Below are 54,260 nucleotides of genomic sequence, written 5' to 3'. Positions count from 1 at the left end.
CCTGCGCGACCACGGCTTCGACAAGATCACCGGCATCTTCTCGGCCTACCCGTCGGCGACCCGGTTCACCGCGCCGCACGTGCCGGAGACGCACGACCGGATCTTCGCCGACTGCGAGGCGACCGTGCGGGCGGTCGACAAGCTGGCGGTGGAGAACTTCATCGTGATGCCGTCGACCACGTTCTTCCAGGTCGAGCCCGTCACCGACGAGAAGATCAAGATCATGGCGGACCTGTGGAACCGGGTCGGCCGGATGACGCTCGCGCACGGCATGAAGACCACGTGCCACTTCGAGTTCTGGGGCGCGATCCGGACGCGTACGCAATTGGACCTGTTCTTCCAATACACCGATCCCGCGTACGTGTTCTTCTTCTGCGACACCGCCCAGCACACGATCGCGGGCGTGGATCCGGTGCAGATGTTCCGTGACTACCGGGATCGGTGCACCGGGTTCCACTTCAAGGACACCCACGATGTCGACACCCGCGACGCCTACCGCACCCCGCCCGACCCCGAGCTGATGGCCCCGGACGTGTCCCGCTGGTTCTACGAGATGGGCACGCCCGGCGGGCTCGTCGACTTCCCGGCGCTGATGCGCGAGATCGTCGCGTCGGGCTACGACGGCTGGCTGACGGTCGAGCACGACAAGGCCGAGCTGGGCGGCGGCAGCTACGCGGAAGCCACCTGCGTCGCCAAGTGGTACATCGACAACATCCTCGCCGAGGTGACCGCATGAACGACACGCTGCGCTGGTCCTACGCCCTCAACCAGTGGAACTTCCGGCTCGACGTCTTCGTCCGGCACGAGGACCACCGGCGGGCCCTGCGAACCGTGTCCGCGCTCGGCTTCGACCACGTCGAGCTGGCGGCCGGCACCGGACGATGGGACAACCTCGGCCGTCCCGAGACCATCGCGCTGAACCACGGTTCGCCGGCGGCATTTCTCGATTTCGTACGCTCGTGCGCGGTCACCGGCGTCTCCAGCTTCTTCTGGGACCCGGGCCAGCCGGTCGAGGAGGAGGGCTGGGCGTTCCGCTCGACCCGCAACCCCGCCGACCACGCCGCGATCGTCGAGTCGGCGCGCCCGTTCGTCGACTTCCTGGCCGCGATCGGCGCGTCCCAGCTGGTGTGCCGCCCGGTCGGCTCGGCCTGGATGGGCCCGCCGCCGGACGCCGCCGCCTTCCACGCGATCGGCGCGGTGTGGAACCGGGTGGGCGAGGTCGCGGCCGCCGCCGGGGTGGGCCTGAGCCTGCACTACGACTGCCTCGGCGCCGTGCACACGCTGGCCGACCTCGAGCACCTGCTGGCCTTCACCGATCCCGGCCTGGTCGGGCTGGCGCTGGACACCGCCGAGTTCGCGGTGGCCGGCCTCGACCCGGTGGCGTTCTACCGCGCGCACGCCGACCGGGTGAGCCACGTGCACCTCAAGGACGCGCGCTACGCCGACACCGGCGCCGAGTACCGGATGCCGGCCGCCGAGACCACCATGCTGCGCGGCGGCGCCGGCCGGCGGATCGAGCGCTGGTTCTACGAGCTCGGCGCCGAGGGCGGCCTGGTCGACGTGAAGGGTTTCGTGGCGGCGCTGCGCGAGCACCGCTATCCCGGCTGGGTCGTAGTGGAGAGCGACCACGGCGGCAACCCGGCCGAGCTGGCCATGCTCAACAGCTGGTACCTCCAGCACGAGCTGGCGGTGCCGCGCCGCTGACCGCTATCCGGGCCATCCGGCGGTGGTGCGCACGAGACCACCGGCGCTGACGATCAGCGCCTCGTAGCCCTCGATCATGCCCGCCGATCCGCGGGCGGCGGCCGCGGTGGCGTAGACGTCGGCCCACAGCAGGCTGGGGCCGATGACGGTCACCGCCTTGGTCGTGGCCGCGGGGCGGCGGGTGTGCGGGTCGATGATGTGCCGGCCGCGATGGGTGCGGCCCGAGGTGGCGATGGCGCCGCCGCGGCGCTCGACGACCCGCATCACCCGGGCCGGGTCGTCGGGATGCTCGATGCCGACGCGCCAGGGCGGCTGGTCGTCCGGGGCGTGCAGGACGATGTCGCCGCCGGCGTTGAGGCACCAGCCGGCGCCGGTCAGGCCGGCGAAGGAGGCCGCGGCGCGCTCGACCGCCCAGCCCTTGACCAGCCCCGACGGGTCGTAGCGCGGGCGGCCGTCGCGGGGGTCGGGCAGGCCGCGCGGGTCGAACCAGCCGCCGGTGCGCTCGCGTGCCCGCTCGCACAGCTCGATGACCTCGGTCAGCATCGGGTCGGCGTCGGCCAGGCGGAGCCGCTTGCGCTCCCAGCGGGAGAGGTCGCTGTCGTCGCGGTACGGGCTGAGCACCTCGTCGACCCGGCGCAGGCCGGCGAAGGCGGCCGCCACCCGGTCCGCGACCGGCCCCGCACCGCGCACGTGGATGCTGACCGGCAGCCCCATGATCTGCTCGACCCAGGCCCGCTGGGCGAGCGCCGCGGCGGTCATGCCAGGTGGGCGGCGTCGAGCGCGGCCTGCAGCGACTGCAGGTAGCCGTCGCTGGTGACGGTGGCGCCCGAGACGGTGTTGATGTCGGCGCTCTGCGCCTGCAGGGTCTCCTGCGTGAGGATCGGCAGCGCGTACGCGTTGATCTCCTGGTCCCGGCCGTTCTCGGTGGGATAGACCGGCACCTGGACATCGGTGATCTTGCCGTCGGTGACCGTGATGGTGACCTGGACGTCGCCCCAGCGCGTCGAGGCGGTGGATCCGGTGTAGGTCTTGCTGCCCGAGGAGGACGCGGAGCTTGAGGGCGACGCGCTGCTGGACGTGCTCGGGGTGGGCGACGCGCTGCTTTCCGTGGGGGCGGGGACGGCGGCGGCGACCGCGGCGCCGCTGCCGCTGCCGTTGGTGCTCGTGCGGTAGCTGAAGAGCAGCACGAGGGCGACGATCGTGGAGAACAGCCACAGGGTGATCCGGCGCATCAGAGGTCCTTCGTCTTTACCAGGCGAACAGTTCGGTGTGCAGGTTCTCGGGGCGGACGCCGGCGTCGCGGGCCGCGGTGCGGGCGGCGTCGGTCCAGGCTTCCGGCCCGCACAGGTAGACGTGGGCGGCGGCGATGCCGGGAACCATCTGCCGCAGCGCGTCGGGGTGGCCGGCGTACTGCGCGGGCAGCCAGCCCGGATCGGCGGCGCGCGGCCCGAGCAGGAAGATCACGCGGACGCCGCGGTGGGCCGCGAACCACTCGAGCTCGTCCCGGAACGCGATCTCGGCCTCGGTGCGGGCCCGGTAGATCAGCGTGGCGTCGCCCGGCGCGTACGGGAGCTCGCCCAGCAGGGCCAGCAGCGGGGTGACGCCGATCCCGCAGGCCAGCATGGTCACCGGCCCGCCCTGGTAGGTCTCGCCGGTGAGCTTGCCGTAGGGGCCCTCGATCAGCGCCGTCGTGCCCGGGCGCAGCGTGGCCGCCCGGGAGCTGCCGTCGCCGAGGTCCTTCACGGTGATCCGCAGCTCGCGGCCGTGCGGGGTGGCCGACAGCGAGTAGGGGTGGCCGCGGGTCCAGCCCGGCCCGTCGAGGAAGCGCCACTGGAAGAACTGCCCGGCGCGCACCGGCAGCCGGTCGAGGCGCCGGCCGGTCAGGTAGACCGAGGTGAGACCCGGTCCTTCCGGGACCACCCGGGAGACCACCAGGCGGTGGCGAAGGTTGCGCCAGGCGGGCAGGCCGATCCGGTACGCGATGACGGCGCCGGCGGACACGGCGTACAGCGTCCACCAATAGGCCGTCGAGGCGGCCGAGCCGATGAAGTCGGCGCCGGTCCAGAGCTGGTGCGGAAGAGCAAGACCGACGCCGGCGTACGCGTACAGGTGCATCAGGTGCCATGACTCGTACCGCAGCTTGCGCCGCGCCGCCCGGATCGAGGTGACCACGACCATGACCAGCGCGAGGGTGCCGGCGGTGGCCAGCAGCATCCCGGGGTAGGTCCAGACCATGTCCCACAGCTCGGCGAACGCGTTCGCGTGCGCGGCGCCGGCATAGCCGAGCGTGATCAGCACGACGTGCGCGATCATCAGCCAGAACGAGGTGAACCCCGTCCAGCGGTGCCAGCGGGCCAGCCGGTCCTGCCCGAAGGCCCGCTCGACCAGCGGGACCCGGGCCATCAGCAGCACCTGGAGCAACAGCAGGTCGGACGCCCAGAGGCCGGTCAGCCGCCCGATCGCCGAGACCGCGCCCGAGCCGCCGGCGGTGACCTGCTGCACGCCGCCGTTGCGCACCCACAGCGCGGTCACGATCAGCATCGTCACGCCGGCCGTCACGCCGCCCAGGTCGGCCCACCAGCGCGGCGTCACCCGTGGCGACACGACGCCAACCGGGGCGGGGGTACGAGCAGGGGCCGTTGTCGTCATGCACCCACCATCGGGTGCCCGCCTGTGGAAAGAAGGTCCGTTACCTATGGATCGGCTGTGCGGTTTCTGTCATGCCTCGGTCAGCCGACCGGCGTGTGGGCGATGTTCCCGATCACCACGCCGTGACACCCCCGCTTACCCTGGGTCCATGGGTGATGTACGCAGCGTGCGGGTGTCGGCCAGTCCGGCAAATGTCGAGTTTGCGCGACGTATGTATGACCGGGTCATCGATTGGTACAAGGTTGCCGAGACGAAGGCGCAGCTCCTTTTGACCGTGAACGGGGCCTTCGTCACGATCGCCTTCGGACTCGTCTCGGGCAATGTTGCGGAGTTGCGGCGCGCTCTCGACGTCGCCGGAGCGCTGACCTGGCTGTTCCTGACGTTCGCGATAGTCGCGTTGTCCGGATCCATCTCGGCGGCTTCGGCCACGTTGCTCTCGCAGCATGGCCGGCACATTCGGGAGGACTTCGCTCAGCTCGGCATCGACCCTGCCGACGACAGCACCTACCGGCCGGAGGGCATGTGGTACTTCGGCCATATCGCTCAGCTGCAATGGCAAGGGGTCCAACGCATGCTCACCGACGCGGACGACGACCTCGAGGTGAAGGTCCTCACCTACAACGTCCACGGTCTGGCGAAGACGGTGCTTCGCAAGCATCGGCTGATCAACCTCGGATGGCTGCTGACCTCGACAACTCTCTTGTCGTTGATTGCGGCCGGAGTTTCGCTGCTGGCGCGGGGATGAGATCGGCGGACGTCGTCCAGTCGGAGCCACTGCCCCGGCGAGGATCGTCACGATCCCGCCTTCATTGTTTCTCCGGTGTCAGCAACTGGCGTCGTATGCCGTCGGTGTCCATCAACGACCACACGCTTTCGATCCGGTACTCGCGAAACTGATAGAACACGTGCTCGGCGAACGAAACCCGGCGGCCGCCCGCATCGATGCCGAGAAACACCCGCTGGGGCGTGCAATCGAACCACAGCCGGCAGGCGACCTGGTCCGGGCGAACGACGAGCAGCCGAATTTCGTAGTGCAGATCAGGGATCTTCTCGACATCGTCGGCGAGCAGGGCCTTGTACTCGTCGCGTGTCCACTCCTCGCCGTTGTAGGTGAGTCGATCATGTACATACCGGTCGAGGTCGTCGAAACGCCGGCCATTCAACGCGGCGATGTAGTCGCGATAGACAACCTCGAGCTGTTCGCTCATCGTGTGCTCCAACGATCAATCCGCACCGGCGATTCGCACCCTACCGGCCGCGGTCAGGCGGCCGGGATCGGCCGGCCGAGCATCGTGCAGATCGCCGCGTCGACCACCCGCTGGTCGGCCGCCTGCACGTCGGGGAACTTCGCCCGAACTGGGTCGTGGTGACGACGGTGACCGTCTTGCGACCGGTGGCACCGACCACCTCGAGTCACTGCTGCTCGACCTGCGCCGCCATCCCCACGTCATCGGATTCCTCATCGCTGTCGGCGACGCACGGAGGGTTACCTTCTCGTTACGGCAGGGCTAGTGTTCCCACGGCCGGCATTTCCTCTGTCGCGTGACCGAAGTAGAGCGCGCAGGCCCTACAGGAGGACGGATGGGACATCTCTTTCGGCGGAGCTCGAGCAGCCTCCGGCGATCGGCGCTGGTGTTCGCGAGCGTGCTCGCGGCGGCGCTGGTCCCCGCGGTCGGCGTCGCACTCGAGGGACCAGGCTCGGCCGGCGGCAGCGGTGGAGCCGGGGCGACGCGCACGAGCGGCGACGTGATCGCGAACCTCTTCGAGTGGAACTGGAAGTCGGTGGCCAACGAGTGCGTCACCGTCCTGGGCCCGAAGGGCTACGGCGGCGTCCAGGTCTCTCCGCCCCAGGACTCGGTGAAGCGCACCGAACTGGGGAACGGCAGCGACACGATCCTGCACCCCTGGTGGGAGGTCTACCAGCCGGTGGACTACCACCTCACCAGCCGGATGGGCGACGAGACCCGGTTCAAGGACATGGTGGACACCTGCCGCGGGGCGGGCGTCAAGGTGTACGTCGACACCGTGATCAACCACATGACCGGACAGGGGCACACCTCGTACGGCGGCGTGGATTTCACCAAGTACGAGTACCCGGGCCTCTACCAGCCCGGCAACTTCCACCACCCGGGCGCGGGCTGCCCGACCACCGGTGGCATCGACGACTTCAACGACTACACCCAGGTCTTCAAGTGCGAGCTCGTCGGGCTCTCGGACCTGCGTACCGAGACTCCCGACGTGCAGAGGACGCTGGCCGACTACCTCAACAAGCTCATCGGGTACGGCGTGTCGGGGTTCCGGGTCGACGCGGCCAAGCACATCGGCCAGGCCGACCTGGCGGCGATCGAGGCCCGGCTGCACAACACGGTCGACGGCACCCGGCCGTACGTCGCCCTCGAGGTGTTCCCGGGTGGCCCGGGGCGGCTCTCGCAGTTCGCGTTCCTGGGTCAGGGCAGCGTGCTGGGCCTCGACGTGGACGTACAGATCAAGAACGCCTTCAAGAGCTACAACAGCCCGCCGAACGACGGCAACATCGGTGATCTGAAGGTGTTCGGCACGAACGCCGGGCTGCCGCCGGGCGACAAGGTGCTGGCGTTCGTGCAGAATCACGACACCGAGCGCAACGGTGACGCCCTGAACTACAAGGACGGCGCGACCAACACCATCGCGAACGAGTTCCTTCTCGCGTACGGATACGGACGCCCCCAGGTGTACGCCGGTTTCGCCTGGAACACCCCGGACGACTCCCCGCCGTCGGACGCGAACGGCATGATCACCGACACCGACTGCGGTAGCGGCTGGGTGTGTGTCGACCGATACCCGGGTGTGGCCAACATGGTCGGCTTCCACAACTTCGTCAGCGTCGGTGACGCGCCGGTCGCCAACTGGTTCGACGACGGCACGAACCTGATCGCGTTCAGCCGTGGCAGCAAGGGCTGGATCGCGATCAACAACGAGACGACCGCGCAGACCCATACGTTCCGAACCGGATTGAGTCAGGGCACGTACTGCGACATCATCCACGGCGACTTCCGGAACCGGCACTGCACCGGCCCCACCGTGGTGGTCGGCAGGCACGGTGTCGCCACCGTGACCGTCCCGGCCAAGGACGCCGTCGCGTTCTACGGCGGAACCCAGGTCGCTCATTGATCCACCGTCCCCGGCGGGCGCGGCTCGCCGGGGACGCCTTTCTCGCAACTTCGGCCGCATCTCAGGCAACCGATCGACCACCCCGCCCGGTATTACCCTGCGACGGACCGGAACGGGGAGGCGGCCACGGTGCCGAGAGAAAGAACGGGGTCGGCCGGCGGGTTCGACGAGTTCGTGGTGAGCCGGTCGACCCAGCTACTACGCAGCGCGTACCTGCTGACCGGCGACTGGGCGACCGCCGAGGACCTGCTGCAGACCTCGCTCGTCAAGGCCTGGTCGGCGTGGTCGCGGATCGAGGGCGACCCGGAGCCGTACGTGCGGCGCATTCTGGTCAACTCGCATGCGAGCTGGTGGCGGCGCCGCTGGCGGGCCGAGGTGCCCACCGACGCACTGCCCGAGGCCGGTCGGCTCGCGACCGACCGGATCGACGACCGGGACGGGCTCTGGCGCGCGCTGCGCCGGCTGCCGGCCCGGCAGCGGACGGTGCTCGTGCTGCGCTACTTCGAGCAGCTCTCCGACGCCGAGGTCGCCGACGCGATGGGTTGCTCGATCGGGACGGTCAAGAGCCAGGCCAGCCGGGCGCTGGCGAAGCTGCGGTTGGACGAGTCGCTGACCAGCGAGGAGGCGTTGTCATGAACCTGACCGATCTGCGCGACGTGCTCGACGAGCGCTCGTCGGCCGACTGGGCCGAGGTCCGCTCGCACCTGGTCCTGTCCGGGGTGCGCCGGCGGCTGGAGGTGCGGCGCCGGCGCCGGCGGATCGCCGCGGCGGCCGCGGCCGTGCTCGCCGTCCTGGCCATCCCCGCCGGCCTGCTGACGATCTCGCGCTCAGCGGAGCGGACGGACGGCACGGTGGCCGGTCCGAAGACGATCAACGGCTTTCCCGTGTACGCCCAGGGCACCCGCCTGTTCGCGTCGGCGACGCTGCCGCCGGGCGCCACGTCGCTCGTGCTGCCGTTCGTGCCCGCCTCGACGGATCTGGTGTTCTTCGTCCGATGCACCGAAACGACGTCGAAGAGGGAGTTCGCGCTCAGGCTCAACGGGCACGACGTCATGAGCGGTTCCGGGTGCGGTGCCTCGTTCATTCCGGCGGCCCCGGACGAGATCGGGGACCTCGGCGTCCACGTCGGCGATCGCAGCGTCGTCGAGGTGACGTTCCCGGCGGCCCCACCGGCCGGCTTCGCCGTGGGGATCGGCGAGCGGGTGCCGGTCGACCAGTACGTCCTCCCGGTCCGCCCGGCCGCCCTGACCCCGCTCGAGACCGGCGACAACCTGGCCGTCACCGACGAGGGCGGGATCTCGTACCGCACGACCTTCCTGCTGCGGCCCGACCCCGCCGACCCGAACCAGCCGGTGAGCCGGACGTTCACCTGGGGCAGCGGCGGCCACCTCGCCCTGCGGTCACAGACGCCGGGAGCGCTCACCGTCACGATGAACGGCGTCGTGGTCGCGACCGGCCAGTGGTGGGACTTCGACCAGGGCCTGGTCGACGGCGCGAGCAGCCCGTACTGGCCCTCCGCGACGCAGCGCACCCGAGGCGCCACGGTCACCATCACCGTCACGCCCCAGCGCATGACCGGCGACTGGGCGGTGGCCTTCCAGGAGCCTTCGCCGTGACATCGATGACTCGCCGCGGTGCGCGTCGTCAGGAGGCGACGGTGACGGTGATCGACCACGGGACCTGGGGAGACGGGCACGGCGTGGGCGCGTGGTTGCACGCGGTGTCGGTCACCGTGGACACGCCGACCGTCCCGGGCGCGGCGGCGACGTAACGGGCCACCAGGGGCTGGCCGGTCGGATAGCCGCCGGTGGTGTCGCGCTGCACGAGGACGCCCGCGACGGATAGCTTCGGCGGCAGGTAGTTCTCGGCCAGGCTCACCACCAGGGTGTCGCCGGCGCGCAGGCGTACCGAGCTCTGGTTGTCGGCCGTGGAGACGGTGACGGTACGGCCGGTGGCGGCGACGACCGTGACGTGCACGATCCAGAGCCTGATCGGCACCGTGCACGGCGGCGTGGCGTGCAGGCAGGCGTAGTCCGACCGGGTGGTCAGGTCGGTGGTTCCAGGGGCCGCCGCGCGGTAGAGGGCGGACAGGGGTTGCCCGGTCGGATAACCGCCGCTCCCGGAGAGTTTCGTGAGGGAGCCCCCGGCCGTCGGCGGCAGGTACTCGGCGCCGAGAGACACGCCCAGCGTCTGCCCGACGACCAGGGTGACGGCGCTCTGGCTGCTGGACTCGTCGACGGTCACGTCCGGACCGCCCGGCGGCGACGTCGAGGTCGGCGGTGACGAGGCGCCGTTGTCGCAGCTCATCGCGGGCGCCGGCCAGGTGCCGGAGAGCTGCATCCCAAACGTGGCCGACGCGCCCGGCGCGAGCACGCCGTTGTACGAGGCGTTGGCCGCCGTTGCCGTGCCGCCCGAGGTGGTCACGGTCGCGTTCCACCCGGAGACCACCTGCTGCCCGGAGGCGAGTGCCCAGGTCACTGTCCACTTCGTGGTGGTGGCCGGGGAGGTGTTGGTGACCGTGACCGCGGCGATCTGACCACCGGCCGGCCCGCTGCCCCACTGCGTCTCGATGCGCGTGGTCGCGTCACATCCGCCGGGCGAGGCAATGGCGGGCGCGCCGGCCGAGGAGGTCGCCAGGGCGGTGAGGACGACCGTCCCGCCGAGACCGGCCAGCAGCGCCAGGATCGACTGTCTCCGATTCGCCATGACATCGCACCCTTTCCGGGGCCAGGACGGGCCGCCGCCCGACCAAGGCGAACGTAGAACAGACATGGACGTACGTCAATTGGTTGCGGATTTCCCGGCGAGCTGCCAGATCGTGGCGCTGGCTTCTCGCGGCGCGCGCACCTGGAGGGAGGCGGCCGGCGTCGCGGCGGGCGGGTACAGCCGTTCGGTGAAGACCGGGCCGCCGGACACGAACACCTCGACCACCGACCCATCGAGCAGCACACGTACGTCGCCGGGATCGACGGTCAGCGCCAGGGAGTCGCCGCCGAGGTCGATCACCAGGGTCACCGGGGCGTCGCGCGGCTGCCCCAGTCGGATCTCGATGTCCAGCGGGCCGCCGGGCAGCTCGATGACTTGTCCGGGCTGGGCTTCGACCGTGCTCGCGGTGCCACGCAGGAGCCGCAGCTCCGGTGCGGGGGTGCTGGTGAGCCGGCCGGCATCGTCCAGGTCGAGGACGCGGGGCAGCGTGAGGGCGCCGGCCCAGCCGGACGCCGCGATCGCCCGGTCGTCGCGGTTCTCCCAGGTCCAGCCCCACAGCAGAGTGCGTTCCGGCCCGGCGAGAACGGCCGGTGCGTAGAAGGCTCGTCCGGCGTCGACCCGGCCGCCGTGGGTGGGGGTGAATCGGGGCCGGCCGCCGGTGGTGCCGAGGTCGCCGACGAGATAGGCGACCGGTCCGAGCACCTCGCCGGTCCACCGCGAGACGATCAGGACCCAGCGGCCGGCCAGCGGGAAGAACTGGGGACACTCCCAGATGTCGGCCGGGCAGTGTGCGGCGGCCACGTCGTCGCTCGTGCTCAGGAACGGGCCCAGGTAGGTCCATCGGGTCAGATCGTCGCAGCCGTACAGCAGGACGGTGGCGGCCCCACCGCCGGCGAGGCCGGCGCCGACCAGGGCATAGCGGTGCCCGTCGACGGTGAACACGAAGGGATCGCGGTAGCCGGCCAGCTCCAGGCCCTCGGGTGGCCGGGCGGCCGCGGCCGGACATTTGGTCCAGGTGAGCAGCTCGTCATCCCCGGCCCTGGCCAGGCAGATGCTCGCGTCGAGGACCCCGGCGCCGATCCCGGTGTAGACGGCGGTGGGCACGCCGTCGTCGTCCACCACGCATCCCGACCAGCAGCCGCCGGCGTCGAGGTGCCCGGGCGTGGGGCTGAGCGCGAGGGGCTCGGTGCGCCAGCCGGCCAGGTCGGCGCTGCTGGCGTGCCCCCAGTGGATGTCGCCGTGCACCGGAGCGGCCGGATTGTGCTGGTAGAACAGGTGATACCGGCCGTTGTGGTGGAAGGGCCCGTTCGGGTCGTTGACCCACCCTTGGGCGGGGCGCACGTGCAGCGCGGGAAAGGCCGGATCGTGGCGGGTCATCGTTGCGGCCCCGTCAGGCACCGAAGTAGATGGATTCGATGACGGGGGACGCCACCGGCACATAGTCTCGCAGGCTGATGCCGCCGGGGACATCGATCACGTTGACCATGATGGTGCCGCCGCCCGGTGCGTCGAGCAGGTAGAGGCGGGTGGATACGCCGTTCGCCAGCGTGGTCCGGGTGGGGTGAAACTGCGCGGGATCACCGGTCTGCAGGAGCTGGACGACGGCTTCCTCGGCGTACGGGCAGGTCTTGGTCCATCCTTTCGCGAGCTGAAGATCGAGGACGACGCCGGGCCATCCACCGACCGTCGCGGGCCGCGGGGTGCTCGCCGTCACGCCGGGCAGGCCGTGGATCCACCGCGCCAGATCGCCGGCCGTGCGGCCCACTCCCGGCTCGCCGTCCTCGTCGCAGTTCTGCGATGCGGCCACCACGTTCGACATGACGTTGACGCTGTTCCCACCGTAGAAGTCCAGCACCGGGTCGTCGGAACGGGCCAGCAGGAAGTTGCGGGGCAGATCGATACCGTTCGTCCAGCCGGCCGGCACGGTGTAGGTGAACGTCGGGTGGAACGTCGCCGTGCGGTAGGTGCCGGCCAGCAGATCGCCGCGGCAGGTGCCCAGCTCCGGTGGGCATGCCGCGCTTGCCGCCGGCCGCGCGGACGGCATGGCTCGGGGCTTGTCGTCCGTGCCGGACCGGCAGCCGGCGAGGAGGACGACGACGGCGACGGCCGCCACCGTGGTTCGCTGCGATGTGCTCATACTCATCCACAGCCACCGCGGCCCGATCGGGTTACGGTGAGTCGTAACCCGATCGGCACCCCGCGTCTGTGTGTAGGTGGGGGTGATTGCGCTGACTTCGATGTCGGAGTACTTCCCGGACGGCGCGCTGGTGGCACCGCGGGGCCGGGCCGACGCCGCGCCGGCGACGGCCGACTACGCGGCGTTCTACCTGGCACAGTTCCGGGCGGTCGCCCGCACCGTCTACCTCGTCCTGTACGACCGTGAGCACGCCGAGGACGTCACCCAGGACGCCTTCGTGCAGCTGTACCTCCACTGGGCCAAGGTCGCGCGATACGAGGCCCCGCACGCCTGGGTGCGGCGGGTCGCGATCCGTCTCGCGGTACGAGCGGCACGCCGCGACCGGCAACGAATCCAGCTGACCATGCTCGCCGGGGACTCACCCGCATCCGCGTCGGCGCCCATGGATATCGACCTGCTCCGAGCCACCGCGGCATTGCCGGCCAAGCAGCGCGCCGCCGTCGCGCTGCACTACTACGAGGATCGCCCCGTCACGGAGGTGGCCGATCTGCTGGCCTGCTCGACCGCGGCAACGAAGCTGCTGTTGCACCGGGCCCGGCAGACGCTCGGCGCCGCGCTCGCCGACAAGGAGCTCGACGATGCCCACCGACGCTGAGCTGAACGGCCGGCTGCGGCTGGCGCTGACGAACGCCGCCGATGCGCTCGACCCGCCGGTGGGCTCCCTGCTCGAGCAGGCCACCGCCCGCGGACGACGCCACCGGACATATCGCCGCGCCGCCGTCCTTGCGGTGATGGTGGTGGTTGCTGCCATCCCCGTTGGCATCGTCGGTCTCGGCGGGCGTTCAGCGCCCGCCCCGGTCAGCGCGATCCCGCCGTCCCGGACCGACCTGATCGGCACCTGGCAGACGCCGTCGCTGTCCGGCGGCGACTGGGCGGTCACGTACCAGCGAGCCGGAGGCAGCGACGCGGAAGCCAAGGCATTCCTCGGCGCCCCCATGGACGGCCCCGCCGAGCAGTACCGGATCGTGCTTCACGTGACCGCGACCGAATGGGCGGTGTTCGTCAGCGCCGACGGTCGCAACCTCGAAGCCGGCTGGCGGGGCGGCTATCAACTCGACGGACCGCTCATCCAGGTCCGGGCCACCGGCGACGCCTGCCAGGCCGCCTACCGGCTGACGCTCTCCGACCAGATCCTGCACATCAGCGTCCTGACCGACGACTGCGGCCCGACCGATCTGCTGGCCCAACGGACGATCTACGAGACCACGTCGTTCCAGCGCTCCGGCTGATCTGGTTGCCAACCTCCCGAAGATCTCGCCGGGGCACCGAAGACGACTGCACAAACACCTGCGTCACCTTTCAGGAGGGATCGGCAGGTCCATGAACTCACGGATCATCCGCATGCGGGCAGCAGTGCGTTCGCCATCGTGGTGGCGAGCCACGCCTCGTACCGTTGCAGGCTCCATCCCCGCCGGTGCACCAGCCGCACCTGCAGCTCGGGCGCGGTCAGCGTCCACAGCACGTCGGCGGCGTCCGATGCGCTGAGCCCGGGGCGCAGGGCGAAGCGCTCGCCGAGTATCGCTGCGATCATCGTCGTACCCTTGAGGCGTTCGCGCTCGATGCTGTCGGCGAAGTCGCGGGCGGCGGGCTCGAGCAGGATCGGCAGCAGCGCGCCGGCGCGCGCGTACATCTCCCGGCCGAGTCGCGCGTACAGCGCCAAGAACTGCCGTGCGTCCACGGCCTCGCGCATCGCGGCCACCGTCGGGCGCTCCATGATCGGCACCGGCTCGTCGTCGCCGGCAAGGGCGGTGTCGTAGACGGCCTTGAGCACCGCCGCCTTCCCGCCGACGGTGTTGTACACGGTCTGCACGCTGACGCCGGCGCGGTGGGCGATCGCGTCGACGGTCGTGCCCGTGTAGCCGCGGCGCAGCAAAAGCACCCGGGCCGCCTCGAGCACCCTCTGCCGGGTGGCGCGGCGCTGCTCGGCCCGAACCTGGCTGGAGTAGCGCCGCGCCGTGGTCACAGTGCCACGGGCTCCGGCGTCGGCAGCGCGCCGACCTGCCACAGCGCGGCGAGTTCGTCGCGCACGCCCCAGTGCTCGGCGAGGACGCCGTCGCGCTCGCGGTACATGTGCATGGCCGGCATCGCGTAGGGCTTGCCGGTCGCGGGAAAGCCGAGGTGGCCGCTGTTGTGCCGCCCGTGGGCGGTCGTGCGAAGAGCCACCGTGTCCCCGGCGGCTACGACCTCGTGCACCTCGTACCGAAGCTGCAGCACCCCGTGCAGGAACCCGAGGATCGTCAGGTACCCGGCCCGGCCCTGCGGAGCCCACGGCGGCGCCCCGTGGTCGGTGAAGTCCTCCGCCACGAGCGGCGCGACGCGCTCCAGATCGCCGGCGTTCAGGGCGTCGAGAACGTCACGGGCGAGCCGTTCAGCGGTGGTCATGTGGTCCTCCCCAAGTAATCCGAAATTGGTAGAACCACGTTCCAACGAACTGTACCGCCGTGACAACCTCGTTGGAGGAACTGGCGCCGGCGTTCCACGCAATACTCTTCGACCGCGAGGACAGCTACGCATGCTCGCTCGTCGACGAGCCGTTCGCGCGCGTACCCGAAGGCGGCCCCGACCTTCGCGCGACCGAAGCCCGCGCCCACGAGGATCTGCCGTTCATCTGGTGGGTGGTGGACCGCGTCAGCGGTGGATGAAGCCCTGGCTTCTGGGTGCCACTCATCGGTGCAAGCGACGCCGACCCCGCCACGGCCGAGCTCAGCCACCTTCACCACGCGGTGGAACGCGACCTCACCCTGCTCGACGTTCTGGCCCTCGAGCCCGGCCAAAGTGCCTACCGGACCGGGCCGGCTGCCCCCCGGACCGGCAGCGAGCCATCCTGAGACGAGAAACGCGACAACCGTGAGGCGGGATCACCTCGAACACGGCAAACGCGGCCTCACTCACCGCAGCCATCGAGCGCGTGTCGCGGCAAATGAGTGCGCCAATCACGCGTCGTCCTCAAGTGCTGGAGGAGTAACCGGCGCCAGATCTAGCATGCTCTCCATGAGCGACGTCAACCCCGGTGAGCTACCCGAGCCGACGTTCGTACTCCCGACCATCCCGGCCTCGGCCGGGGCTCTTATACGTGGCCGCAAGGGCCGATTGCTCATCCTGAAGCCGACGTACAAGGGCGGCTGGACGATCCCGGGTGGGATTGTCGAGATCGGCGAGTCACCCTGGGATGCGTGTCGCCGCGAAACCAGGGAGGAGTGCGGCCTCGACGTCACCACGGGGCGGCTCAAGTGCGTTGACTTCCTCCGCCCACGGCCTGACCGTCCGGGTGGTATGCGCTTCCTTTTCGACTGCGGCGTCTTCGACGACGCCGTCTTGGACACGGTGGTCATCCAGCCGGTCGAGATCGCCGAAAGCCGGATCCTGCCGATAGACGCGGCGCTGCCTTTGCTCAGCGGACCCGTCCGACGTCGTGTACGCGCCGCTTGGAAGGCAAAACGGGTGCGCTATCTGGAGGACGGCCACCCGGTACAGGGGGTCAGCCCTTAGCGGCAGGGAATCGGCGTCCGCGCACAACGGCAAGGTGACTCGATGCCGCTCACTGGCTGGTCCGCGACTCGAGGCTAGACAAGGACGGGCCGTGGTCTGCCAGCGCCGCCGCCACCCCGACCGTACAGCGGCATGACTATCGATCTAGATGGCCTTCGTTCTCGTTGCTCTCGTCGCACTTGTCATTGGAGGTGGCGCTGGCTTCCTCCTCGGCGGACGGCAGGAACGGCGCGGGCCCTTCAGAGCGCCTTTCAGCAGTACGCTAGTCAGACGGCCAACGATCAGGTCCAGGCCATCGTCGGATTTCTCCGGCTTGTCAACCGGTTCCGACCCGCCGAGGCATATGCCATGTACGGACTAGCGCTGGTGCACTATCCGGACGAAGTGGCCAACCCAATTCGTGCAGGCCTGCGCAACAGCTAGCGATGGCGCGACGCCGGCATCGACATGTCATGGGCCTGGAACGCCGTGCACTGACCTGGCCGCCAGGTTCGGCACCGAGCAAATCCTGACCACCCCGCACCCAGTCAGTCCGCAGAGCTCCCAGCGCAAGCCGCTGCACGAGGCCGCACGGCGGAGTACCGCCGATTACACCTGCCGGTCAGAGTCCGTTTGACCGCGGCCGGGCCGACGCTTATCGGCACCAATTAGGTCCCGTCGACAATCACGCCCGGTGACCACTGTCTCCAGGCGCGCGCACGAACAGCGGCGGATCCGTGCACTGATGGGAAGGTTTTGTCGGACCCCAGGCGTAGCGTCCGGGCCATGGCATTGTCGAGAGAAGAACGCGAAGAATTTCTCGCTGAACCGCACGTGGGAGCCCTGTCGGTGGTCGAGCGGCCTGATCGCGCGCCGCTGACTGTTCCTATCTGGTACCAGTATGAGCCAGGTGGTGAGCTATGGATTGCCACGGGACCGGACGCACGAAAGACAAGGGCGATCCGCGCGGCGGGTCATTTCGGCCTGATGGTGGAACGCAGTGCGCCGACGGTCAGGTACGTGTCGGTGCAAGGACCAGTGGTGCGTTTCGAGCCGGGCTCACCGGCAAGGTCGTTGGAACTGGCACGGCGCTACATTCCGGCCGCGAGGGTGGAGGAATACTTGGAGTTCGAGCGTACGCAGATCGGGGCACAAGTCATCGTGCACATGCGTCCCGAGAGCTGGCTATCCTCGGACCTTGGACCTGAGTGGTAAGTGACGTGCCGGCTTTGGCTACGGGTTCGGTGACGGTCCTATCCTGCGCTCACAAGGGCTGAACGAACGCACTGATCTCGGCAGAACCGGGCGCCGGCCAGCCAAGCAGGCCTCCGTTGAACGTGTTCGACAGGCAGCTGCGGCTGCAACTGACTTTTCCGAGTTGCGGAAGCGGTCTTCGCCTTCCTGCGTGCCTGGTAACGACTTGATCGGTTAGGTTGACTTTCGAATCGTCGGCTATTGGAGATCAAGACCGATGGTGCTCCCACTGCTGGTGGAGATCATCATCTGGACCAGCGGCGAGGCGGAACTCTCCACGATGCGCCGGACCGACGACCGCGGCCATGCCGAGCCGCTTCTGAGCGGCGTTCGAGTTGAGTTTCTGGTGCGGTACCTGCCAGTTTCTCTTCGAGCGGTTGCCGGCGCAACGACGGCGTTCTCGCCAGACGACACGAACGGCCCCTGCAGGCACGGCACCGGGCGCGACCGTATGCGCGGGAGATCGGCCCGTTGCGTCAGATGTCTGCCTCGACAGCGAAGGTGTTGCCGTCAGGGTCCTGAAACCATGCGATCCGCCCGCCGCCAGCCCTCGCGGTGATGCCTCTTGCGTCGTGTTCGAGCTGGTCGTAGCGGTTGATCTCGACGCCGGCCGCGGTGAGCTCGTCGACGATCTGGTCGAGATCCTCCACGTACCAGGTGGCCAGCGTCGCGGAGGTCTCTCCGGCGGTGGTGGACTGGTAGACGTTCAGGGCCGCGCCGCCGGCGGACTCGTAGACGCGGCTGCCGTTCTCGACGCGGGCGCTTGGACCGGACCACAGCGACCGCAAGCCCAGCTTGCCCTCGTAGAACGCGACGGCCCGTCCGATGTCGGACACGGCGATCGAGGCCCTTACAGGATGCGCGCGCAACGGCATGCACCACATACTGCCACTCGGCGCTCACCCGCATTGACGAGCCGATCGCGCATGGCGCCAGGTTAGGGACCCTTTCACAGCGACCCGAGTCCCGCCGTGCGGTCCGACCGGACGTCACCGTCTCCGCGTCGGGCGGCGCGTCGGAACGGACCCATCGCCAGTCGCATCGCGGCAGGTGAGAACGTCGTATGGCGGCACCCTGCAGCCATGCCGAACCGCTTTTACCGCCGCGGCTGGGACGAGAACTGAGGCGATGAGTTCGACATCTGGGGCCACTCACTCTGGTGTTTCGAGACGAACGACGAAGGCTGGCCCATTCGTCAGGTCGAGGTGTACGACGCCGGCCACGTCCTGCGTTACGGACCCGAACACGATGAAGACCGCAACGGAGGTCTCGACCAAGCCAGCCTCTACGACTCCGACGAGGACTGGAGCACTTTCAAAATCACCGACACCGAGTTCGAAAGGGTCTGGTGCTCGGACAACGCGTGACGACCCGCTCGTCAGCCAGCGCACCCATCGCGGCATGAGAGTAACTTCGGCGCGTGCGGATGACATCGTGCTGCGGCTCGACAGGGCTACCGCGGAGGACCTTTATGTGACGCTGCATGAGGTCGGAGAACATATCGCGGCCGGCGCGTCCATTACTCCGCCGACCGCTGACGAAGTTGAGCGGTGGGGAAGGCTCCTGCAAGACCTCGGCCATCGCCTCGGCCGTACCTGCTCACCCTTCTGCGACCACCTGATTTTGGAGGTCTCCACCGGCACCGTTTGTAGGTCAGTGCTGACACCACCCGGACCAGGAGGGCAGCCTAGTGTTGGTGGGAGTTGACACCACCTGGCGGGCGCGCAAGCGGAGCTCGTAGTGCAGGCCAAGTGGCGGGAGCACCCCGATCGGGACACCCCCGAGCGCGTCCGCGATCAGGCCGAACTGTGGGCGGGGCACGCACGCACCGAACTGGAGTGGGCGAAGAGCCTGAGCAAACGACTGTCTGAGGGCGCCTACACCATGGCCGATGATCCGGGTTCGTGGCGAACGGTCCCCGATCACCTCAAGATGCGCTTCTAATCAACCTTGACTAGACGTTTCCCCTCGCGTACTTTGGCCAAGTAATCAAACTGGACTAGCTCAACCAATCCGTTCGCAACACCGAGAGAAGGAATCGAACCCATGGGAAGCTCGCGATCGAGACAAGCAGATTGAGCGGAGGTGGGCGTATGTCGGCGACGAAGCTCCTGGTACTCGGTATCGTGCACCTCTCCGGCGGCGCGCATGGCTACCAGGTGCGGTCCGAACTGCAGAGCTGGGGTGCGGAGATTTGGGCCAAGATCAAGCCCGGCTCGATTTATCACGCGCTGAAGAAGGCGGCGGCTGATGGCCTCCTCACCGAACACGCCGAGCCGGGCAACTCTGGGCCGGAGCGCGTTTTGTACCGCGCGACAGCTCGGGGACGTGACGAGATAGTCGAACTGGTCCGCGACGGTCTGCGGCGCACCCATGACCCCACCATGCTCGACGCGGCCATCGCCATGTTGCCCATGCTGACCAGGGCAGATGCCATCGCGCACATTAACGAGCGGGTCGCGCGCCTGGAAGCGGAGCTCGTAGAGCAGGCCAAGGGGTGGGAGAACCCGAACCCCGACATTCCCGAGCACGTCCGCGATCAGGCCGAACTGTGGGCGGGACACGCACGCACCGAACTGGAGTGGGCGAAGAGCCTGAGCAAACGACTGTCTGAGGGCGCCTACACCATGGCCGATGATCCGGGTTCGTGGCGAACGGTCCACGATCCCCTCAAGATGCGCTTCTAATCAACTTTGACTAGACGTTTCCTCCTCGCGTACTTTGGCCAAGTAGTCAAACTTTACTAGCTCAACCAATCCGTTCGCAACACCGAGAGAAGGACTCGAACCCATGGGAAAGCTCGCGATCGAGACGAGAGGGTTGAAGAAGAGCTTCGGCAAGACCCACGCGGTCGCCGGTGTGGATCTGGCCGTGAGCGCCGGGGGCGTGTACGGCGTGCTCGGTCCGAACGGGGCGGGCAAGACCACCGCGATCCGCATGCTGGCCACGCTCCTGCGCCCCGACGCCGGAGAGGCGCAAGTGCTCGGCTACGACGTCGTGCGTGACGCCCGGGCGGTGCGGAGCAGGGTGGGCCTCACCGGGCAGTTCGCGTCGGTCGACGAGGACCTCACCGGGGTGGAGAACCTGTTGCTGCTCGCCAGGCTGCTCGGCTACTCACGCCGCCGAGGCAGGGAGCGGGCGGCCGACCTGCTCGACGCGTTCGGTCTTGCCGAGGCGGCTGACCGGCAGGTGAAGAAGTACTCCGGCGGGATGCGCCGGCGCATCGACATCGCGGCGAGCCTGGTCGTCACCCCCGAACTGATCTTCCTCGACGAGCCCACGACCGGGCTCGACCCGCGCAGCAGGAACCAGGTCTGGGAGATCGTCAGGGGCATGGTCGCCGAGGGTGCCACCGTGTTGCTGACCACGCAGTACCTCGACGAGGCCGACCAGCTGGCCGACCGGATAGCGGTGATCGACCACGGGAAGGTGGTCGCCGAGGGCTCGACCGGCGAGCTCAAGGCATCGGTCGGCGCCGGCTCGCTGCACGTACGGCTACGTGCGCCCGAGCAGCGGGCCGAGGCCGAACGGGTCCTCGCCGGCGTCCTCGAGGTGCAGGTCGAGCCGTCCGCCGACCCGGTCGCGCTGTCCGCGCGGATCTCCGGCCCCGAGCGGGTCGCCCGTTCCCTGGCCGAGCTGTCCCGCGGCGGCATCGACGTCACCGAGTTCGCGCTCGGTCAGCCGAGCCTGGACGAGGTGTTCCTCACCCTGACCGGACACGCCGCCGAGGAGGATGCCGCATGAATGCCACGACCGCGGAACAGGCGTCGACGCCGGTCACCGGGGACGCGCTGCGCAGTGTGCTGTTGGCCGGCGAGCGGCCGTCGCGCCCCGGCCCGGTGCTCACCTCGCTGACGTTCGGCTGGCGCGCTTTGCTGAAGATCAAACACGTGCCCGAACAGCTCGTCGACGTGACCATGTTCCCGATCATGTTCACGCTGATGTTCACCTACCTGTTCGGTGGCGCGCTCGCCGGGTCGACTCAGGAGTACCTGCAGTTCCTGCTGCCGGGCATCCTGGTGCAGGCGAACGTCATGATCACCATGAACACCGGCATAACGCTGAACACCGACATCCAGAAGGGGGTGTTCGACAGGTTCAGGTCACTTCCGGTGTGGCGACCGTCGCCGCTGGTCGGCGCCCTGCTCGGCGATGTGATGCGCTACTCGATCGGGTCGGCGATCGTGATCACGCTCGGACTGGTCCTAGGGTTCCGGCCGGAGGGTGGCGCCGTCGGCGTGGTGCTGTCGGTCGCGCTGCTGCTGGTGTTCTCGTTCTGCCTGTCGTGGCTGTGGACGATGCTCAGCCTGATCCTGCGCACGCCGAACTCGGTGGCGGGGGTCAGCATGATGGTGATGTTCCCGCTGACGTTCGTGAGCAACATCTTCGTGGACCCGAAGACGATGCCCGGGTGGTTGCAGGCGGTCGTCGAAGTCAACCCGATCAGCCACCTGGCGACCGTGGTACGCGGCCTGATGGACGGCTCGGTGCCCGCCGGGGAAATCGGCTGGGTGCTCGTCTCGTCAGTACTTCTCGTCGCGGTCTTCGGTCCCATCACCATGGTCCTCTACCGCAACAAGAAGTAGATGCCGCTCCCGCGAGCACTTGGTCGAAATCAGCTCCGACAACCCGGCCCACTCGGCCAACGCCATCACCGGTACCAGGCCCGGACACGACAAGGAGAGCCGAATGAGCACCATCCCCAAGAACAACTCGGAAACCGTTGCGCACACGCCCGGGCGGGCGAGCAGCATCGGGGTCTGGATTCTGCAAGTCGTGCTGGCGGCGACAATCGCCGGCGGCGGAATCTCGAAGCTCGCCGGCGACCCGGTCATGGTGGACATGTTCACCGACATCGGGGCTGGCCAGTGGCTCCGGTACCTGGTCGGAGCGCTGGAGGTCGCGGGAGGGGTTGGACTTCTGATCCCGGCTCTGGCGGGCCTGGCCAGTCTCGGGTTGGCGGCATTGCTGACCGGTGCTGTCATCACCGATCAGTTCGTGCTCGAGCAGAGCCCTTGGCTGCCGCTCGCCTGTCTCGTCGTGGCGGGCGTGATCGCAAGGGCGCGGTGGTCGCGCACCGAGGCCGTCGTCGGCACGCTGCTCAGGCGCTGAGACAAACCTCTCGAACGGAGATGTGAGATGAACGAGATGGACTTTCGCGTGACATCAAACGATGGCACCACCATCGCCTACGACCGGAAGGGAAGCGGCCCGGCTGTCGTCCTGGTAGGCGGCGCGCTGGACGACGGAGCCGAGAACGCTCCCTTGGTACCTGCTCTCGCCGAGCACTTCACGGTCTACAACTATGCCCGTCGGGGACGCGGCGCGAGCGGCTTCACCGAGCCCTACGCCGTGGAAAGAGAGATCGAGGACCTGGATGCGTTGATCGCGGAGGCGGGTGGCTCGGCACACCTGTTCGGGGCGTCCTCTGGTGGCGCGCTGGCGCTGGAAGCCGCCGCGGCCGGGTCAGCCATCGACACGATCGCCGTGTGGGAGGTGCCCTACGCGGTCGGGGACGACATACGCCCGCGATTCGAGGAGTACATCGCGGACACCCGGCGCGCCTTCGACGCCGGGCGAGACGAGGAGGTTCTCGAACTGTTCATGCGCCTGTCCGGCGCTTCCGACGACAACATCGCGGCCAGGAAAGCGGCAGGCAAGCAGACGGCGCATTGGGCGGATTCGGTCGCCCTCGCGCCCACGCTGGTCCACGACAGCATCTTCCACAACCGCTACCAATTGCCGACCGATCGACTGGCAACGGTCACCCAACCGGTCCTGGTCACCACCGGAGGACCGATCACGGTCCCCTACATGGCAGGCCTGCCCTCGGACTTCTTCGACCGCGCGGCCGACGAGCTTGCAGACCTACTACCCCACGCTCAACGGGAGACCCTCGAGGGGCCGGATCACGTCGTCGACCCACAGACCGTCGGCCCGCTGTTGCTACGGTTCTTCAGCAGCGAACACTGAGGGGCCCGCGAGGTGTTGCGGGAATACCGATTAGGCACCGCGCAAGCAGATCTTCGTCGCGCCAGGGACACGGGGCGGACAGGTGGTGCCGAGGTTGATGTCGTCGGCGGCATCACAGGCCTGATCCTGGGCGTGCTCGTCACCAACGTCTTCGTCGCCACGCAAGGCCGGGCCTTCGTACTGACCTGGGCTTCAGTCGGACTCGACCTGGCCTACTCGCTGCTCATCGGCTCCGTCGTCGGTCGTACCCCGCACTCCGGGCCGCCTCAAGTGCCGCCCACCGAACCCCTGCGCAGCACATGACCAGGCACCTCGGCAGGGCCAGTGATTCCGGGCTGTGGTCGCATGCGGTCACCGTTCCCGGGTCGACCTGTACGCGGCGATCCGACGGGATGCCCGAGCTGGGATGTCCAACCGCGCTGCAGCGCAAGCACGGCGTCGGCTTCCGAACCGTGACGGCGGCGCTGGAATCTGCATGGCCGAAGGAGAGAAAGCAACCGCCCAAACGCGGGACACGGTTTGACGCGTACCGAGTGGTGATCGACGACTGGCTGCGCTCGGACCTCGACGCGCCGCGGAAGCAGCGACACACACGGCGAAGCGGATCTTCGATCGACTGCTTGACGAACATGACGGGGCCGGGGTGGTGTCGTACTGGATGGTCCGCGAGTACGTCGCCACCCGACGCCGCGAGATTCGCGTCGAGGTCGGACGGGAACCTGCCAACGCGTTCATCCCGCAAGAGCACCTCCCGGGCCGCGAGGCCGAGGTTGACTTCGGCGACGTCGCCATCCGCCTGCGCGGCGAGCTCGTAACCTGCGCGCTGTTCAGCCTTCGGCTCTCCTACTCGGGCAAGGCCGTGCACAGGGTCAGTGCCTCGGCTGGGCAGGAAGCCTTCTTCGAGGGTCAGGTCCTCGTTGCGTGAGCGATTGTCGACAACCTTCCTGACCTGGGCGAATGGCCTCTGCTCGCTGCAGCTGGCTGCAGTTGAGCGCGGTTGGATACAGTTCGGTGTCAACGAACGGTCCGCAAGCCGCTGACCAGCGACTCTACGACAGCCTGCGGAAACGCTGACGCAGTTAAGTGCAGTTCAGAGCCGTTGGGCGCAGTTCAGTGCAGTTGGGAGCACCCCGCTGCTCCCAATCTGCTCCCACGTCGGGGTCGCCGGCGGCGGCCTGAGTCGAGCTCCGAGCTACCCAGATGCGAGCGCGAAGCAGGCGGCGCGTCGCCGGGCCATGTCGCGGTTTCGACGCCTTCCTCCGGCGCCGTTTCCCGCAGACGCGCTCCTAACGGCCGCGCACGGACAGCGGCAAATCCGGACATCCTCTGTCTGCCTACGGGCCCTCGACCTCGACCTCGTAGATGATCTCCAGACCGTTTACGTCATCCCACTGTTCACCGACCCTGACGAAGCCGTATTGCGACGCGAGTCGGAGGGAGGCGACGTTGTCCGGTCGGATACTTACCCGCGCCGTACGCACCCGCGGCTCTCGGGACGCCCGCCGGAGCAGTGTTTCCAGCGCGGCTCGGGCATAACCGCGTCGCCGGTATGCCGGGTCGACCGTGTATCCGATCTCCACCATCCCTAACGGATCGGGTAGCCCGTGGTAGCCGGCGTGACCGACGGCCAGTTGCTCCCGTTCACACCATACGACGCCGTTGACCCAGGCCGCGCTGGCTGGATCCATCGCGATCTGTTCTGCACGCATCTGCCACACGTACCGCGACGACGGGTCGATGAACAGCGGTGACAAAGGCACCGGGCTCACTGCGTTCGCGGCGGTGAGGTCACCATCGGCCAGGGCCCGGAACACCGGACCGAGCAGATGCACTATGCGAACGTGCTGCCCGGCACCCCGTTCAGGCGGAACGATCTGCTCCTCGGAGGTCATCGCGAAATCCTGCCACGACACCCTGAACCGATACTCGCGATTTCGCCAGCACGATCGGGGATCAGGCGTCCATCAACCCGGAGAACCCAACGTCCACCATGTTGATCAGGCGCACTAAACTCGGCAGATCCGGTAAACCCGGTCGAGTTGGCCGATGCTGTTCTCCAGCGTCGGCTCGCCCGACACCAGGTTCCGCGAGCTGGGTTCGCGATGGCGATCTGGTTGAGGCTACCGAGCAGCACCCGTCAATGGCCATGAACCTCGGACTCCAGTGCGCGGGGGAGGCGATCGCCAAGACCGCCATGGCTCACCGAGAACCAGGCCGGCGATACTTCTGATCAAGTGAACGCCGAGAGCGGTCGACCGTCGGCGCGGAAAGGCAGATGCGGTGCGGATCGGGCTGGCTACCGGGGACATCACGGCCGAGCGGGTCGACGCGATCGTCAACGCGGCGAACTCGTCGCTGCTGGGCGGCGGAGTCGAACGGAGATGTGCCCTCGCAGCATCCATCAAGGTTGCCCGCTGGCGGGGAGGCTGGTCCGGTCGGACAGCTTGACCATGGAAAACGTGATGACGACGCAGAGCAGATACAGGCCGGCGGCGATCGCGAAGCCGGCGATGTAGCCGCTGGTCATGGCCTCTTCATGGAGTGGTCGACCGCCGCGCGACGGGTCGTCGCGGCGGCGACGGTGGCCAGGACGGCCAGGCCGAGCGCGCCGCCGACCTGCCCGCCGGCGGTCAGCAGTGCCGAACCGATGCCGGCTTCGGAGCTGTCGATGCCACGGACGCCGATGCTCGTGGCGGTGGTCGCGATGATGCCAATCCCAGTCCCGGCGACCACCGAGGCCGGAATCAGGACGGTGTAGATGCTGGAGTCCGGCGTGATGAGGCACAGCCATCCCGTGCCGACGGCGGCGATCAGCAGGCCGGTCGAGAGCGCGGTTCGTGCCGAGAGGCGACTCAGCAGACGAGGCGCGATCACGCCGGCTCCCAGGCCGGAGCCCACCGCGAACGGCAGGTACATCAGGCCGGTCCGCAACGCCGAGTACCCCAGGACGTCCTGCATGTAGAGGGTGAGAAAGAAGTAGGTGGTGAACATTCCGGCGGATTGGATGAAGATGACGAGGTTCGCGCCGGCTCTGCCGCGGTCGCTGAGCACGTCGCGCGGGACCATCGGCGCCGCGCTGGTCCGCTGAGTGATCACGAATATGATCAATGCGGCGGACGCGGTGGCGAGCCAGGCGATCACGATCGGGTCGCTCCAGCCGTACTCGCCCACCCGATTCACCCCGAGGATGAGCGCGCCGATGCCGAGAGTTCCGGTGAGCGCGCCCAGGATGTCGATCCTGATGCGCTCCGGCGCGGGCTCGACCAACCGGCCGAGGCCCAACAGGATCGCGATGACGATCGGTACGTTGACGAACAGCACCCAACGCCAGCCGACATAAGTGGTCAGGACCCCGCCGGCCAGCAGGCCCGTGACCGCCGCCAGAGCCGTCGCAGCACCGTAGAGACCGAGTGCTTTGGACCGCGCCCTGCCCTCCGGGAAGGTACTGACGAGCAGCGACAGTGCGCCCGGGGTGGCCAGCGCGGCGCCGACTCCCTGCAGGGCACGCAGGGCGATGAGCCAGGTTCCGTCGGACGCGAGCCCTCCGGCCAGCGAGGCCGCGCCGAAGAGCACCAGGCCCGTACGGAAGACACGCTTGCGACCGTATTTGTCGCCGGCGCGGCCGGCGACCAGCATCAGGCCGCCGAAGGTCAACGCGTATGCGTTGATCACCCAGTTCAGGTCGGACAGCGGGATGTGCAGCGAGTTCTGGATGCTCGGCAGCGCGACGATCATGATCGTGCCGTCCAGCACCACGATGAACCGGGCCAGGGCAATGACGAAGGTCGCGACGCCCAGGCCGCGGACCGCAACCGGCCCGGCCTCTACGGCGATGCGCGGTGGTAGATCTTTCTGATCCATGCTGGCAGGTCCCTTCGAGGGAGGTGCTGGGAACTCATTCGGACACCCGGGACGGGATGCGACCGCCCGAGTAAGCGCTCGCGTGGCCGGTATGTTGGCAGCGCCAACAACGGGTAGGGTCGGGCCATGCCGATGGATCAACCGCCGGGACGCCCTATCGCCCGCGTCGACGACCGCCCGACGTGGCTCATCAGCCGGGTCTTCGCTCGCTCGTCGGGCCTGCTCGCCGCAGCGTTCGAGGCACACGGACACGGCCTACGCAGTTACCACTACCGTCTGCTGGCCGCGCTCGAGCAGTGGGGGCCGGCGAGCCAGGCCGACCTGGGCCGGGCGACCGGGATCGACCGCAGTGACGTCACAGCGGCAATGTCCGAGCTCGAGTCGCGCCGGCTGGTCGAGCGGTCCGCCGATCCGGGGCACGCTCGCCGCAACATCGTCACCATCACCGCGGCCGGGACCGAGCAGCTCCTGGCGCTCGACGGCGTCATCGACGCTGTTCAGGAGCAGGTTCTGAAACCGCTGACGGCCGGCCAACGGCGGCAGTTCGTCGCCCTGATGGCAAAGCTGCTCGCGAGCGGGACCGAGCCGGCGCGTTGAGGCCGCCTCAGTCGTGAATGTGGGTTGCCACCGCCCGTACGGGTGGGAGCGCCGAGGGCTGAGCCGGATCCCCGGTGGGAACCAACCGTGCCAGCACGGCCGGCATGGCGCCCACCGTGAAGGCGTGCACGGACGGTCCGATGGACGCGGTGACGAAGGACGCCACGAGAGGAACCTCGTCGGGAAGCTCAACCGCGTGCTCGCCGGGCTCGAGCTGCGCATCGAGCACCCGCATCGAGGTGCTCTTCGGCTCAGGCGGCGTCATCGATGTCGCCCACCAGGCCTCGATGACCACCCGGACCGGTTTCCGCAGCCCGAACCACACCGTTCTCGCCGTCGGGTCATATCCCACATTGCCGTCGGCCCCGGCGGTTGACGTGGCACCCTCGACCTGGGCGGCGATGAGCCCCGCAATCCCGGCAAGCCCTTGCACGAAGGTAGCGTGCTCGTTGACCTTGGAGATCTCGTCCCGCAGATGCTGCTTGATGCGGGTCGGGACCATGCCACCGAAGACGACGACATCAACTTTTGCGGTGTCGTAGTCGGTCAGCACCTCGTCGAATTGGTTTGTCGCGTCTGCCGCGAAGCCCTTGCGCCGCAGGATGTCGGCCGCGCCGAGGATCACTGCCGGGCTGCGGCCGATGACCAGGATCCGTTCTCTTCTGCTGTTCTCCGCACGGTCCATGAACTGGCCCCTCTGAGGCAATATGTGTTGGCCGCACCAACATAACAGGTGTTGGTCCGGCCAACAATAAATGAGCGTCACATCGGCGGTCCGGGAGTGCGTCTTCTGGCCATAGTCGCCGATCGTGTCACGGAGTGACGGTCGCGTTGCGGCTGCTGGTCGACCGCCGTGACCGGCTCGGCCGCGCCCCGCACCGAACTCGTCTCCCGGATGCACCATCTGCTGGTCCCGGTATGGGGCGTACGTCGTGCGGCGGGCCGTGTACGCGTCTCGGGTGATTGTGTCCGCGAGAACGGGAGCCGTTTGTAGGCGAGTTTCAGCGCCGGCTTGGGCGGCCGAGCATGATCAATGTCGGTGAGTTTGAGAGCCGCCCAGCGCGAGTCAGAGGTCCTGCCGGCCGCTTGAGTCTCTGGGCTCGGCCGGGGTTTCCAGCCGTCGGCGGGTGAGCGCGAGCATGTCGATCAGCCAGCCGGGTCCGCCGGTGATGTCCCTGGCACGCAGGAGCGCGTCGACCTCGTGGTGGGCCGCGGGGCTGGTGCCGGTGAAGAAGTCTTCGCAGATTCCGAGTAGTAGCGGTATCAGGTCGTCATGGGGTTCGTCAGTGTTCATGAGCTGGCCGGTTCAGGATGGCGTGCGAGTTCGGGTCTGGGCGAGGCGGTAGGAGTCGGTGCCGGTCTCGATGATGTTGCCGCCGAAAGTGATGCGGTCGACGATCGCGGCGCAGAGCCGTGGGTCGGTGAAGGTTTTGGTCCAGCCGGAGAACGACTCGTTGGAGGCGATAGCGACGGACGCCTTCTCCTCGCGTTCGGTGAGGACTTGGAAGAGGAGTTCGGCGCCGCGTTTGTCGAGTTCCATGTAGCCCAGTTCGTCGATGCAGAGCACGTCGACGCGGCCGTAGCGGGCGATGGTCTTGGCGAGGATCTTGTCGTCGGCGGCTTCGACGAGCTCGTTGACGAGTTTGGTGGCCAGCACGTAGCGGACGCGGAAGCCAGCCATCGCGGCTTCGGTGCCCAGGGCGATGAGCAGGTGTGACTTGCCGGTGCCGGAGTCGCCGATCAGGCAGAGCGGTAGTCCTTTCTTCACCCAGTCGCAGGTGGCGAGGGTGTGAACGACGGCGGGGTCGACGTTCGGGTTGGCATCGAAGTCGAAGGTGCGCAGGCTCTTGTCCCGCGGGAACGCGGCGGCTTTGATCCGGCGTTCGGATCGGCGCCGGGCCCGGTCGTCGCACTCGGCCATCAGCAGTTCGGCGAGGAAGCCTCGGTAGGTCATCTGGTCGCGGGCGGCGGCCTCGGCCAGGTCGGTGAACTGCGAGCGGATGGTGGGCAGCCGCAGCAGCCGGCAGGCGGAGTCGACGGCGGCGTCAGCGGCCTGCTCGGTGAGTCCTCGGTGTCGTGTCATGACCCGGTCCCTTCGACGGTGCGGCGATGGCGGAGGAGTTGGTCGTAGGCGCGTCCAAGTCCGCCCGCAGGACGTCGTCGATGACCGCCTTGAACGGATCCAGCACCGACGGCCGAGGCGGCAACGGCTTGCGTTCCCGTGGCCATGCCGACGCCAGAGCATCGCTGACCGTGTGCCGGCTGACCCGGTACTTTGTTGCGATGGCCCGCCCGGACATGCCCGCCCGCGAGTCCCTGCGGATCGCCGCGAACAGCTCGACCTTCGACATCCGCGGCATCGGCGGACCTCCGTCCCGACCCGCCGATGCTCCCACCGCTGCCGTGGCGCCGAAACTCGCCGACATCGAATCCACCCGATCGGGACTACCTTCCGGTGGCGCTCAAACTCAGTAACAAACCCAAGGTCAGTAACCCAAGACAAGATCGACAAAGCCGTATGACTCCGTGACGGTTCGGTATTGGACCATCGACGGCCTACCGGCGGAACGCGGCTCGCGTTGCGGCTGCGGTGGAGCGGAAGTATTCGGGTGGTTGGATGAACCACCATTCGTCGAACGGGAAGCCGTTGAGGATCGCGCGTCGGTAACCGAAGCAGGTCAGGTAGAGCGTTCGGATATACATGAGTGCTTCGAGGCGGTCGAGTTCGTCGTCGGTCGGCTCGATGTGCCGGCGGTAGGCGCCCACGGCAGCGTCGATGCGCTCCTGGTCCGGCCGCCTCGGGTTCCATGAGCCGGTGCCCCAGATCAGGTAAGCGAAGTCGGCGAGGCGTGGTCCACGACCCGATGCCTTCCAATTGATCGCGACCGGCGCTTCCTCGCTCAGGATGACGTGATCGGGGGCGTGGAGCAGGTTTCCATGCAGCAGCCCCTCGGGAAGACCGTCGCCGTCATCGGCCGAGCGCACCTTGTCCCTGAGCCGCTCGAACCGTTCGCGTTCAGTGTCCGGCACCTTGGTATCCACGGCGTCGAGGAACGCGAGCGCGGCGAGCAGGTCCTGACGCGGTGCGCCCTCACGGCTTGGATCCTCGCCGCTCGCTCCGCCCGGTCGCTTTACGGACTCGTCTTGCGGCAGGGCGTGCAGTCGTCCGAGCAGGTCACCCATCATTGCGAACTTCTCCGTGCTGTCGGGAAGCTGGCCGCCTTGGACGAACCGGGTCACGAGCACTGAACTGCCGTCGAAGTCGGATACGGCGTCGTCGACCGCGAGGCGCTCCGCGGGATAGTCCTGTCGCTGCAGAAACCGCAGGGTCGCCGCGTCGCCCTCGACACCTGCCCCGGGGCGAGCGGGCGGAAAGGCCCGTGCGACCCACGGCTCGCCGTCCCTGCGGTCGATGCGAAAGACGTAGGTCTTGTGCACGCTCAGCTTCGTCGCCGCGATCGGGTCGATGTCGTATCGAGCCCGTAGATGGGCGAGCAGCCGCTCTCCAGCGGGCTCGTGATCCATCCGCGCGCCGAGACCCCTCAGATCGGTCAGCGCTTCGGTGTAGCGCTGACCGGTGTCCTGCGCGTGGTGGCGAACCACTTTCTTGAAACTGCCGTCCTTCGTCATGACAAACCTCCTCTTGACACCCCTCGCCCCCCAGCGGCGCAGTGTGCAGAGATGGCCTGTGACGTTCGACGACCGTGAGGGCAACTTCCCCTTCGCCATTGGAACCCCGGCTGGGGTGGACGTTCCATAGCTCGGCGTCCGGTCGACGCCGTCCGAAGCACTCTATCAACCTTGGACAGCCGCGTACGGCTCGTCGCTTGCTTCGACTGACGACGCTCAACGCCCACGCCACCAAGTGGCGCTCGAACTCAGCGACACGAGAATGACCCCAGCGACTGCGGCGCTCGCTGTGAGCGACATCTGGCGCTCGAACTGACATACAAAACCACTCGGGGCATGCTGCCCTGGCGGCTGATGTCGTTTCTCGGCGACGCACATGCCAGAGGGATTCTGTGGCAAAACGGTTCGGTCTGCCGGTTCCGGCACCAGTTTCCGCAGCACCGGCTGACCGATACCCGGTGAGGGCCGACCACGGCGGGCACCTGGCAATCGATCAACAACCCGGAGGCGCGCAAAGGGAGTGATTAACATGCGGCGAGCGTTGCGGCGGGGCAATACCGAGCTCGTGGGTGCCTGAGGGGATGCACTCCCGCGGGCCTACCGAACAGGCCGTCTCGGCCGCCGGCACAGCAAGGCACAAAGCGTGAACACGTTCGAAGTTCACACCGGCCCGCGTATGACTCTTCCGAGTTGCGGAAGCGGTCTTCGCCTTCCGGCGTGCCTGGTCCGGCCGGCGGGTCCTTCGATGCCGCCGGCGACTTGACCGGCTGGTGTTCCCCGGGAATTCGGCACTCGGGCTGTTGGACCAGCTCGATCCCCATGGGGAGACCCGTTTCGGCGCTAGCCAGATGCAGCAGCTCGTCGCCGACGTCGAGCTGCTGCTCACCCTGGCGAAGGCAGGCGCTGAGCATCGTGGGCTGATACGGCTTCGATCGATGGCGGAGCGCTGCGCAGAGCAGCACGGCGAACTTTTGTTTATCGGCGATTGAGCGGGCCGAACGCGCAACTCGCGGCAGAACAGGATGCATCGCAGGGATGCCGCCGTCGTCATTCGGAAGGCGGCCTCCCGACATCCCCAAATCTGTCTAGTAGCCGTTCGCGAGCGCCGTGAAGACGGCTGGTGTAATCGGGCGTGAAGACCTCGACGAGCGACTCGTCCAACGTCCCTGCAATCGTGTAGAGCGGCGACCAGGCGGCGCGGTCATCGTTAACCAGGTTGTCGGACGCAGGCGTACCCATCATTCGGTGGAGCCAGTTGGATGGTACAAACGCCTGGTCTCTTCCGAGCTTGATCGTGAGTTCATCATCGTCGGCCACTGGCGAAGGGCAATGGTCGGCCGTGCGCCTGGTCGCCCCGCCGGCCCGGGAGCACGATCAGCGGCAGAAGGGGACGTCGCAAACGGGACAGCATTTGACCTGGTAGTGCGCGGCACGCCGTTGACCCGCGCGTCCTTTCAACCGCTTCCGATACAAGGCGTGTCGCGTGAATCGACACTCCTTGCGGCTGAAGCAGCATGATGGCCATGTCAAGGCGCCTGGGTGAAGGCATTCGTTCGGCCGGAGGAGGAGTCATGGAGTACACGGCGTTGATCTCGGGTTTGGTCGGGGCGGTCATCGGCGCCCTGAGCAGCCTGCTGACCCTGGTCGTGCAGAACGTCTACCAGAATCGGCGAGAATCGACCCGGCTTCTCTTCGATACCGCTTACAAAGATTACGAACTCAGAATCCTCAAGCTACCCGAGAACCGCGCGGCCTTCCCCGTGATTCTCGCGTACCACCAACAGATGATGAACCTCATCGACAAGGGTGAACTCACTCCGGCTTCGATGAAGGAAGTATTCGACAAGCAAGCCGCTATGAACGCTGAGGTTCTCCGAGCAACTGACCGTGCCCGAGGGTCTGTCGGGCCGTCCCAGGACCAGAACTGACGGACGGGGCCATTGAGGCCGGCGGCGACTGTGCATGTGGCGACTCCGGGCCTTCGGCGACCGGCACGAAGCCGAACGGTCAGCGGCATAGAGTGCACCCGGGCGCCTATGCCAAGGCTGTGGCCGATCATTTCGTGAGCTGTCGCGGCATCGGCGGCGCTGACACGGTCATCGGCCCTGCCCGATCCGCTATGTAGGTGGAGTAGTCAACGAAGTGGCGCTGACGACCCGGGTAGCGCTCGTCTCGATACTCTTTGCGGTCTACTGGGTCAGTCGGCTTCTCCGAATGCACGCCCCCGATCGCTCGCTTGGCAGCAGGGGATACCGCGGCCCCAGCTAGCGCTGAAAACGCCACATCGCGGCCGCCGTCGCCAACGTCGTCAAGACAGCGGCGGCACCCGTCAAGGTGCCCAGTAGCAGCGAGAGCGCCCAGCGACGGCCGCGCCGCCGAATGGCTAGCGCGATCACCAGCAGCAGGGTAAAGGGCACGATGAACAGTTCCGGCCAACTGTAGGTGGCGTAAGGGGCTCCGGCCACATCGTCAGTGCTGAGATCGAGCGCGTATGCGCACTGACTCGCGTCCCAGAACACGATCGGTGGCCAACCGAACCAAACGAGTAGCGCCAGGTGCGGTGCCAATCCAAGCAGTACGGCCAGCCACCACCGGGGAGGACGAGTCGAAGACGACCAAGATCCCTCCGTCATCGCCTCACGGTATGTCGTCACAAAGGACGCGAGACGGCGAACGCAGGATCTTCGGGCCGCATTCACCCCGCATGACGGCCACGAACACCGGCGAGCAGTGCGAGACGCGGGCTTCGCTGCTCACCGTAGATTTGGCAACTCACGCGTCAGTCCGGCGCCCGGCGCGGGAAGCCGACCATCGAGCGTGACGGCGCGTCGACTGTCGGCGGGCACGGACGGCGGCAGATCAGTGCACGTGGTGGCTTATCGTCCTCTCCGGTTCAGAGGGCGCTGACTTCACCTCCTCTCTTTCTTGGCGCTGATGACCGACGACTGCTGCGGCGTTTCGGTTGTATGGCGTCATCGCAGACGGCGCAAGATAAAGCGGCGAGAGTGTTCGCCTAGCTGGGCGTGAAGGAGCCTGCCACCGGATACGCCGAGGTCATCGATCTGGTCCCGTCAATCAGTCACGACGCCTGCGCCGATCCCAGCGAACCCCGCCGTGTTGTGAGCCGGTGTTCGGCAAGCGTCGCTACCAGGGCGGCGACGGCATCGTCAACGGCGGTGTCGGGGAGGTTGCCGTAGCCCAGGACGAGGCTGTGTGCCGGTTGCCGGTGGCTCACCCGGTACGTGTGCAGACCGGTCAGCCGTAGTCCACGGGTAGCTGCGGCCATAACGACAGCGGCCGCATCGATGCCGTCGCCGAGGTCGGCCACCAGGTGCAGGCCCGCGGCTGAACCGGTCACCCGGCACTGCGGCAGTTGGGTGCGAAGAGCGTGGAGCAGGGCGGCTCGACGGGCTTGGTAGCGCTGTCGCATGGAGCGTAGATGTCGGTCGTAGCCGCCGGTCTGGATCAGGCCGGCGAACGCCAGTTGATCCAGCACCGATGGTGCGGATCGGGCGGTGCCGCTGGCCATGAGTACTTGACGCCACCGTGGCGGCACGACCATCCAACCGATGCCCAGGGCCGGTGAGAGGGTTTTACTGACCGAGCAAAGCAGCACGACCTGCCGCGGGCACATCCCCTGGAGCACGCTCAGCGGCCGGTGGTCGTAGCGGAATTCGGAATCGTAATCGTCCTCCAGCACCAGCCCGTCGACTCGCTGCGCCCAGTTCACCAGTGCACCGCGACGCTGCGCGCTGAGCGGAACGCCGATCGGGAACTGGTGCGCCGGGGTGGTGAGCACCGCGCGGATCGCCGGGTCACGGTCCAACTCGGCCACCCGCAGTCCGTGCTGGTCTACCGGAACGGGTACGACGGTCAGCCCCGCCTCGCGGGCCACCTCGTGCAGCTGGGCCCAACTGGGATCTTCGACGGCGACCCGGCCGATGCCCGCCGCGCGCAAGGCGCGGAACAGACGGGCCGCGCCGTCGGTGACACCGGTGGTTACCACGATGTCGTGAGGGCCGGCCACGGCACCCCGGCTACGGCTCAGGTGTTCGGCCAGCACCCGGCGCAGCTCGCCGTGTCCACCCGACGGCGGAAACCCCAGGTCGGCGGAGGCCAAACGGCGGGCCTGCTCGCGAAGTGCGTCGCCCCACCGGGCGCGCGGAAAGGCGCGCAGGTCGGGAAGGCCCGGCGTCAAATCGAATCGCGTCGGCACCGACGGCGGCGGGCCGGGATCGGGCGGCGCCGAATGGACTTCGGGAGACCACCGGACTCGGGTCGCCGACCCGACCCGAGCCTCCAAGTAGCCCTCGGAGACCAGCTGCGCGTACGCCTGGGTGACGACCCAACGGGACCAGCCCAGATCGGCGGCCAGGGTTCGGCTCGGTGGCAGGGCGGCGCCCGTGGGCAACCGTCCGGAGCGGACCGCCGCGCGCAGGCCGCGAGTCAACCGCTCGTGCTTGGCGCCCGGGTCGGACAGGTCAAGCAGCGTGCTCCACGCGAGATTGGTCTGGGAATCGGTCACGCCGTTGGATCGTAGCACCGAGCCAAATGTCGTTATCGTTGTTCGCGATCATGACGTCCATGGCGCGTTCCGAGACAACCGCCCACCCACGAAGGAGAACCCCATGCGCGACGTGGTGCTGTACGAGCTGGTCTCACTCGACGGCGTGGCCGAAGAACCGGGCGAGGGTCAGTGGTTCGGCGACGCCGACGAGCGGCTCATGGACAACCTCGCCCAGGTGGTCGCCGGCCAGGACACTGTGTTGCTGGGCCGGCGAACGTACGACAAATGGGTTTCGTACTGGCCCACGTCGACGATGCAACCCTTCGCCGACTTCATCAACAACACCCCGAAGGTCCTGTTCTCGTCGACCGCTCCTCACCGGGCCTGGTCGGCGACCAGCCACGTCACCGGCCCCGCAGAGCCTTACGTCGCCGACCTGAAGAGCCAGACCGGGGGCGACATCGGTATTCACGGCAGCCTGACCGTGGCCCGCTCCTTGCTGCGCGCGCACCTGGTCGATGTACTGCGGCTCGTCGTGTCACCCAGCCTCGCCGGCCGTGGCCACCGGCTGTTCGAAGATGTCGGCGATCTACAACGCTTCGAGCTTGTCGACGTCGACCGCTCGGGCGGCTGCCTCTTGCTCAACTACCGCAGACGCGCCGGGAGCTGAGCACACTCCCTCATCAACCGCTGCCTCAGATCAGCGGGACACGGAAGGAAGGCAATCGCGGCCTTGCGAGCGCCGATCCCCTACGGTCGAGCACATCGACAACAATTTCGGCGGAGGCACGACATGATCTTCAACCGGCCGCTGGTGAAGTGGGGGTTGCTCGGCGCGGTCGTCTTCGGGCTCCTGGCGGCCGGCGTCTTCTTTGTCGACGACAAGCTCCGCAAGGACATCGTTGAACACGGCACCCGCACGCGGGCGGTCATCATCAGCGATCACGATGACGAGATCGACCATTGGTTCACGGTCAGCTACACCGTCCAAGGCAAGCGGCACAGCGCGAACCTCCGCCACCCCTGGCTCATGGACAAGGTCCTCGAGGGCCGGGAGATGACCGTCTACGCCGACCGGGCCAACCCGGAACTGATCGCCACCGAGGACGGCTACGCGACACCAGTGTGGACCTCTGCTCCCGGCGCACTCGCTGTCTTGGCGCTGCTCGGCGTCTTCGTGGCCCTCGCCGAAGGGTGGCGATCCGTCCGCCGCGGACGCCGTGCCGATCCACGAGACACTCCCTGATCCGCTGGTTCACGCTCCCGCCCATTGACGCAGCGACTACGCCGCCTGGCTAACGTGCGCAGCGAGCAACCGCCACCCCGCGACCGTGTTGATCCAGGTGCGGGTGTACCGCACGTACGCGGTGAACTCCTCGTCCTTGAATCGGCCGACAAGCCTGCCCCGGAACCAGGTAACACCGGTATCGCCGACCACCACGGCGGTCAGCTCCTCTTCAGTCACCTCGGTCAACCGCTGTCGGCCAGAACGCTGCAGCTCCAGATCGTCGTGTTTCGAGTACAGGCGTCCGTCGGGACCGGTGAAGACGAGGCGGTCATCAAGAAGCTGGTCGAGGGTAACCGCGTCCGCGGCGAGCTGAGCCGCCTGCAGCCGTCGATCCGCCGCCTTCAGTGAATCGGGATCCGTCACGTCCCCAGCGTTACGTACCCGGTGGCCCGGATCAAGGAGCTCGACCCCCCGACACTTGTCGGAGGCCAGCCGACGCCATGACCGGGTGCACGTTCCCGAGATTGGCGCCGACCTCGGTTGCCCCCGGGCGTCGAGGACCCGCCCGGCCCCGCGGAACCTCGGCCGCCATGTGCACGGCCTGTCAGGCGATGGGCGCACGACCCGTTGCTGGTCGCCGCACCGGCCCGCTCGCTGTAGGGTCACAGTTGGACTTCGTCAAAGCGCGCCGCTGGCGAGCCCGAGCAAGGTCGACTTCCGACGCGGTTCAAGGTGCCCGTCCGGCAGGCTTTGTGAGTGCGCTCCCACCTCCCCGACCAGCCTTCGGCCTGGTGTTGCGCCCGTCGTCACCTCTCCCGACGGGCCGCACGCTTGTCGGTCCGCGACCCAGCATCGCTTTGTCGCGCTGTGCAGTGATCGCAGCGCTCGCCTGGCGCGCCTAGCCAGGGAACGTACGCCGCCCTGCTCAATGGCCGGCACGGGTCGGACATCTCCGTCCGCCCCCTCGAAGACCGTCGTGCCCTCTGTAGCGACCGGCTAGCACTGGTGACCCGGTGCGCCACCCAGCACGACACCGCAACCGAAGGACGGACGATGACCGATCAGGACCCGTTCACGACCGACACCACCGGACTGACGCAGGTTGCGAGCCCGAGCGACATGCGGCTTGCGGACGGCGATCGCTTTGACCTCGACATCCGCCCGGTACGCAAGAACATCGACGGGGCCGAGCTGCGGATGCTCGCATACAACGGTTCCATCCCCGGCCCGACCCTGCATGTTCGGCAGGGGTCACAGCTCACCGTGCAGACACACAACGGCGGCGATGTCGAAACGACCGTGCACTGGCACGGCCTGCGGCTGGAGAACCGCTATGACGGTGTACCGCACGAGACGCAGGATCCGATCCCGGTGGACGGCGCATACAGCTGCCAGTTGCAGTTCCCCGACGCGGGCTTCTACTGGTATCACCCTCACATGCGTGAGGACTTCGCGCAGGAGATGGGCTTGTACGGCACGATCGTCGTCGAGCCCACGGATCCGACGTACTGGCCAGCAGTCGACCGGGAACTGACCCTGACGCTCGACGACCTGCTGGTTGAAGACGGGCAAATCGCGCCGTTCCTCCGGTCCGGGCCCACGTTCACCGCCATGGGCCGATTCGGCAACGTCCTTCTGATCAACGGGGAGACCACGTTCTCGGCCGAGCTGGCTGCGGGAGACGTCGTCCGGCTCCACCTGGTCAACACCGCGAACACGCGGATCTTCAACTTCGCCGTACGCGGCGCACGGGCGAAGCTCGTCGGCGGCGACAGCGGCCGGTACGAACGTGAGACGTTCGTCGAGGAGGTGCTGTTGGCGCCCTCGGAGCGAGCCATCCTCGACGTGCACTTCCACACCCCGGGCGAGGTGTCGCTCGAGCATCGAACCCCGGACCATGTCTACGACCTGGGTGCAATCTCCGTAACGCCGGCCAAGGGCGGCGGCACTGCGGCCGCGACCTTCGACGTGCTGCGTACCGACCCCGAACTCACCGCCGAGCACCAGTCGATCGACCCTGATCTCGAGAGGGCGCCGGACAAGGTGCTCGCCTTCGTCTCCCGCATGCCGCTTCTCTATGGCGACCACTCGTCACAGGGATCCTCCTACGCCTGCCCGATGCACCCTGAGGTGACCGCGGCGGAGCCGGCGACGTGCCCGAAGTGCGGCATGAAGCTGATTCCCTCCGATGCGCCGCCCGCCCCGGCGCACGACGGATCGCCGTCCCATGACCACGGCGACGGGCTGGAGTGGGAGGACCTGATGCCAGAGATCAACCGGGCATCCGATCCGAGCAACATGATCTGGCAGCTCATCGACCGCGAGACCGGCGCGGAGAACGGCGCCATCGACTGGACGTTCACCGTCGGGGACCGGGTGAAAATCCGATTGGTCAACGAGATGGACTCCGATCACCCGATGCACCACCCGTTCCACATCCACGGGGCTGGCCGATTCCTCATCCTGTCCCGGGACGGGGAACCTGAGTCCAACTTCGTCTGGAAGGACACCGTGCTGCTGCGGGCCGGGGAGACGGTGGACATCCTGCTCGACGTCAGCAACCCAGGGCTGTGGATGGCCCACTGCCACATCGCTGAGCACACCGAGAGCGGCATGATGTTCAGCTTCAACGTGGCCCGCGAGCCGGGGCGCGTCCGATGACGGCCCCCAACGCAGACCGGCCACCGCTAGCCGTGCGCGTGATCGGAGCTGGGCAGGCCGGTCTGGCCATGGGCCACGAACTCGCCCAGCACGGGCGCCTCTTCGAGATCGTCGACGCCGGCCCCGAGATCGGCCACGTGGGCGCTCACGGTGGGACTCGCTTGGCAGATGGCCGTGCGCTGGTACGCCGCCGGGACGATCGAAGCCCGCCGGCAGCGTTCGTCCAAGACACCTACGTTATTGGAGGCACACAATGAGAGTCTGCATCGTCGGAGCGTCCGGCAAACTCGGGCAGTACATGGTGCAGCACGCGTTGGATCGGGGCTACGAGGTGGTCGGCGTGTGCCGGCCGGAAAGCGTGGGGAAACTCGACCGGTTCAAGGGGCGTATCACCGTGATCCCGGGAGCAACGAACGATCCCGAGGTCATCAAGCGCGCGGTCGCGGGGTGCGACGGGGTGCTCGTCGTGATGACCCCGGTCGGCGTCAACGGGTACTCGACGGGAACGACCCAGGCGGTGCTCGACTTCGCACGTCCGGGCGCGCGCCTTGTGTTCTCGTGCGGGTGGCACATCACCCGCGACGGCCAGGACGTGTACTCGTGGAAGCTCAAATTGATGGTTAACGTCTTCGGCCGGCTTGCGCGACTCGCTCGAAAGGTCGACCTCGACGACCAGGTGGAGGCATGCCGGCGGGTGTTTGCCAGCGACACCCGGTGGACAGTTGTGCGCGGCAGCGACCTCGAGGAAGGCGAAAGCCAGGGCCTGCCCGTGTGGAGCGCGCACGTGGGCGATCCGATCCTGGCCAGCAACCTCACGCGTCGAGTGGACTTTGCCCTGTTCATGGTGGAGGCCCTCGAGAACGACGAACTCGTCCATGAGGCCCCGGCAATCGTCGGCCGCGAGACGCCCTCGGCGCTCGTCCACGCCGCCAGAGATTGAACTCTTCAGTGGGCGAGAGTTCTCCAGAGCGGACGACCCCGGACCGCCCTCCTCCTAAGGCACGCTGAGAAGATGACGAACGAGCCGGGCACGTTCCCACACCACATTGCCATCCTGCTGTTCGACGGCGTCGAAGAGCTCGACGCCGTCGGCCCGTGGGAAGTACTGGCGCACTGGACCCGCAACCACCCGGACGACGGCTGGGCGGTGTCCTGCATGTCCCAGGACGGTCTGCCGGTGACCGCAGCCAAGGGCCTGATGCTGGGCGTACACCATGCCATTGCGGACGCACCACCCCTGCAGGTGCTCATATACCCAGGCGGCGAAGGCACCCGAGGGCTTCTGCGCGACCCCGAACACCTCGATTGGGTCCGCGCCCAGCGCGCGACCGTCCCGTTGATGACCAGTGTCTGCACCGGCGCTCTGGTCTACGCTGCTGCCGGGCTGCTCCGCGAGCGGCCGGCGACGACCTACTGGGCTGCGATGGACGAACTGCGCGGGCTTGACCCCACCGTGATGGTCCGCCCAGCCGATCGCTGGGTCGACGACGGCGACCTCATCACCTCTGCCGGCGTCAGCGCCGGCATCGACATGGCACTGCACCTGGTCGCTCGCTTCGCCGGCCCCGACCGCGCCCGGCAAGTCCGGCGCGGCATCCAGTACGACCCCCAACCTCCCATCTGACGAGGAAGACGTCATGCGTTGCATCGACGCCAGCACCTTCAACCCTCAGCGCCCTGGGTGTCGATCGACGTCGTCGGCAAGCCGGGTCAGGACCTCAGGTACTCCTCCTCAACTGCCGGGCCGGGCTTCGGCGGGCCGTCGACCGGCACCGTGATGGCTACCGTGGTGCCCTGTCCCGGCCGACTGCTGATCCGTACCTCGCCGCCGAGGGTGGCCGCCACTGAGCGGACGATGGCCATGCCCAGTCCGGTGCCGATATTGCGCGCGGACCGCCCGGCGGTCAGGTCCGCCACCTGGTCCTCAGGCATGCCGATGCCGGTGTCGGCCACCGCGACCTGCCAGCCGTTCGTGTCCGACGAGCCGATCAGCTCGATCTGGTCGCCCGGCCCGGTGGCCCGGATGGCGTTCTCCACCAGGGTGTCGATGGCCGCTTCCAGCCGTTCGGCGTTGATCAGTGCGGTGCCGATGTGCGAGCGCACCGACCACTGGCGGTCAGCCGCCGGGCGCCAGCGGTGCGCGATCCGCTCCAGATGATCGTCCAGACAGGCGGGCTCCAGCGGGTACGGCTCGTCCAGCTGCATCAGCATGACGATGCGTTGGGTGATCCCGGCGAGCTTGTCCAGTTCGTCGAGGACGACGTCGGTGTCATCGCGGGTGACCGGGTCGGGGTGTGCGTTGCGGACAAGTTCGGTGTACCCGCGGGCGACCGTGATCGGTGTGCGTAGCTCGTGCGACGCCAGTCGCAGGAACAGTTGCTGCACCTCGAGCCGGCGGTTCTCCGCATCGGCCAGCCGGCGGACCTCGCGCAGCGCCTGGTTGCGCCGGCTCACGTGCCACACCATGACGCCGAAGACAGCCATCATCAGCGGCACCTCGGTGGTCTCCTCCCATGCGATGACCCCCTCGGCGGCGTGGTGCACGAGGATCACTCCGGTCGCCGCGGTCACCAGCAGCAGGCTGGACACCATGGCGCCGAGCGGCCAGCGGGTGAAGCCGTAGACCAGGGCGAGACCGATCCAGATGAAGTGGAACGGCACGGTCTCCTTGCCGGGCTCCAGCCACATCAGCGCGGCCAGCAACGTGGCGGCGGCCGCCCAGCCGCCGATCAGCAGCCGGTTAATGGTGGGCGACGCGATAGCCGACATTGCGTACCGTCTCAATCCGGTCGGGCCGGTCCAGCTTGGCGCGGAGCCTGCGAACGCAGACATCCACGACGTTGGTGCCGGGGTCGAAGTCGATGCCCCACACGTCGTTGAGCAGTTCGCCGCGGCTGCATACCTGTCCGTTGCGGCTGATCAGATGTTGTAGCAGAAGGAACTCCCGGTGGGGCAGTTCGACCTCGCGGTCGGCGAATTTGGCCCGGTGCATGCGCATGTCGAGCATCAGCGGCCCGGCCCGCAGCCAGCGATTCGCCGCCCCCGGCGCGGTGGCTCGCAGCCGCGCCCGGACGCGGGCCTGCAGTTCGGCGATCGCGAACGGCTTGCTGAGGAAGTCGGCGGCGCCGGCCTCGAGCACGCTGACCCGGGCGCCGATCTCGGGAACTGCGGACAGCACCAGGATCCGTTGCTCGGGGCGGGCTTCGACGAGCCGTTCGAGGACCTCGGCGCCGGGCATCCCGGGCAGCATGAGGTCGAGGATCACCAGGTCGTAATCGCCGGCGAGGGCGTCGTTCAGCCCCGTAGCGCCGTTGGCCCGGCAGTCGACGACGTAGCCTTCATCCTGCAGGGAGCGGCAGACAAGGCGGGCTATACGGTCGTCATCCTCGATGACCAGGAGCCGATGCATGGTCCCCCCATGAGGTAACGCTTGGTGTCCGCTTGACTGCGGGTCATTACAACGGCCGCGCGTGGGCTGGGTCCAGAGGCTTCCGGGCGATCGACGCCTTGTGCCCGGATTGCGCCCCAAGATCGAGCGGAACGGTTGAGGCGTAGGTCGCCGGTTGGCCCGACGCCGGTGTGCCGACAGGCGCAAACCAGGAGGCGGCCGGATGAGCCGGTCGGGGTGTCCGTAGATGACGGCCGGATGACCGCTCTGTCATCTGACTCCGGCAAACCCGCCTCGTACGCACAGGATTCCCCGCACGTCGGCCACCCGGCCGGCTCATCGGTCTTACTCAAGGGGGAACCGCATGCTGCGTCGCCTCTTCCCGCGCTGGCTGACCGCCGCGGCCACTGGTTTGTTGCCGGTGAGTTGGTATTTCGTGGTCGTGACGGCACCCGCCGTCGCGGCCGCCCCGGCTGACGGAAGCCTGTCCCTGCGGGTCGAAAGCGCGCGGACGGTCGGTCCGGCGCCCGAAATCCAGAGGGGCGATCCGATTACCGCGTATCACTGGATGGTGACCGCGGACGACGTGGGCGACCCCCACGACGCCGTGGAGAACTGCCTGCCGTCGCGGGCCGGCGTCGCCAGCGCCGCCGACTTCGCGGACCACTGCAAGTGGCCGTCCGTCCGGGCCACCCCGGGCGCCGTCCCGATCGTCGCCCAAGGCGACCAGACCGACCTGAGCGCCGACAAGGCGCTGGAAAACCTGCCCACCGGCAAGTACCTCGTCTCGGTGACCGCCGACGGCTACAAGATCGACGGCGCGCACTTCGCCGTCACGGGCGGACAGACCAGCGCGGTGACCGTCGACATGCAGCCGTACCCTCTGCCGCTCGGCTCCATCCGGTTGCGCGTGTTCAACGACACCGCGCCGGTCGACGGCACCTACGAGGTCGGCGCCGAGCGCGGCCTGGCGGGCTTCACGGCGCACCTGACCGATGTCCTGGGCACGGTCAGCGTGGACTACTACGGCAACCCGCTGTGCACCGAGTACGTGCACAGCGCGCCGGACGCGACGCACCCCACCGGAAAGATCGTCTTCGAGAACGGCAAGCCGAAGATCGCCGCCGGTTCGATCGGGAAGTGCGTCAGCGACGCCAAGGGCGACATCCTGATCCCCAACCTGGGCCCCGACCGGTACGCGGCGTCGGTGGTCGGGCCGGACGGCACGGTGTGGGCGCAGACCACCACGCTGGAGGGCAGCTTCGACTGGGACATCTGGGTGCAGGAGGGCGACACCGGTTACGACACCGAGCAGACGCTCGGCGCCGAGAAGGTGCCGTACGTGGACTTCGGCTTCGTCTCCCCGAAGCAGCTGCCGGCGAGCAGCGTGACCGGCGAGATCGTCGGAACCGGCGTGGTCGGCCGCCCGTACGTCGGTGGCCAGGGCGGTGTCACGGTGCCGGAGACCGGCGTCGCGGGCGCGAAGATCTCCGGCCCCATCTCCGAGCCGTGGGTGGCACTGTCCGCGCTGAACAACGGCGACCAGATGGTCTATCTGGGCCGGGGCGGCACCGACGGCAAGTTCGACATCAAGAACGTGCCCGACGGCGACTATCAGCTCACCATCTGGGACCAGCCGCAGGAGCTCATCCTGTGGAGCTTCAACGTCACGGTCCGCAACGGTCAGAAGATCGACGTGGGCACCAAGATGCTCGTCGGCTGGTTCACCAACATCAAGGGCTCGGTCTACCTCGACGCGAACGAGAACGGCAAGCGCGACCCCGGAGAGGTGGGCGTGCCGCGGTTCCCGGTGGCCGTCAAGGAGCGCGACAACTCGCTGATGGACCAGTACACGAACTCGGTCACCACCGACAACAGCGGCAACTACGACATCAAGGAGACCTATCCGCTCTCGAAGTGGCTGGTGCTCGAGGCGTTCAACACCCGATACCGGACCACCGGCATCACCTATCGGGCGGACAACGAGCCGACCTCGACCACGCTGAAGGGCGCGGCGGTCGACCTCAACTTCCTGCCGATAATCGGGCTCGCCGGCACCGTCGACTGGGGCGTCAAACCCTACGCGGGCGCGGAGAACGGCGGGATCGCCGGCACCATCACGTACGACACGACCCGCAACGAGCTGGACGCCTCGAACTCGGTGACCGAGGCGTACCAGCCGGGCGTTCCGAACGTTCCGGTGCACCTGTACGCGGTGGAGCGGGACGAGAACGGTGACCCGATCCAGAACGCCGACGGCTCGCTGAAGAAGGGCCCGGAGCTCAACGACGCGTACACCTCGGAGCAATGGCAGGCCGGCCGCGGTTGCACGGCCCGGATGTGGAACGGCCAGCCGCTGACCCAGCAGAAGGCGCTGCCCGAATTCGGCGCCCAGGCCAACCAGGCCTGCCTCGAGGCGCCGATGATGGGTGTGCAATTCGCGCCGAGCGAGAACGACCCGGCGAACTTCGGGCAGACCGTCGACGGCAACTACGCGTTCAGCGACTCGAAGCTGAACCTGTACGCGCCCGGCGATCCGCGTAACCCAGCCGCCGACCACCAGATGCCGCTGTACGCGCCGCTTCCGGACGGCCAGACCCAGACGCTGGTGCCGGACGACTACATCGTCGGGGTGGCCATCCCCAAGGACCCGGTCGACGGCAAGCCGATGTACCAGGTCACCAAGGAGGAGGACGTCAACGTCTTCGACGGCGACGCCTACCTGCCGCAGGACAACTTCCCGCCGAGCGTCGACCAGGCGGCCGACCCGCCGAGCGGGGACCAGCCACAGCCGGATCCGGGCAGCAACCCGTCGGGCGGCACCGGCATCACCTCCGAATGCGCCGGCCAGAACCACACCGTGCACGTCACCGACCCGGCGTTCGCCGCGGGCGGCGGCAGCCCGTACGAGGGGCAGCAGAAGGCCCTCTGTGACGCGAAGCTGGTCACCGTCCGGGCCGGGCAGACCACGGCGCCGAACTTCAACCTGTTCACCCCGGTGCCGATCCCGACGCACTTCTGGGGTCTGACCATCAACGACCTGGCGATCTCGCACGACAACCGCAGCATCGAGTACGGCGAGGCGGACGGTCTGCCGAACGTGCCCATGGGCATCTACGACTTCGCCGGCAAGCTGGTGGACACCGTGGACACCGACTTCAACGGCTTCTACGAGGCGATCGAGCCGTCCACCGACACCTACAACTGCCCCGTTCCGGCCGGGCCCTGCCCGAACATGTACCGGTTCGTCGGCAACGACCCCGGCCAGCCGGGCCATCTCAACCACAACTACAACCCTCGATTCCGTACGATCGGCACCAACTTCCAGGCATGGCCGGGCCTGTACACGGTGACCGACACCGCGCCGACCCAGGTGGCCATGACGGCGCTCTCACCGGACGGCACCCAGCTCGACCCGGTGCAATGCGACCTGGCCCCCGACAAGCCGCAGTTGTTCGCCGTCTCCAAGCCGTACCTGCGGTCGAACGAGACCGGCGGGGCGCGGCGCATCACCATCAAGGGCCTCGGCTTCGGGACGACCGGGGGCTCGGTCGGCCTGACCGGGTCGCTGGGCCGGATCGGCGCGACGGTGAACAGCTGGACCGACCGGGAGATCCAGGTGACTCTCGGCACGCCGGCACTGCCGACCGCGGCGACGCTGAGCATCACCCGGGCGGACGGCGCGCAGACCGTCAACGGGCTGACGTTCCAGTTCCTCGGCTCCGGGAACCTGTTGCTGGGCACCGTGCTGAACCCGCGGCTGCGCCAGGTCAACCCGCCGGCCTCGGCCGTCGCGCCGGGGGAGAAGACCTACCGCACGGTGCAGGCGGCCCTGCAGGATGCGGCCTCCGCGCTAGGTGGTCTCGAGAGCGACGTCGTCGTGGTCTGGCCGAACACGGCAACCACCAACAACCCGGCCGGCGCGTACCTGGAGAACGTGGTCGTGCACTCCTCGGTGAAGTTGCAGGGCACCGGTCCGGGCGGTCAGTACCCGGACGGTACCGACGTGAGCGGGTCCATCCTGGACGGACGTGACTTCGCGATCGACAACGCCAACGGCACCGCCTGGATGGCGCTGGTCGCCTCGCTGCGGTACGCCGGCCCGACCGCGGTGCCGGACGGCTCGGTGGTCACCGTGCTGGCCCGTCAGGGTCAGTTCAACGCGCTGAACGCGCCGACCGTGGACGGGTTCCGGATCACCGGCGGAAACCAGTCCGACTTCCCCGGCAACATCAACGAGGTCACCGGCGGCATCAAGACGCCGTACGGCGCGACCGGCGCCGTGATCACCCAGGGCGGCGGCGTGTACCTGCACGCCGAGGCCCGCAACACTCAGGTGACCGACAACGTGATCGTGGGCAACAGCGGTTCGTACGCCGGTGCCGTGCGGGTCGGTACGCCGTACACGAACACACACAACGAGAACGTCAAGATCGCCCGCAACCAGATCCGCGACAACGGTGGCACCAACCTCGCCGGCGGCATCGGAATCTTCCAGGGCAGCAACGGCTACTCGGTGGACCACAACTCCATCTGCGGGAACTTCTCCGCGGAGTACGGCGGCGGCATCTCGCACTACGGCCTGTCCCCGCAGGGCAGCATCACCGCCAACCGGGTGTACCTCAACCAGTCGTACGACGAGGCCGGCGGCATCATGATCGCCGGTGAGCTGCCGCCGGATCCGAACAAGCTGTCGCCCGGCTCGGGCGCGGTCACCCTCGACGGCAACACGGTGCAGGCAAACCTCGCCAACGACGACGGTGGCGGGATCCGGTTCCTGTCGGCGGGCAACTTCCCCGAGACGGTTACCAACAACGTGGTCAGCGGCAACATCTCGGCGCACGAGGGCGGCGGCATCGCCCTGGACGACGCGCCGGACGTGCGGATCGTCAACAACACCGTGATGAACAACATCACCACGGCCACCGCGGTCACCAGCGACGGCAAGCCGGCGCCCGCCGGCCTGTCCACGGCCGAGAACAGCGTGCAGCTGCAGGCGACTCTGCCGGCCACGGCACCCAAGTTCAGCGACCCGAAGCTGTTCAACAACATCTTCTGGGACAACCGCGCCGGAGGCTGGAACGGCTCCTACGTGACCGGTATCGGGTCACCGGACGCGCCGGCCGGTGACCCGGTGAATCACTGGGACCTCGGTTCCGGAGACGGGGTCGGACAGCTCACGCCGACGAACTCGGTGCTGCAGACGACCACCGGCACGGCGCCGAGCGGCACGAACAAGCTGACCGATCCGATGGTCGTGGCGGCGTTCCCGACCAACGTGTCGATCGACGTGTCCCGGTCGTACCCGGCGTTCCGGCAGGCCGTGATCGTCATCCAGCACGTCGCCGGCACGAAGATGGGCGACTACCACCTCACCGCCGGCTCGCCGGCGAACAACGCGGGCGCAGGTTCGCGCACCTTCGGCACCGTCGTCGTGCGCTCGCCGCGGGTGGACATCGACGGTGAGAACCGCAGCCTGACCGGGCCCGACATCGGGGCCGACGAGAGGTAACCCCGCCAGGTGTCCGGGGGCGGCCGCCACCGCCCCCGGACCTCCCTCGCCGTACCCCATCGCAGTCCGAGGAGACAATTGTGTCCGACAAAGAGTCCATCCGCAGGCTGAGCCGGCGCTCGCTGCTGGCCGGTCTGACCGGCGCAGCCGGCTACGCCCTGCTGCCCGCGAGCAGCTCCGCCGGTGTGCGGCAGACGCAGATCCTGACCGCCGCGGCGTCGGTCACCCCGGTGACCGAGGTCCACCTCGCGGGCACCGACGGCTGGGTTTCGATGCCCGACGGCGCGCCCGCGATCGCACCGTTCTGGCCCGACGCGCTGGCGCCGGCCAACACCAACCTGTACGTGTTCGGCTTCCGCGACGTCACCGGCATGAGCGCCGCCGACGTCACCGCGCAGCGGGGAAAGGCACAGATCTCCGCGCCGATGCTCGCCTTCGACCAGGAGACCGACATCAAGATCACCCTGTCGAACCTGGGCCTCTCCCAGCGCCCCGACCTGGTCGACGGGCACACCATCCACTGGCACGGATTCCGGAACGCGATCCCGCTGTTCGACGGCGTGCCCGAACTGTCCATCGCGGTGCCGATCGGCCGCGACTTCACCTACTTCTACCGCCCGCACGACCCCGGCACGTACATGTACCACTGCCACTTCGAGGACGTGGAGCATGTGCAGATGGGCATGACCGGGATGCTCTTCGTCCGGCCGGTGCAGAACAGGGGCACCACGGACCTGCCGCCCGGCAAGTACGCGTACAACTGCGGCGACGGCTCCACCCGCTACGACCGCGAGTTCGCATTCATGATGACCGAGATCTGGGCCGAGGCGCACTACCGCGACGCGCACATCCAGGTCAGCGACTGGACCGACTACAACCCGACGTTCTTCGCGCTCAACGGCCGGGCGTACCCGGACACGCTGGCGCCGAACGGCAACCCGGTCACCGGCGCCGGCCGGCTGCGCTACCAGCCGATCTCGTCGCTGGTGACCTGCAACAGCGGTGAGCGGGTGCTGCTGCGCCTGGCCAACCTCGGCTATCAGAACCACACCATGACGGTCGACGGCATCGACCTCACGGTCGTGGGCAAGGACGCCGGCCTGCTGCGCGGCCGCGACGGCTCCAGCGAGTACGCGGTGACCAACAGCGTCCAGATCGGCCCGGGGGAGAGCCGCGACGTCATCTTCACCGCCCCCGATCCCGGCACCTACCTGCTGTACGACCGGGACTACCTCGCGCTGACCAACGGCTCCGGCGGCGGCTCCGGCGGCCAGATGACCGAGATCCGGGTGTCGCCCCCCGGCACCCTCCGCGCCCAGTCGGGCCCGAACGCATGAGGAGGCCAGTCGTGTTCCGTGCTCTCGTTCCCCGCCTGCCGGCGGCACGCGTCCGGCGGGTCGGCCCGGCGGCGCTGGTCCTCGCGATCGTCGGCGTGCTCACGGTGCCGGCGCCGCAGAGCTCCGCGGCGCCACCCACCCACGGCCTGCAGTGTGAGACCTCGTCGAGCAACAGCTTCTCGCTGACCGCACAGGGCGGCTACGTGTCCACCCCGGACGGCAACTCGATCTTCATGTGGAGCTACGGCGACTCCGGCGGCCAGTTCCAGCTGCCCGGCCCCTCGCTCTGCGTGGAGTCCGGCGCGAAGGTCACCATCGCGCTGCACAACGCGCTGCCCGAGCCCACCTCCATCATGTTCCCCGGTCAGCCCCAGGTGCTCGCGGGCGGTCAACCGGTCCAGCCGGAGAACGACGCGGCCGGCAACCTCACGTCGCTCACCACGACGGCCGCCGGAAACGGGGGCTCGGTCACCTACACCTTCACCGCCGGCGCGCCCGGCACGTACCTCTACGAGTCCGGCACCGACGTGCAGAAGCAGCAGCAGATGGGTCTGTTCGGCGCGCTCATCGTGCGCCCGAAGGGCCACCCCAACCAGGAGAACGACCGGCCCGATTCGGCCTTCGACACCGGACACGAGTACCTATACCTGCTCAGCGAGGTCGACCCGGACGCGCACCTGGCCGTCGAGCGCGGCCGCGGTTACAACTGGACCAAGTACAAGGCCCGGTACTTCATGATCAACGGTCGGAGCATGCCGGACACCATCGCGCCGAACGGCGCGGCGTGGCTGCCCAGCCAGCCGTACGGTGCGTTGATCCACATCCGGCCGTACGACGCGGCCACCAACCCGAAGGCGTCGCTGATCCGCTACCTGAACGCCGGCGTCACCAGCTACCCGTTCCACCCGCACGGCAGCGATGAGCAGTTGATCTCGCGGGACGGGCACCCCGCGCAGGGTCCCGGCGGCCAGGACCTGTCGTACTCCAACTTCCTCATCGACGTGGCACCCGGTCAGACCGTCGACACGCTGATGACTTGGCGCGACGCCGAACACTGGGACCCGGCCAGCAACCCCATCCCGGTCCAACTCCCGCAGCTGCAGGACCAGATCGTCGGGCCGGGCACGGAGACCTGGTTCAGCGAGAGCCCGTACCTCGGGCAGACGGGCAGCCAATTGCCCGCCGGCGTGGTGCAGAACAACCAGTGCGGCGAGTACTACCACGTCGCGCACAGCCACGCCCTCGAGCAGTCCACCAACTACGGCGCGAGCTTCGGCGGGATGATGACCCTCATCCGCATCGATCCTCCCGCCGGCTGCCCCGCGCAGTGACGACGAAGGGATCGAGATGAAGCCTCCATCCGGAGTGCGAGGCGCGGCCCTCGTCGCGGGCACCGTGCTCGCCCTGATCGCACCGGTCGCGGCGCACGCCGCCACGCCGGCCGTCCACCCCCGGACCGGCCCGGTCGCGGCACTGCCCGCCCGGCTCACGCCGCCCGGCCCGCCGGTCGGTGCTCTGAAGCAGACCGGTTGCACCATCACCGGCACCGACGCCGCCTGCGACCTGTGGGCCAAGCCCGGCCAGCTGGTTCTGCCCGGCGCCGCCGCGCCGTTGCCGATCTGGGGATTCGCGTCCACGGCGGATGCGCCCGCCGGCACGCCCGGTCCGGTCCTCGTGGTGGATCAAGGGGATACCGTGAAGGTCACCGTGCACAACGGCCTGACCGGAGCCTTGTCGCTCGCGGTCCCGGCGGTGACCGGGTTCGCACCGGACACCGCGGGAGCGGCGCCGGGCGCGACCAAGACGTACACGTTCAAGGCCGGTCGGCCCGGTACCTACCTCTACGAGGCCGGCCACACCGCGAACGGCGGCCGCTTGGCGATGATGGGCCTGGTCGGTGCCCTGGTCGTGCGGGCGCCGGCGGCCGGCGACAAGCCCAGCGCGTACGGTGACGCCGGCTCGGCATACGACGACGAAGCGGTCCTGGTGCTCACCGAGGTGGACCCGGCGTTCAACGCCGACCCGCTGAAGCTCGACCTGCGCTCGTACCGGCCGAAGTACCGCCTGATCAACGGCAAGGCCTTCCCGGAGACCGACCCGGTCGCCACCGACGTCGGTCGTAAGGTCCTGCTGCGCTACCTCGACGCGGGTGTGCAGGCGCATCCGATGACCGTGCTCGGCATCGACCAGTCGGTGGTGGGCCAGGACTCGCGGCCCACCGCCTACCCGGAGGCCACGGTCACGGTGCCGCTGGCGCCCGGACAGACCGTGGACACGATCAGCACCATGCCGGCCGGGCCGGACGGGCGCCGGTTCATGCTCTTCGAATCCGGCAGCCTGCTCAACAATGCCGGGCAGAAGGTCGGCGCCACGGTGCCCGGGATCAGCCCGCAGCAGGCGTTCGGCGGGATGATGACCTATCTGGACACCAACCCGCAGCCGGTCAGCGGCGACCACGTCGGCCCGGTCCCGGCCAAGGTGACGGCGAGCCCGAGCCCCGCTACCGTGCTCACCCCGGTCACCGTTACGGCGAACTTCAGCGACGCTGCCACGGGCGGATCGCCGATCGACCGCGCCGAGGTCGTCATCGACGATCTGAGCGTCGCCGAGGGCACCGGCATCCCGTTCGACACCGGCGCGTTCGGCGGCCCGACGGTGACCGGCGCCACCGCCACCGTGAACCCCGCCGACCTGCAGAAGCTCACCCAAGGGCGGCACACCCTCTGGGTGCGGGCGCACGACAGCGCGGGCAACTGGGGCGTGGTCGACTCGGTGGCGCTCAACCTGTCAGTCACCGGCGCCGCCACAACCGGCCCGACCGTCACGCCGAACCCGGTCTCCGGCCCGGTCGACCTGACCGTCGAGGCTACCGGCGACGACTCGGCGCTGGGCGGCACCGTAACCGCGGCGGAGTACTTCGTCGACGTGGCCGGCGCCGATGGCAGCGGGCAACCGCTCACCCTCAACGCCCCCAACTCCGTGATCAGCGCGGAGCAGGCCACCATTCCGGCGGCTGTCACCGGTGCGCTCGGCGAGGGCCGGCACACCGTCCTGGTGCACACCCGGGACTCGTCGAACGTCTGGGGTCCGATGGCCACCGTGCAGCTGATCGTGGACCGCACCGGCCCGACGCTGCTCAGCGGCGCGGTCCTGCCGGCCACTACGAACGGCACCAACGGATCGCCGGCCGATCCGACCGAGCTGCGCATCAACGCGGCATTCACCGACACCGCGTCCGCAGGGGTCAACGGCAGCATCGCCGCCGCCGAAGGCTTCATCGACACGCCCGGCGTCGACGGTGCCGGCTTCACCTTCCTGTCCCTCGACGGATCGTTCAATCAGCAGACCGAGAACACGTACGCGTTGGTTCCGCTCAGCGAGCTCACTCGGCTCGCGGACGGCACGCACCAGATGCTCGTGCACGCCCGGGACTCCGCCGGCAACTGGGGTCCGCTGACCGGCGTGACGTTCACCGTGGACCGCACCGGTCCCGCGGTGACCGCGACCGCCACCGTGGCGGCCGGGGTTGTCTCCCTCACCGCCTCCGCCGCCGACGCGCTCTCCGGCATCGCCGCCGGCGAGTGGTTCGAGGGCACCGATCCGGGCGCGGGCGCCGCGCGGCCTCTCACGGTCACCGCGACCGCGGCCACCACGGCGACGCTGAGCGCCACGGTGCCGGGGTTGACCAACGGCAGCCACACGTTCTCCTTACGGTCCAAGGACGCGGCCGGAAACTGGGGTCGGGTCACCGCCGTCACGGTGACCGTCTCCGGATCGTCGGTGATCTTCGCCAACAACTTCGACACCGGAGCCGGCGCCTGGTCGCAGCGGGTCGGCACGGTCCAGGTGGCACCGTCGGCGGCGTTCGGCAACTCGCCGGCGCTCACGGTCACCGGCCGGACCGCCGCCTACGTGGTGGACACCACCCCGGCGGCCGAAGGCACGCTGCACGCCCAGTTCGGGTTCGCGGCCGGCACGTACCAGACCAGCGGCAGCACAGTGGACCTGTTCCAGGGCCGCGCTGCCAGCGGCAGCGCCGTGGTGAACGTGCAATACCGGCGCACCGCCGCTGGCAGCCAGGTCCGCGCCGGTCTCCTGGCCGGCACCGCCTGGACGTACTCGGCCTGGTCCGCGGTGCCGACCACAGCGGTCACCGTCGCGGTCGACTGGAAGTCGGCCACGTCCGGCTCCGTCGCTCTCTCCGTGGCCGGCCTCAAGGTGGGCACCGTCACCGGCAACACGTCCACCCGGACCGTCGAGTCCGCCGCGCTCGGCATGATCGCGTCGACCGGCGCGACCACCGGTGCGGCGGCGATCGACAACTACACCTCCACCCGCTGACCGATGACACCCGACGGTGGGGGGGGGGGGGGGGGCCCCCCCCCCACCCGAAGCGGAGAGCAAGACGCAACCATCGCCCTGTCCCCCCCCCCCTACT

The 54,260-nt window shown here is 68.4% G+C and carries 57 protein-coding genes and 1 pseudogene (1 of these 58 only partly in view); 33 read left to right on the top strand and 25 right to left on the bottom strand.

The window, feature by feature from the left end; translation table 11 throughout:
• On the top strand, positions 1-736 hold the 3' portion of the coding sequence (locus ACZ6TB_RS01690) for a sugar phosphate isomerase/epimerase family protein (protein ID WP_465549412.1). It extends 194 nt beyond the left edge of the window; 736 of the gene's 930 nt are visible here — the last part of the coding sequence; the start codon falls outside the window, past its left edge; its stop codon occupies positions 734-736.
• Positions 733-1,704: a sugar phosphate isomerase/epimerase family protein gene (locus tag ACZ6TB_RS01685; protein ID WP_465549410.1), complete on the top strand. Its 972-nt coding sequence runs from the start codon at positions 733-735 to the stop codon at positions 1,702-1,704. The genes ACZ6TB_RS01690 and ACZ6TB_RS01685 overlap by 4 nt, the downstream gene beginning before the upstream one ends.
• Before the next feature lie 3 nt (positions 1,705-1,707).
• Here the strand turns inward: ACZ6TB_RS01685 and ACZ6TB_RS01680 are convergent, their stop codons facing one another.
• Genes ACZ6TB_RS01680 through ACZ6TB_RS01670 form a run of 3 tightly spaced genes read right to left on the bottom strand, consistent with a single transcriptional unit; the run spans position 1,708 to position 4,353 of the window.
• Entirely contained in the window at positions 1,708-2,463 is a 756-nt protein-coding gene (locus ACZ6TB_RS01680; RefSeq protein WP_465549408.1) for an FAD:protein FMN transferase, read from the bottom strand.
• Positions 2,460-2,936 carry an FMN-binding protein gene (locus ACZ6TB_RS01675; RefSeq protein WP_465549406.1) on the bottom strand — a complete coding sequence of 159 codons (477 nt, stop codon included), beginning with the start codon at positions 2,934-2,936 and terminating at the stop codon, positions 2,460-2,462. The genes ACZ6TB_RS01680 and ACZ6TB_RS01675 overlap by 4 nt, the downstream gene beginning before the upstream one ends.
• A gap of 16 nt (positions 2,937-2,952) precedes the next feature.
• Positions 2,953-4,353, bottom strand: coding sequence for a ferredoxin reductase family protein (locus ACZ6TB_RS01670; protein WP_465549404.1), 1,401 nt, complete (start codon positions 4,351-4,353; stop codon positions 2,953-2,955).
• A gap of 148 nt (positions 4,354-4,501) precedes the next feature.
• On the opposite strand from ACZ6TB_RS01670, the gene ACZ6TB_RS01665 reads away from it, so the two are divergent.
• Positions 4,502-5,098 carry a Pycsar system effector family protein gene (locus tag ACZ6TB_RS01665; protein WP_465549402.1) on the top strand — a complete coding sequence of 199 codons (597 nt, stop codon included), beginning with the start codon at positions 4,502-4,504 and terminating at the stop codon, positions 5,096-5,098.
• Between the two features lie 61 nt (positions 5,099-5,159).
• Here ACZ6TB_RS01665 and ACZ6TB_RS01660 read toward each other — a convergent pair whose 3' ends face one another.
• Positions 5,160-5,561, bottom strand: coding sequence for an ester cyclase (locus ACZ6TB_RS01660; RefSeq protein ID WP_465549401.1), 402 nt, complete (start codon positions 5,559-5,561; stop codon positions 5,160-5,162).
• A 53-nt stretch (positions 5,562-5,614) separates the two neighbouring features.
• Positions 5,615-5,770 (bottom strand): hypothetical protein, encoded by a 156-nt coding sequence (locus ACZ6TB_RS01655; protein ID WP_465549399.1) that lies wholly within the window; start codon positions 5,768-5,770, stop codon positions 5,615-5,617.
• A gap of 164 nt (positions 5,771-5,934) precedes the next feature.
• On the opposite strand from ACZ6TB_RS01655, the gene ACZ6TB_RS01650 reads away from it, so the two are divergent.
• The 3 genes from ACZ6TB_RS01650 (at position 5,935) to ACZ6TB_RS01640 (ending at position 9,119) form a co-directional block, all read left to right on the top strand.
• The gene (locus tag ACZ6TB_RS01650; protein WP_465549397.1) at positions 5,935-7,503 is read left to right on the top strand and encodes an alpha-amylase; all 1,569 of its coding nucleotides are present in this window, start codon (positions 5,935-5,937) and stop codon (positions 7,501-7,503) included.
• Between the two features lie 129 nt (positions 7,504-7,632).
• A complete protein-coding gene (locus ACZ6TB_RS01645) occupies positions 7,633-8,139 on the top strand; it encodes a SigE family RNA polymerase sigma factor (protein ID WP_465549395.1) in 507 nt (168 codons plus the stop codon).
• Positions 8,136-9,119 carry a hypothetical protein gene (locus ACZ6TB_RS01640; protein WP_465549393.1) on the top strand — a complete coding sequence of 328 codons (984 nt, stop codon included), beginning with the start codon at positions 8,136-8,138 and terminating at the stop codon, positions 9,117-9,119. The genes ACZ6TB_RS01645 and ACZ6TB_RS01640 overlap by 4 nt, the downstream gene beginning before the upstream one ends.
• Positions 9,120-9,147: 28 nt before the next feature.
• Here ACZ6TB_RS01640 and ACZ6TB_RS01635 read toward each other — a convergent pair whose 3' ends face one another.
• The 3 genes from ACZ6TB_RS01635 to ACZ6TB_RS01625 all read right to left on the bottom strand — a co-directional run bounded on the left by ACZ6TB_RS01635 (position 9,148) and on the right by ACZ6TB_RS01625 (position 12,352).
• Positions 9,148-10,209 carry a cellulose binding domain-containing protein gene (locus ACZ6TB_RS01635; protein WP_465549391.1) on the bottom strand — a complete coding sequence of 354 codons (1,062 nt, stop codon included), beginning with the start codon at positions 10,207-10,209 and terminating at the stop codon, positions 9,148-9,150.
• 75 nt (positions 10,210-10,284) lie between these two features.
• Positions 10,285-11,586: a glycoside hydrolase family 32 protein gene (locus tag ACZ6TB_RS01630; protein ID WP_465549389.1), complete on the bottom strand. Its 1,302-nt coding sequence runs from the start codon at positions 11,584-11,586 to the stop codon at positions 10,285-10,287.
• 13 nt (positions 11,587-11,599) lie between these two features.
• Complete coding sequence (locus ACZ6TB_RS01625) at positions 11,600-12,352, bottom strand: hypothetical protein (RefSeq protein ID WP_465549387.1); 753 nt, start codon at positions 12,350-12,352, stop codon at positions 11,600-11,602.
• A gap of 94 nt (positions 12,353-12,446) precedes the next feature.
• Between ACZ6TB_RS01625 and ACZ6TB_RS01620 the strand changes: the two genes are divergently transcribed.
• Positions 12,447-13,001, top strand: a complete 555-nt coding sequence (locus tag ACZ6TB_RS01620) for a sigma-70 family RNA polymerase sigma factor (protein ID WP_465549385.1) — start codon at positions 12,447-12,449, stop codon at positions 12,999-13,001.
• Entirely contained in the window at positions 12,985-13,635 is a 651-nt protein-coding gene (locus tag ACZ6TB_RS01615) for a hypothetical protein (RefSeq protein ID WP_465549383.1), read from the top strand. The genes ACZ6TB_RS01620 and ACZ6TB_RS01615 overlap by 17 nt, the downstream gene beginning before the upstream one ends.
• A 104-nt stretch (positions 13,636-13,739) precedes the next feature.
• Here ACZ6TB_RS01615 and ACZ6TB_RS01610 read toward each other — a convergent pair whose 3' ends face one another.
• Positions 13,740-14,369 carry a TetR/AcrR family transcriptional regulator gene (locus ACZ6TB_RS01610; RefSeq protein ID WP_465549381.1) on the bottom strand — a complete coding sequence of 210 codons (630 nt, stop codon included), beginning with the start codon at positions 14,367-14,369 and terminating at the stop codon, positions 13,740-13,742.
• Entirely contained in the window at positions 14,366-14,788 is a 423-nt protein-coding gene (locus ACZ6TB_RS01605; RefSeq protein ID WP_465549379.1) for an ester cyclase, read from the bottom strand. The genes ACZ6TB_RS01610 and ACZ6TB_RS01605 overlap by 4 nt, the downstream gene beginning before the upstream one ends.
• Before the next feature lie 59 nt (positions 14,789-14,847).
• Between ACZ6TB_RS01605 and ACZ6TB_RS01600 the strand changes: the two genes are divergently transcribed.
• From ACZ6TB_RS01600 to ACZ6TB_RS01590, 3 genes are all read left to right on the top strand, one after another.
• Complete coding sequence (locus ACZ6TB_RS01600) at positions 14,848-15,048, top strand: hypothetical protein (RefSeq protein ID WP_465549377.1); 201 nt, start codon at positions 14,848-14,850, stop codon at positions 15,046-15,048.
• Between the two features lie 349 nt (positions 15,049-15,397).
• On the top strand, positions 15,398-15,895 hold the full coding sequence (locus ACZ6TB_RS01595) for an NUDIX domain-containing protein (RefSeq protein ID WP_465549375.1): 498 nt from the start codon (positions 15,398-15,400) through the stop codon (positions 15,893-15,895).
• A 765-nt stretch (positions 15,896-16,660) separates the two neighbouring features.
• Positions 16,661-17,089 carry a pyridoxamine 5'-phosphate oxidase family protein gene (locus ACZ6TB_RS01590; RefSeq protein ID WP_465549373.1) on the top strand — a complete coding sequence of 143 codons (429 nt, stop codon included), beginning with the start codon at positions 16,661-16,663 and terminating at the stop codon, positions 17,087-17,089.
• 515 nt (positions 17,090-17,604) lie between these two features.
• Here ACZ6TB_RS01590 and ACZ6TB_RS01585 read toward each other — a convergent pair.
• Positions 17,605-18,003, bottom strand: coding sequence for a VOC family protein (locus tag ACZ6TB_RS01585; RefSeq protein WP_465549371.1), 399 nt, complete (start codon positions 18,001-18,003; stop codon positions 17,605-17,607).
• A gap of 865 nt (positions 18,004-18,868) precedes the next feature.
• Between ACZ6TB_RS01585 and ACZ6TB_RS01580 the strand changes: the two genes are divergently transcribed.
• From ACZ6TB_RS01580 to ACZ6TB_RS01545, 8 genes are all read left to right on the top strand, one after another.
• Positions 18,869-19,072 (top strand): hypothetical protein, encoded by a 204-nt coding sequence (locus ACZ6TB_RS01580; protein WP_465549369.1) that lies wholly within the window; start codon positions 18,869-18,871, stop codon positions 19,070-19,072.
• A gap of 149 nt (positions 19,073-19,221) precedes the next feature.
• Entirely contained in the window at positions 19,222-19,815 is a 594-nt protein-coding gene (locus ACZ6TB_RS01575) for a PadR family transcriptional regulator (RefSeq protein ID WP_465549367.1), read from the top strand.
• A gap of 103 nt (positions 19,816-19,918) precedes the next feature.
• Complete coding sequence (locus ACZ6TB_RS01570; protein WP_465549365.1) at positions 19,919-20,872, top strand: ATP-binding cassette domain-containing protein; 954 nt, start codon at positions 19,919-19,921, stop codon at positions 20,870-20,872.
• On the top strand, positions 20,869-21,714 hold the full coding sequence (locus ACZ6TB_RS01565) for an ABC transporter permease (RefSeq protein WP_465549363.1): 846 nt from the start codon (positions 20,869-20,871) through the stop codon (positions 21,712-21,714). The genes ACZ6TB_RS01570 and ACZ6TB_RS01565 overlap by 4 nt, the downstream gene beginning before the upstream one ends.
• A 103-nt stretch (positions 21,715-21,817) precedes the next feature.
• Positions 21,818-22,240, top strand: a complete 423-nt coding sequence (locus tag ACZ6TB_RS01560) for a DoxX family protein (protein ID WP_465549361.1) — start codon at positions 21,818-21,820, stop codon at positions 22,238-22,240.
• A 27-nt stretch (positions 22,241-22,267) separates the two neighbouring features.
• A complete protein-coding gene (locus tag ACZ6TB_RS01555) occupies positions 22,268-23,101 on the top strand; it encodes an alpha/beta fold hydrolase (RefSeq protein WP_465549359.1) in 834 nt (277 codons plus the stop codon).
• Positions 23,102-23,113: 12 nt separating this feature from the next.
• Positions 23,114-23,404: a hypothetical protein gene (locus ACZ6TB_RS01550; protein WP_465549357.1), complete on the top strand. Its 291-nt coding sequence runs from the start codon at positions 23,114-23,116 to the stop codon at positions 23,402-23,404.
• A gap of 340 nt (positions 23,405-23,744) precedes the next feature.
• A complete protein-coding gene (locus ACZ6TB_RS01545; protein ID WP_465549355.1) occupies positions 23,745-24,026 on the top strand; it encodes a hypothetical protein in 282 nt (93 codons plus the stop codon).
• Positions 24,027-24,435: 409 nt separating this feature from the next.
• Here the strand turns inward: ACZ6TB_RS01545 and ACZ6TB_RS01540 are convergent, their stop codons facing one another.
• Positions 24,436-24,993, bottom strand: coding sequence for a GNAT family N-acetyltransferase (locus tag ACZ6TB_RS01540; RefSeq protein WP_465549353.1), 558 nt, complete (start codon positions 24,991-24,993; stop codon positions 24,436-24,438).
• A 388-nt stretch (positions 24,994-25,381) separates the two neighbouring features.
• Here ACZ6TB_RS01540 and ACZ6TB_RS01535 point away from each other — a divergent pair.
• Positions 25,382-25,471, top strand: a pseudogene (locus ACZ6TB_RS01535) (O-acetyl-ADP-ribose deacetylase); the annotation flags it as partial.
• A 31-nt stretch (positions 25,472-25,502) separates the two neighbouring features.
• On the opposite strand, the gene ACZ6TB_RS01530 reads toward ACZ6TB_RS01535, so the two are convergent.
• Both ACZ6TB_RS01530 and ACZ6TB_RS01525 read right to left on the bottom strand, forming a co-directional pair.
• Positions 25,503-25,628, bottom strand: coding sequence for a hypothetical protein (locus tag ACZ6TB_RS01530; RefSeq protein ID WP_465550302.1), 126 nt, complete (start codon positions 25,626-25,628; stop codon positions 25,503-25,505).
• Positions 25,625-26,962, bottom strand: a complete 1,338-nt coding sequence (locus ACZ6TB_RS01525) for an MFS transporter (protein WP_465550280.1) — start codon at positions 26,960-26,962, stop codon at positions 25,625-25,627. The genes ACZ6TB_RS01530 and ACZ6TB_RS01525 overlap by 4 nt, the downstream gene beginning before the upstream one ends.
• Positions 26,963-27,088: 126 nt before the next feature.
• Here ACZ6TB_RS01525 and ACZ6TB_RS01520 point away from each other — a divergent pair, with 126 nt between their 5' ends.
• A complete protein-coding gene (locus ACZ6TB_RS01520) occupies positions 27,089-27,559 on the top strand; it encodes a MarR family winged helix-turn-helix transcriptional regulator (RefSeq protein WP_465549351.1) in 471 nt (156 codons plus the stop codon).
• A 7-nt stretch (positions 27,560-27,566) separates the two neighbouring features.
• On the opposite strand, the gene ACZ6TB_RS01515 is transcribed toward ACZ6TB_RS01520, so the two are convergent.
• The 3 genes from ACZ6TB_RS01515 to istB form a co-directional block, all read right to left on the bottom strand.
• Positions 27,567-28,244, bottom strand: coding sequence for a hypothetical protein (locus tag ACZ6TB_RS01515; RefSeq protein WP_465549350.1), 678 nt, complete (start codon positions 28,242-28,244; stop codon positions 27,567-27,569).
• A gap of 381 nt (positions 28,245-28,625) precedes the next feature.
• Entirely contained in the window at positions 28,626-28,853 is a 228-nt protein-coding gene (locus tag ACZ6TB_RS01510) for a hypothetical protein (protein ID WP_465549348.1), read from the bottom strand.
• Positions 28,854-28,865: 12 nt separating this feature from the next.
• Positions 28,866-29,642 (bottom strand): IS21-like element helper ATPase IstB, encoded by a 777-nt coding sequence (gene istB, locus ACZ6TB_RS01505; RefSeq protein WP_465549346.1) that lies wholly within the window; start codon positions 29,640-29,642, stop codon positions 28,866-28,868.
• A gap of 26 nt (positions 29,643-29,668) precedes the next feature.
• Here istB and ACZ6TB_RS01500 point away from each other — a divergent pair, with 26 nt between their 5' ends.
• Positions 29,669-30,034, top strand: a complete 366-nt coding sequence (locus ACZ6TB_RS01500) for a hypothetical protein (protein WP_465549344.1) — start codon at positions 29,669-29,671, stop codon at positions 30,032-30,034.
• An 81-nt stretch (positions 30,035-30,115) separates the two neighbouring features.
• Here ACZ6TB_RS01500 and ACZ6TB_RS01495 read toward each other — a convergent pair whose 3' ends face one another.
• Positions 30,116-31,189: a phosphotransferase enzyme family protein gene (locus tag ACZ6TB_RS01495; RefSeq protein WP_465549342.1), complete on the bottom strand. Its 1,074-nt coding sequence runs from the start codon at positions 31,187-31,189 to the stop codon at positions 30,116-30,118.
• 800 nt (positions 31,190-31,989) lie between these two features.
• Here ACZ6TB_RS01495 and ACZ6TB_RS01490 point away from each other — a divergent pair.
• Positions 31,990-32,178 carry a hypothetical protein gene (locus tag ACZ6TB_RS01490; RefSeq protein WP_465549340.1) on the top strand — a complete coding sequence of 63 codons (189 nt, stop codon included), beginning with the start codon at positions 31,990-31,992 and terminating at the stop codon, positions 32,176-32,178.
• A gap of 58 nt (positions 32,179-32,236) precedes the next feature.
• Here the strand turns inward: ACZ6TB_RS01490 and ACZ6TB_RS01485 are convergent, their stop codons facing one another.
• Positions 32,237-32,506, bottom strand: coding sequence for a hypothetical protein (locus ACZ6TB_RS01485; protein ID WP_465549338.1), 270 nt, complete (start codon positions 32,504-32,506; stop codon positions 32,237-32,239).
• Positions 32,507-32,760: 254 nt separating this feature from the next.
• Between ACZ6TB_RS01485 and ACZ6TB_RS01480 the strand changes: the two genes are divergently transcribed.
• The gene (locus tag ACZ6TB_RS01480; protein ID WP_465549336.1) at positions 32,761-33,117 is read left to right on the top strand and encodes a hypothetical protein; all 357 of its coding nucleotides are present in this window, start codon (positions 32,761-32,763) and stop codon (positions 33,115-33,117) included.
• Positions 33,118-33,453: 336 nt separating this feature from the next.
• On the opposite strand, the gene ACZ6TB_RS01475 is transcribed toward ACZ6TB_RS01480, so the two are convergent.
• Both ACZ6TB_RS01475 and pdxR read right to left on the bottom strand, forming a co-directional pair.
• A complete protein-coding gene (locus ACZ6TB_RS01475) occupies positions 33,454-33,822 on the bottom strand; it encodes a hypothetical protein (protein ID WP_465549334.1) in 369 nt (122 codons plus the stop codon).
• A gap of 446 nt (positions 33,823-34,268) precedes the next feature.
• Positions 34,269-35,714, bottom strand: a complete 1,446-nt coding sequence (pdxR, locus tag ACZ6TB_RS01470; protein ID WP_465549332.1) for a MocR-like pyridoxine biosynthesis transcription factor PdxR — start codon at positions 35,712-35,714, stop codon at positions 34,269-34,271.
• Positions 35,715-35,817: 103 nt separating this feature from the next.
• On the opposite strand from pdxR, the gene ACZ6TB_RS01465 reads away from it, so the two are divergent.
• Both ACZ6TB_RS01465 and ACZ6TB_RS01460 read left to right on the top strand, forming a co-directional pair.
• Complete coding sequence (locus tag ACZ6TB_RS01465) at positions 35,818-36,366, top strand: dihydrofolate reductase family protein (RefSeq protein WP_465549330.1); 549 nt, start codon at positions 35,818-35,820, stop codon at positions 36,364-36,366.
• A gap of 123 nt (positions 36,367-36,489) precedes the next feature.
• Entirely contained in the window at positions 36,490-36,942 is a 453-nt protein-coding gene (locus tag ACZ6TB_RS01460; protein WP_465549329.1) for a hypothetical protein, read from the top strand.
• Between the two features lie 36 nt (positions 36,943-36,978).
• Here ACZ6TB_RS01460 and ACZ6TB_RS01455 read toward each other — a convergent pair whose 3' ends face one another.
• Positions 36,979-37,347, bottom strand: a complete 369-nt coding sequence (locus ACZ6TB_RS01455; protein WP_465549327.1) for a nuclear transport factor 2 family protein — start codon at positions 37,345-37,347, stop codon at positions 36,979-36,981.
• Positions 37,348-37,977: 630 nt separating this feature from the next.
• Here ACZ6TB_RS01455 and ACZ6TB_RS01450 point away from each other — a divergent pair.
• The gene (locus tag ACZ6TB_RS01450; protein WP_465549325.1) at positions 37,978-39,585 is read left to right on the top strand and encodes a multicopper oxidase family protein; all 1,608 of its coding nucleotides are present in this window, start codon (positions 37,978-37,980) and stop codon (positions 39,583-39,585) included.
• 26 nt (positions 39,586-39,611) lie between these two features.
• Here ACZ6TB_RS01450 and ACZ6TB_RS01445 read toward each other — a convergent pair whose 3' ends face one another.
• A complete protein-coding gene (locus tag ACZ6TB_RS01445; protein WP_465549323.1) occupies positions 39,612-39,812 on the bottom strand; it encodes a hypothetical protein in 201 nt (66 codons plus the stop codon).
• A gap of 26 nt (positions 39,813-39,838) precedes the next feature.
• On the opposite strand from ACZ6TB_RS01445, the gene ACZ6TB_RS01440 reads away from it, so the two are divergent.
• Both ACZ6TB_RS01440 and ACZ6TB_RS01435 read left to right on the top strand, forming a co-directional pair.
• Positions 39,839-40,525, top strand: a complete 687-nt coding sequence (locus tag ACZ6TB_RS01440) for an NAD(P)-dependent oxidoreductase (RefSeq protein WP_465549321.1) — start codon at positions 39,839-39,841, stop codon at positions 40,523-40,525.
• A 72-nt stretch (positions 40,526-40,597) separates the two neighbouring features.
• A complete protein-coding gene (locus tag ACZ6TB_RS01435) occupies positions 40,598-41,209 on the top strand; it encodes a DJ-1/PfpI family protein (RefSeq protein ID WP_465549319.1) in 612 nt (203 codons plus the stop codon).
• 86 nt (positions 41,210-41,295) lie between these two features.
• Here ACZ6TB_RS01435 and ACZ6TB_RS01430 read toward each other — a convergent pair whose 3' ends face one another.
• Both ACZ6TB_RS01430 and ACZ6TB_RS01425 read right to left on the bottom strand, forming a co-directional pair.
• On the bottom strand, positions 41,296-42,354 hold the full coding sequence (locus tag ACZ6TB_RS01430; protein ID WP_465549317.1) for a sensor histidine kinase: 1,059 nt from the start codon (positions 42,352-42,354) through the stop codon (positions 41,296-41,298).
• Positions 42,326-42,994 (bottom strand): response regulator transcription factor, encoded by a 669-nt coding sequence (locus ACZ6TB_RS01425; RefSeq protein WP_465549315.1) that lies wholly within the window; start codon positions 42,992-42,994, stop codon positions 42,326-42,328. The genes ACZ6TB_RS01430 and ACZ6TB_RS01425 overlap by 29 nt, the downstream gene beginning before the upstream one ends.
• 343 nt (positions 42,995-43,337) lie before the next feature.
• On the opposite strand from ACZ6TB_RS01425, the gene ACZ6TB_RS01420 reads away from it, so the two are divergent.
• From ACZ6TB_RS01420 to ACZ6TB_RS01405, 4 genes are all read left to right on the top strand, one after another.
• Positions 43,338-48,485 carry a hypothetical protein gene (locus ACZ6TB_RS01420; protein WP_465549313.1) on the top strand — a complete coding sequence of 1,716 codons (5,148 nt, stop codon included), beginning with the start codon at positions 43,338-43,340 and terminating at the stop codon, positions 48,483-48,485.
• 80 nt (positions 48,486-48,565) lie between these two features.
• Positions 48,566-49,822 (top strand): multicopper oxidase domain-containing protein, encoded by a 1,257-nt coding sequence (locus ACZ6TB_RS01415; protein ID WP_465549311.1) that lies wholly within the window; start codon positions 48,566-48,568, stop codon positions 49,820-49,822.
• An 11-nt stretch (positions 49,823-49,833) separates the two neighbouring features.
• Positions 49,834-51,153 (top strand): multicopper oxidase domain-containing protein, encoded by a 1,320-nt coding sequence (locus tag ACZ6TB_RS01410; RefSeq protein WP_465549309.1) that lies wholly within the window; start codon positions 49,834-49,836, stop codon positions 51,151-51,153.
• A gap of 16 nt (positions 51,154-51,169) precedes the next feature.
• Positions 51,170-54,163 (top strand): multicopper oxidase domain-containing protein, encoded by a 2,994-nt coding sequence (locus tag ACZ6TB_RS01405; protein WP_465549307.1) that lies wholly within the window; start codon positions 51,170-51,172, stop codon positions 54,161-54,163.
• Positions 54,164-54,260 lie beyond the last annotated feature (97 nt).

It is taken from the genome of Actinoplanes sp. NPDC051537 (assembly GCF_055586105.1).
This window is presented reverse-complemented; position numbering and strand designations above follow the sequence as displayed.

Coding starts and splice junctions, on each gene's coding strand:
- ACZ6TB_RS01425 (WP_465549315.1), bottom strand. CDS start 42,994: ATGCATCGGCTCCTGGTCATCGAGGATGACGACCGTATAGCCCGCCTT.
- ACZ6TB_RS01595 (WP_465549375.1), top strand. CDS start 15,398: ATGAGCGACGTCAACCCCGGTGAGCTACCCGAGCCGACGTTCGTACTC.
- ACZ6TB_RS01560 (WP_465549361.1), top strand. CDS start 21,818: ATGAGCACCATCCCCAAGAACAACTCGGAAACCGTTGCGCACACGCCC.
- ACZ6TB_RS01510 (WP_465549348.1), bottom strand. CDS start 28,853: ATGAACACTGACGAACCCCATGACGACCTGATACCGCTACTACTCGGA.
- ACZ6TB_RS01460 (WP_465549329.1), top strand. CDS start 36,490: ATGATCTTCAACCGGCCGCTGGTGAAGTGGGGGTTGCTCGGCGCGGTC.
- ACZ6TB_RS01570 (WP_465549365.1), top strand. CDS start 19,919: ATGGGAAAGCTCGCGATCGAGACGAGAGGGTTGAAGAAGAGCTTCGGC.
- ACZ6TB_RS01495 (WP_465549342.1), bottom strand. CDS start 31,189: ATGACGAAGGACGGCAGTTTCAAGAAAGTGGTTCGCCACCACGCGCAG.
- ACZ6TB_RS01515 (WP_465549350.1), bottom strand. CDS start 28,244: ATGGACCGTGCGGAGAACAGCAGAAGAGAACGGATCCTGGTCATCGGC.
- ACZ6TB_RS01520 (WP_465549351.1), top strand. CDS start 27,089: ATGCCGATGGATCAACCGCCGGGACGCCCTATCGCCCGCGTCGACGAC.
- ACZ6TB_RS01605 (WP_465549379.1), bottom strand. CDS start 14,788: ATGACCACCGCTGAACGGCTCGCCCGTGACGTTCTCGACGCCCTGAAC.
- ACZ6TB_RS01530 (WP_465550302.1), bottom strand. CDS start 25,628: ATGACCAGCGGCTACATCGCCGGCTTCGCGATCGCCGCCGGCCTGTAT.
- ACZ6TB_RS01670 (WP_465549404.1), bottom strand. CDS start 4,353: ATGACGACAACGGCCCCTGCTCGTACCCCCGCCCCGGTTGGCGTCGTG.
- ACZ6TB_RS01685 (WP_465549410.1), top strand. CDS start 733: ATGAACGACACGCTGCGCTGGTCCTACGCCCTCAACCAGTGGAACTTC.
- ACZ6TB_RS01650 (WP_465549397.1), top strand. CDS start 5,935: ATGGGACATCTCTTTCGGCGGAGCTCGAGCAGCCTCCGGCGATCGGCG.
- ACZ6TB_RS01620 (WP_465549385.1), top strand. CDS start 12,447: ATGTCGGAGTACTTCCCGGACGGCGCGCTGGTGGCACCGCGGGGCCGG.
- ACZ6TB_RS01625 (WP_465549387.1), bottom strand. CDS start 12,352: ATGAGTATGAGCACATCGCAGCGAACCACGGTGGCGGCCGTCGCCGTC.
- ACZ6TB_RS01635 (WP_465549391.1), bottom strand. CDS start 10,209: ATGGCGAATCGGAGACAGTCGATCCTGGCGCTGCTGGCCGGTCTCGGC.
- ACZ6TB_RS01630 (WP_465549389.1), bottom strand. CDS start 11,586: ATGACCCGCCACGATCCGGCCTTTCCCGCGCTGCACGTGCGCCCCGCC.
- ACZ6TB_RS01540 (WP_465549353.1), bottom strand. CDS start 24,993: ATGACCTCCGAGGAGCAGATCGTTCCGCCTGAACGGGGTGCCGGGCAG.
- ACZ6TB_RS01465 (WP_465549330.1), top strand. CDS start 35,818: ATGCGCGACGTGGTGCTGTACGAGCTGGTCTCACTCGACGGCGTGGCC.
- ACZ6TB_RS01480 (WP_465549336.1), top strand. CDS start 32,761: ATGGAGTACACGGCGTTGATCTCGGGTTTGGTCGGGGCGGTCATCGGC.
- ACZ6TB_RS01405 (WP_465549307.1), top strand. CDS start 51,170: ATGAAGCCTCCATCCGGAGTGCGAGGCGCGGCCCTCGTCGCGGGCACC.
- ACZ6TB_RS01500 (WP_465549344.1), top strand. CDS start 29,669: ATGGCGGAGGAGTTGGTCGTAGGCGCGTCCAAGTCCGCCCGCAGGACG.
- ACZ6TB_RS01675 (WP_465549406.1), bottom strand. CDS start 2,936: ATGCGCCGGATCACCCTGTGGCTGTTCTCCACGATCGTCGCCCTCGTG.
- ACZ6TB_RS01525 (WP_465550280.1), bottom strand. CDS start 26,962: ATGGATCAGAAAGATCTACCACCGCGCATCGCCGTAGAGGCCGGGCCG.
- ACZ6TB_RS01440 (WP_465549321.1), top strand. CDS start 39,839: ATGAGAGTCTGCATCGTCGGAGCGTCCGGCAAACTCGGGCAGTACATG.
- ACZ6TB_RS01475 (WP_465549334.1), bottom strand. CDS start 33,822: ATGACGGAGGGATCTTGGTCGTCTTCGACTCGTCCTCCCCGGTGGTGG.
- ACZ6TB_RS01660 (WP_465549401.1), bottom strand. CDS start 5,561: ATGAGCGAACAGCTCGAGGTTGTCTATCGCGACTACATCGCCGCGTTG.
- ACZ6TB_RS01590 (WP_465549373.1), top strand. CDS start 16,661: ATGGCATTGTCGAGAGAAGAACGCGAAGAATTTCTCGCTGAACCGCAC.
- ACZ6TB_RS01420 (WP_465549313.1), top strand. CDS start 43,338: ATGCTGCGTCGCCTCTTCCCGCGCTGGCTGACCGCCGCGGCCACTGGT.
- ACZ6TB_RS01555 (WP_465549359.1), top strand. CDS start 22,268: ATGAACGAGATGGACTTTCGCGTGACATCAAACGATGGCACCACCATC.
- ACZ6TB_RS01565 (WP_465549363.1), top strand. CDS start 20,869: ATGAATGCCACGACCGCGGAACAGGCGTCGACGCCGGTCACCGGGGAC.
- ACZ6TB_RS01680 (WP_465549408.1), bottom strand. CDS start 2,463: ATGACCGCCGCGGCGCTCGCCCAGCGGGCCTGGGTCGAGCAGATCATG.
- ACZ6TB_RS01575 (WP_465549367.1), top strand. CDS start 19,222: ATGTCGGCGACGAAGCTCCTGGTACTCGGTATCGTGCACCTCTCCGGC.
- ACZ6TB_RS01450 (WP_465549325.1), top strand. CDS start 37,978: ATGACCGATCAGGACCCGTTCACGACCGACACCACCGGACTGACGCAG.
- ACZ6TB_RS01430 (WP_465549317.1), bottom strand. CDS start 42,354: ATGTCGGCTATCGCGTCGCCCACCATTAACCGGCTGCTGATCGGCGGC.
- ACZ6TB_RS01615 (WP_465549383.1), top strand. CDS start 12,985: ATGCCCACCGACGCTGAGCTGAACGGCCGGCTGCGGCTGGCGCTGACG.
- istB (WP_465549346.1), bottom strand. CDS start 29,642: ATGACACGACACCGAGGACTCACCGAGCAGGCCGCTGACGCCGCCGTC.
- ACZ6TB_RS01665 (WP_465549402.1), top strand. CDS start 4,502: ATGGGTGATGTACGCAGCGTGCGGGTGTCGGCCAGTCCGGCAAATGTC.
- ACZ6TB_RS01640 (WP_465549393.1), top strand. CDS start 8,136: ATGAACCTGACCGATCTGCGCGACGTGCTCGACGAGCGCTCGTCGGCC.
- ACZ6TB_RS01435 (WP_465549319.1), top strand. CDS start 40,598: ATGACGAACGAGCCGGGCACGTTCCCACACCACATTGCCATCCTGCTG.
- ACZ6TB_RS01585 (WP_465549371.1), bottom strand. CDS start 18,003: ATGCCGTTGCGCGCGCATCCTGTAAGGGCCTCGATCGCCGTGTCCGAC.